The sequence below is a fragment of the Zarconia sp. genome (assembly GCF_057467645.1).
Genome location: NZ_JBRJXU010000111.1, coordinates 1 through 57,671, shown reverse-complemented (window position 1 = coordinate 57,671; position 57,671 = coordinate 1). Strand labels below are relative to the sequence as shown.

Here is a 57,671-nt window from a genome sequence, read left to right as displayed (position 1 = left end):
CCGCACTCGAAGCATCCAAGACTCCCACGAGCGAACCCATCGATGCAGAACTTGAAGAATTGCGATCGCAGCTGAAGGATCTTTAATTCAATCGGCTTGAATTCCAAGAGATAACATAGACCTTGGCGATGGGAGAACACCCATCGCTTTTTTGATATCCGAAGGAGGTTAGATTAAGTTCGGTGGAATACTGACAATAACCGTTGTGGTCAGAATCGGGAGCATCGGGAGTTCTCTTAAAGAAGAGATGGATCGGGTTTGGCTTAATTGTCACGAACGATCCGGACTTGACATCATAGCGCCTCGCGCTGGTTTCTAGCGATATTCAGAGTTCTGAGGACGCGCTTTGTGGGTGAGCATCGGAAACAAGGTCCGCTTCGGAGGACAACGGGCGCAGGATGCTGGTGACGCTAGACCTGTTCTAACCTAACTGAATGCAGCTAGATTTACACGAATCGAAGAAATAGGCTTTTTCCATTCTCAAATCCCCATTCCCCTTCCCTCTTTCCCTTCCCTCCCCATTCCTCATGACTAAAAATGCGTAACGAAAAGGGAGCGAACGGCTATATCTTGCCAAAAAAATACCTGAGACCGCACTCGAATGACGGTTTCAGGTATTATCGGTAGTAGCAAGCATTGACACAACAAAAATCGTGTCGTAGTATCAGGACTTTTGTCACTCAATTCGGGAATTCTCAAGCTAAAGGTGTAGCAATAGCAACGGAAAAGAGGTAATCATGCTGTTAAAGAAAGTCAGGCTTATAGGCAGCACTCATATTTTTTCCGATCGCTATGGCGACGTGCGTGAAATACCCTAGTTCATAAGATAAAGGATTGGTCGTTAAATGTCTTTCCGAAATCGGAAAGAGAGTTGCCAATTTTGGAAAGTTGCTTTTGAATTGGCTCGGACCAGCGCTCGATCGAACAGAAAAACGCTTCACAACTGCTGCTATTTCTAGGGCTTGAGTGGATGTGGCTCGATCGCTCGTGCCGATTCCTCGCAGCGGTGAAGATAAATATAGGCAACTGTATCTTTTGGGTTGTGACGATAGCAAGCGGCAAATAATTTTTGAGCTTGGGAGAACTGCTGTTGGTGGTAGAGAAAGACAGCTCGTTCAAATTCTGATTTGGTGTCCAATTTGCTCTGTTGCTGTTGGTGAGAATCCGCATCAAAGACTTCAAAAATCGATCGCCATGCAGACTGACTGTTAACGCGAACGCGATCGATATAGCGAATTTGGTACGCAAAGGGATTTTCTAAATTCGCTAAGGTTTCTTGAGAAATTAATAAGGAAACGCGATACTGTTTTGTTAGTTGTTCCAGACAATTAGCTAAAAAGACCGCTTCTCCAATGGTTGCACTATCGATGCGAGAGCGACCACCAACGGTTCCCAGAACTAAATGTCCGGTGTCGATGCCGATGCCAATGGAAATTGGTTGACGATCGACGTTTTTTCGAGTTTGGTTGTACTCTTTGAGAGTGCGGAGCATTTCCACACCAGATTGTACGGCACGATCGGCATGGCTACCAAACACGGCCATAATGCCATCTCCAAGATATTTATCGATGAAGCCTTGGTTGCGGAGAACAGCCGGTTCCATGCGCGATAAATAGGCATTGATAAATTTAAAATTATCTTCAGGAGACATTTTCTCGGATAACGCTGTAAAATTGCGAATATCCGAACACAGTACGGACATCTTTTGCTCGGTGCGATCGCCCACCTTAACATCGAGAATGCTTTCTTTTTGCAGGTATTGCAGAAACCGATTGGGAACGAATCGTTGGTAGGCACAATTGAGACGATCTAATGCTTGTTCGCGCTCGGATAAAATCTCGATTGTTTGCGATCGAACCGCCAGTTGTTTTTCGAGTTGTTGATTGATGGATTTGAGTCTAGCGTTCCGCTCGGATAGCTGTCGCTTTTTTCGGTAGCTATCGATCGCCTCTTGAATCGTTAATTTCAAATCGACAAAATGCCAAGGCTTGGAGAGATAGCGGTATAGATTCGCATGGTTTATGGCATGGGCGATCGCATCGAGTTCCGCTTGACCCGTCAACATAATTTTAATCGTCTGCGGCGAGATTTCGTGAATGCGTTGTAAGAGTTTATCTCCTCGCATTCTCGGCATCAAGCAATCGGAGATCGCTAAAGCAATTTCCCGTTTCTCCTCAATTAAATCTTCGACCACTTCTAAGGCTTCTTCTCCACCTTGGGCGATTTCAATAATATATTGTTCTTGAAAAGCTGATTCTAGCTCTCTTTTGAGACTATTTAAAATCATCAACTCGTCATCAACGCACAGAATTACGAGTTTGTGGCGATCGGAAATCGACTCTAGCTCGGACACAGAAGAAGCCGGACCTGCAGAATCTTCTTCCTCAATAACCGTCAAGGTTTCAATCCCATGTCTGGAGTTAGGATAGTATGTAAATGGAGTGCAACCATTTTCATAGGATATACCTCGAATCTTGTGGAACTGAAGATTGCGTCCTCTACATATTGATGTCATGACAATTTCCCAAGTTAAAGCAAGACAGATAAATAGTTCTACCGTATTTCCCGCTCGAAATCGGGTAGAATTCGATTTATTCTTTAAATGAATTCAACTCATCCCATCGATTGAATGGTGGCAACTCGAAACTCAGAGCGATCGCTCTTTTTATTCGTGGAGTTGAGCGCTTGTTGTGCGCCGATCCAATTTTCTAAAATTCGATGTCTGGTGAATCCCCGATTGAATTGGCGCCCGTTGTGACCTTTTCTGAAGCTGCCAATATTACCAGCGCGATAAAATGCACCCAAGATCGAACGCAAAAGATAAAAAAATAGAGAGTCGTCTGGTTTTTGTTTGCAGCTCCGTGGAGCTAGCCAGATTACTCTCATATTTGCTTAACCTCCGTAGCTCCATCATAGAGAACTCTTTTGAGATTGTCTTGCCAAATTTGGAAACAGATTTGCCAATTTCCGAACGTCATGCAGGTGTAGGAAGTATCTTGCTGGTGAAGAAAAAGAAAAGACTTGCGAGTCGCTCGGGGTGTGACGCAATCGGACTCGCTCCAATATCTCCAATACTGTAACCATCAGTAGACACAAACCCAAGAAAAAAGGACCCCAACACCAATTCATTTGAGTTGGGAATCCTAGATGGCTTGACCTGATGAGCTTAACGGGTCAAGATTAAAACCTGCCCGATCGCGAATTAGCTAAAGTCCGGTTGAACATCCCCAGGCAATGCCGGTTCTTGTGGCGTGACGGATGCTTGAGGATTGGCGTGGATTCCACGATAGACCAGGTTTGGGGGCAATTTCCGAGCAGATTGCCAGCAGACGTGCTGCTCGTAGGCAACCCCCATAAACTTAAGAATTTTTGAGGTTGGGACGGTGTGAATCGAAGTCGATTGCATTTGGTAAGAGATACCGCGATAGCGAAGTGTAGTCATGATTAGCACCTGTATGTATCAAGGGGGGGTCGGGCTTCTCAACACTCGATTTATCGATCGAGGTCAACTTGGTGTTGACGGTTTGTTTTGAATCCCTTGATTCTCAGAATATAAAAACTTCCCTTAAGTGTCTTTCCTCAGATGGAATATCCCTTGCCAATTTTGGAAGGTGGGTTTCCGGATTTGGAAAAGGGACAAAATTTCCCCATCTGAGGAACGATCGGTTAGGGATGTCGACGATCTAGAAACACCACCCTCGCGAGTGTTGGGAGTTGGGTCGCGCAAAAATTCTTGTGTTACACTTTTTTACAAAGGGATGTTTCTAAAAACTTGTTGGCATAAGCGCGAGCTGTCAAATCGTTGTTAACGGTTAAGAAACCAAAGGTTGCAGTCATTTTCAGTTGAGTGGCGCCCAAATCGGCGAATTGCTTGAGGTTGTTGCTCTTACTGCGATCTATCCGTTCAAAAATTACCGTACGTCCGAACGCACTACCAGTTACCGAACCATCGATTGGAGTCGCCGGTGCTGGGAATTTGACGCTCGTTGCGCACGATCGAACGCCCCAGACGGGCACTATCTTATCGAAAGCAATGGTGAGTCAATTCTCATCCCACTCGATTCAATCGAGTCAGGTGTGCGAACTCATACAAAAGTTTATTGTCTAGGTTTTATCTTATGCCCTCTCCCATCGCTCATTCCGTTGCTGGATATTTACTCGCAAAGAGTTTGCCCGCCTCTCGATTTTCAGACGATCGCATTCACCGATGGAGTTTGTACATTTTCTACGCCTCTTTTATTGCCGTCGTTGCCGATTTTGATTTTGCGGCTCAAATTCTCACCGGTGAAGAATATCATCGCGGCATGACCCACAGCATCCTCTTTGCTCTGGGATTCAGCGCGATCGCGGCGGCAGTCGTTCAGGTTTGGAAAAAGTTCTCTTATGCCAAAATCTTTACCCTGACGCTTATTTTCTACAGTTCTCACCTACTCTTAGACTTCTTCTCATACGGTCGCGGTATTAAACTCTTTTTACCGTTCGTCGATGGCTTTTTTCGCTCCCCCATCATTATTTTTCCCGGCTTGCACTACTCCCGAGGACTCATCCATATCAGTCACTTGCTGCCGATTGGTTTCGAGTTACTGATCTCGCTCTTGGGAATTGGATTGGTTTGGTGGTGGCAAAAAGGAAAAGCTCAGAAGAATATCGAGGTGTAATGACAGTCTTTCCCCAGACTCAATGCCAAGAATTCGCGATATTCTAGAATGTCGAGACTGCCCCGAGACATGAACGTTTGGCATAAAGTTTGGCAAGTTGATTTTTACCGTCGTCCTCTAAAAGATGAGACGAACCAGCCATTGTGGGAATTGGTGGTGTGCGATCGCGCTGAGGAATCGGTTCGGTTCGCTTGGTGTCCCCAGTCGAGTGCCAACTCCGATTGGCTGGTGCGACAATTGCCACAAATGGGCGATCGTCTTCCCGAGGCCTTAGAGTTCTTTCGTCCGGAGTGCGAGAGTCTCGTGGTTGCTGCCGGACAACGGTTGGGGATTCGCGCGACTGCCACTCGCCGGACTCCGTTATTAAAGCAAGTTTTGCAGCAACGGGTGCGGGAATATCCGCAGATGGAGCGATATTCCGGAGATGACTACCAACCCATTTCCGTCTACCGACCGGCCCCGGTTCCCGTTCCCGAAGACTTGCAAGGCGATCGCTGGCAGTTTGCATCCCTGAATGCCGGGGATATCGATGGGTTTGCTTCTCGCCCGATTCCCGTGCGATCGATGCCCGAATCACTTCGACCCTTCAATCTCGGGTTAGCCTCCACCCTACCCATTCCCGGTGTGGTCATTGAAGGAGGGCGCAAATCTAGGTCGTTGACGCGGTGGCTGCAAGAGATCGATCCCGTCTCGATTGAATATATCGCCGGCGACCCCGATGGGATCGTCCTTGAAGCGGGGTTGGTCGATCGGTGGGTACTCGAAACCTTTAAAGATGAAGAGGTTGCCGCCGCCGCGCGAACTTATCAACAGCGACTCCAACAAAGCCGAGGATTGCATTTTTTACTGGTTCGACCCGATGATTCGGGTATGACCTATAGTGGGTTTTGGCTGCTACAACCGGCTTGATAGATCGCCGCGCGATAGATCGCCGCATCACATCCATTTGCCTCAACCTCATGAACACCCCTTCTCACTTTTTGATGACGGCAACCCTGAGAAAAGTCTGTCCTCGCTTGCCGATCGCAAAAAGTGCGTTTCTCCTCGGTTCGATCGCCCCAGATATTCCCCTCTACATTCTCTCCATTGGGGGCATTCTCTACTACCACATCCTCCTCGATTGGAGTCTGGGGGATACGTTTCGCCTGATGTTCGACGAACTCTACTTTCACCATCCGTTGTGGATCGCGTCTCACAACCTCCTCCACTCTCCCGTCTTGCTGCTGCTGGCTTTAGGGTTGCTGTGGCGTTTCCGCAATCGAACAAACTCCCCCCGGCATTGGTGGTTTTGGTTTTTGAGTGCGTGTTTGTTCCATAGCGCGATCGATATCCTCACCCACGTCGATGATGGACCCCTACTATTGTTTCCCGTGGAGTGGACGACACGCTGGCAATCTCGAGTCAGTTATTGGGACCCTCGCTATTACGGTCGCGAGTTTGCTTTGTTTGAGAGCATTTTGGATATTATCTTGACCGTTTATCTCGTCGGTCCGTGGATTTCTGGGCGGCTGCGTCGTCGTTGGCAATCTCGTCGAGAGCGATCTTAATTCCGAAGTTCGTCTGAATTCGATCGATTGCGATGATTAACTTATAGCTAAGCGCGGCACTAGTCCTCAAAAAACCCTGGGTTCGATCCCATAGCCGGCATGATTCATGAGGTTTGACGAAAATTTCTCGAAGTCCTGCTTGACAAATAAGATGGAACTTTATCCGAAAAACAGTTTTTTTTGAGTGGAGTTCGCCAGTGGGAATTTAGCATTTTGCGAAAAATTCTAAATTCAGGATAGAGCTAAATGCTAAATTTTGGAAACTTTTGTCACGCCCCAATAGAGAACGTTCGAGCGTAATCATTGCTTACTCTTTGGCAAACAAGGTCGCTAAAGCCGATGCGTGAATGCCGATATATTTGACAACCAAAACGTACAAACAAAGATTCCACATTGCCATTGCTGTTGCTGTCGCGATCGCCGCTCCCAACCCACCAAACCGAGGAATTAAAACTGCATTTAAGACGAGATTAGTTAAGGCACTATAACCCAAAACTTTAGAAGCTTGATTTTGATGTCCCGTCATCCCCATTAAATAGCCAACGGAACCCGATAGAGCATTCACACATTGCCCCCCCACCAGAACGATAACTTGCCAGCGCGCCGCCACAAATTCCGCCCCGAAGAAGCCTAAAATCCAGTGGGCATTGAGGATCGCAAAACCCGAGGCCAGAATCGTAGGCACGAGCATCCATCCTGCCGTTTTCGAGACCAGTTTTTGTAAAGCGCGGCGATCGCCTTGGGCGTATAATTCAGAAAACATTGGGGCCACTACGGTATTCACCGCTTGCAACACAAAGGTTACCCAAACTGCCGTTTTTGCCGCAACTCCATAGAATCCCACCGCTGCTGGATTTTCCCAGGCGCCCAGCATTAAAATATCCGTAGAATTCAAAATTAACAAAAAGCCTTGGCTCAACAACATCGGCAGAGCAATTGTAAACCAGGCTTTCAAGTTATAGATAGGTTTAGCTTTTTCAATTTCCGGGCGAAATATTTGAGTGAGTTGCCAATACTGAAAAGCGGCGATCGCCACCAAAATACCAATCGACCCCCCTAAAATGGTCAAACTACTGAGTCGAACCTCATGTTGACGGACGAAAAAGGCAAAAGAAACGAGCAAAATCGGAAAAAAAACCTTGATAGGTGCCCGTGCCAATGCGATCCGCTGTACGCTTCGAGCTATTTCCGATTGTAAGTCGATCGCACTTAAAAAAGGAACCAGCCACACACCGACAAGTAACGGTTGATAATAAGTCCAATTTCGTGCCCCTTCAAATGTTAAAAGGAATAGCGAACCAATGGCAGCCATCGACAATCCCGCGCTAAAAACAATCGGTAAACTACCGCGCAACAAACCTCGCAACTGAGATTTATCTTCCTTGACGCGATATTCGGGAATCAATCGCAAAACGGCACCGGGCAATCCGAGTTCTGTCAGAATCGCTAATAGAAACGTACAAGCCAGAACGTACTCGTAAAGGCCATATTCCGTCGTTCCCATCCAGCGTGCTAGAAAAATGCGGGAAATATAGGTCGAAGCCACACCGAGAATCTGTAAGAGAAACGCAACAATTGCACCTCTAGCAAGCGTGGAGATCATGGCAGACTACACAGGGAAAGCAACTTGAAGCAACTTGACATTATTCGTTTTGCGCGTCCGGTTTCGAGCGCTGGCGCGGGTTCAATATTCTTTCGAGCGATGGCATGGAACACGTACACCTCGATAGTCTCATTGTTGCATTGACGCTGCTGCTATTTGTTAGCTTAACGGTTCCGCCCATTTTCGAGCGCTTCCGGTTACCGGGATTGGTGGGATTGCTTTTGGCGGGAGTGGCGGCCCGATGGTTTGGGATTGCTCGAAGCCGAAACAGACACGATGGAGCTGTTTTCGGATCTTGGCAAAATGTCTTTGATGTTTACCATCGGTTTAGAACTCGACTTAGAGCCGTTTCGCCGCACCCGCAATAAGTCGATCGGGTTTGGAGCGATGACGGCTTTGGTTCCCCTGCTCGTAGGTACTACGATCGCCTTGGGATTTGGCTTGAATCCCCCGTCGATGCCAACTTGAAAATGATTCTCCACGATGATGTCGCCCAGGTTCTTCTCAGAGTCGGAACGACTTTCGATATGGTGATTTTACGTTCCATACGCCGTCGGAGCTCTGGGGGACTAACTGTCAGCGGCGTCACCACCCAAGCCATTGAAAGGCTCACCTGTTCGATCTTCTTGTTCGGGGAACCCTATTCTTAAGCCGAGTTCAGCTGGCGTTGAGGCAGAATTTCGATTGAATCTCGCATCATTTGGGATTTTATAACCCATCGCAAACTATATAAATTTTTCAAAAAGAAATTATCTAATTTTTAAATTTTTTGTTTTGAATTGGGCGATCGCTCGAGGGTTAAACAAAGTCAAATCTCGAGCGATTATTTTAAAATTATATTTATATTTAATCTCGCAAAAGCACTCAAGCCAAAGCCCCATCTAAGATCGTAAACATGTTTAAATTCTGACAATCTGTCATTTTTTAAGTGTTTACAAGCAACTTTTTTGTTATCACAAATAATAATATCGCGGAAATTACGGAAGAAAATTAATTGACGGTCAAATAAAATATAAACATAGGCCCTCGAGTGCATCTGGACCAATTTTTATGGTTTGTTCGACTTCTCAACTCAATTCTATCTCTACAAAGTTGTTGTCGCTGAGTCGAGAACAAGCTACAGGAAAATTAGTTGTATCCCATCGAAAAGACAGATGGCAACTCTATCTTTTTTGCGGTCAGCTGCTCTACATTACAGGAGATCGACACCGAGTCCGACGCTGGACGCGAGCCCTCGGGCAACATTGCCCTAGTTTTGATTACGATGCAAAAGAAGTGGCCGGGGTCAATCTTTGGGAATACCAACTGTTATATAAAGGAATTGCTCGCGGTCAAACCAGTCCCTTGCAAGCCAAATCGACCCTAATGACGATTATCGGGGAGTTACTCTTTACCATTTTCAGTGCTGGGGAGGTCAAACTGACCTGGCTGCCGACCCGTCGCCAACCGGATACCCACAACCCCTCGTCGAATTTATCGCTTTCTACCCCAGAAATCGAACAAGTCTGCACTCAGTCGCTGCAACTGTACCAACAGTGGCAAGATATGGGTCTGAACTATCTATGTCCCGATCGCGCCCCGGTTTGGAAGAAAACCCCCGCATGGCGCAAACGACTCTCCCAAGATTCGACTGCCAGTTTGAGTCGGCTCTTTAACGGTCAAAATACGTTTTGGGACATTGCCCTCAAAAAGAAGAGATCGGTCTTAGATGTCACCCGTACCCTCCATCATTTCATTCAGCAAGGTGAAATCGGGCTGCGGGTGGTGATGGACTTATCTTCACCCTTCGAGCAACTGAACCTGGTTAACGCTGCTGTTGCCCCAACTCAGCCCTTAATTGCCTGTATCGACGATAGCCAGATGGTGACCCAGCACCTGCGGCAAATCTTGCTCCCGGCCGGATATCGAGTGCTCACCATCCAAGACCCTTTAGAGGGAATGGCTTTGTTGGTGAAGCAAAAGCCGGAACTGATTTTTTTGGATTTGGTGATGCCCCAGTTAAACGGTACGGATTTCTGCGGATTTCTACGGAAAACAACGGTGTTTAAAGAGACGCCGATCGTGATTTTAACCAGTAGCGATGGCGTGGTCGATCGAGTTCGGGCCACCATCAACGGGGCTTCTGACTTTTTAAGCAAACCCCCCCAACCAGAAAAGGTATTGCAGACCATTCGCAAATACCTCGAGGAAGAGAAACCCTCAGAAGTGGTCGTTCCCCCCACTCCCATGACGCGATCGATGGCCACCTCTTAATAACACCATGTGTAACTTAATTATCCAAAACCCGATCGCACGGGGTAAAAGGGGAAGGGGGAAGGGGAAAGGGGGATATGGTCGGCTAGCTCACCATATGGCTTGGCTTAAAGTTGCACACCGCGTTAATGCTACAAAAATATGGCTATATCGTCCCAACACAGATATAGCAGTTCGCGCTGGTGTAATTACAGATTTTCAGTTATGGGGAACGGGGAATGGAAAAAACCTATGCGCGCGATCGTGTAAATAAACCACAAGAAGCGCTATACCATTAAAAAACCCCACGTTGCCATTGAGTGCGTGGGGTTTCGAGTCAGTTGATATTTTGGGTTGACTTCAAGCCATCGGTTCAAGCCATCACGGAAGCGTGGGGACGAGCAAAAATCATCCGACCGGCAGAGGTTTGCAGGGCACTGGTGACCACCACCAGAATTTCATCGCCAACGCGATCGGACCCTTCCTCAACCACCACCATCGTACCGTCATTGAGGTAACCGATCCCTTGCGTGGGTTCTTTTCCAGTTTTGAGAATCTTCAGTTCGAGCATATCGCCGGGTAGATAAGAGAGGCGAACGGCTTGGGCGAGATCGTTGACATTGAGCACTTCCACCTTCTGTAAGGTCGCCACCTTACTTAAATTAAAATCATTGGTGAGCAGGGTGCCATCAATTTCCACAGCTAAGCGCACCAACTTTGCATCCACCGTCATCGGTTCTTCGTAGTTTGCCGGATGGATGACGATGCGCGTCGGATAATTCGCTTTCATCCGATTAAGGATATCGAGTCCCCGCCGACCCCGAACTCGCTTTTGGTCGTTGGACGCATCGGCAATTTGTTGCAACTCCAACAAGACGAACTGAGGAATGAGAATTTGCCCTTCGATAAACCCGGTATCGAGTAGATTTTCGATTCGTCCGTCGATGATGCAACTGGTATCGACGATCTTGGTGGTTGCCGGTCTGAGGGTTCCTTCGGCAATCATCAAGGTTTCGGCACTGTTGGGACTAATTAACCGCAGAAAAGCCCGACCGTGGGTATCGGCCAGAGAAACCCCCAAAAAGGCAAACATGACACTGCCCAACACGGCAATTAAGGGCTTGATGAAGGTAACATTATGGGGGATCGGAATTAAAAACACCGGGGCGAGCATCAAGTTTGCCACCAGCAGACCGAGAACCAAACCCACGGCACGGGTGAGCAACACTTCCAGGGGCATTTCGCGGATTTGTGTTTCCAGACGGCGATAGCCCGTTTGGACGCTTAAGCCGATCGCACCGCTAATTAACGCCATAAAGCTAGCGGTAACGATCCGCAAGCCTTCGAGATTGGTGACCTGTTCGATCGCGTTGCTGGGTAGGAGTTCAGTACTGTAGTAGCCGATCCCCGCTCCTGCTAGGATGAATGAAAGAATAATAAGAGCATCGAGCATTGTTCCTGGCCGGTTGAGTTGAATCAGTCGCTTCGGGACTCCGAGAAGAAAATACTCCCAAGCCTTAAACGGACTTGGATACATTATACTTTGGCGCTCGAGGGAAGGGGAGGTGGTTTTTAGGGGTGAAACCGAACCTCGAAGTCAACGGGTGATGGTGCGGGAGATCGAACGCTCTTGAATCCGATCGCATACCCAAACTCGATGGCCAACTCGATCTGCTGAAAATCGTGGTAGGGAGGGTCGATTGCGTCTGGAGTGAGGAGAATTTGACGGACTCGAAGGGGAGAATCGATGTAAATTTCAGGAACATTAAACGGATATTAATTATTAGACATCTCGAGAAAATCAAAAATCCAATCAATATCTATGCCGAAGTCATGAATTTCTTCCCCCTTTCCCCCTTTCCCCTTAACCTTTTTCCTCCAGAGGTCTATTAGGTTGACGTGTCAAATTATCCCGTTTCGATCGTTGAAAATTCTTTACCCGATCGCCCCCAATCCGATGATGGCTCGATCGAGGATGAAGTTCCCCGTGCGGCTTACCTACACGTTCCCTTTTGCCGCCGTCGCTGCTTTTACTGCGATTTTCCCGTTTCTGTCGTAGGCGATCGCCGCCATGGAGGCAATTCCAATACGATGGAAGCTTACGTCGAAGCCTTGTGTCGGGAAATCCAGCTGGTTGGGTCGAACATCATGCCCCTGAATACGGTGTTTTTCGGTGGCGGAACCCCTTCGTTACTGACAGCAGACCAACTCGAGCGCATTTTAACAACCGTCGATGACCGGTTCGGCATCGCCACCGGGGCAGAAATATCGATCGAGATGGACCCCGGAACCTTCGATTTGGCGAAACTTCAGGGATATCGCGCCGCTGGGGTTAATCGGATTAGTTTGGGGGTGCAGGCGTTTGCAGACGAGTTGTTGCAAAAATGCGGGAGATCGCATTCAGTGGAGGATATTTACGCGGCAGTCGAGTTGCTGCACCAAAGCCAAACCGATAACTTCAGTTTCGATCTGATTTCCGGTCTGCCCCATCAAACCCTGGAAGTATGGCAAGCCTCTCTAGACGCCGCCATCGCCCTCGCCCCAAAACACCTTTCCGTTTACGATCTGATCGTGGAACCGGGAACGGTGTTCGATCGCTACTACCAAGCGGGCAGCACTCCCCTACCCGCCGATGAGACGGCCGCCGAAATGTACCGCCTCGCCCAACAAACCCTCACCAACGCCGGCTACGAACATTACGAAGTCAGCAACTACGCCCAACCGGGATACCCCTGCCGCCACAACCGTACCTATTGGCATAATCTTCCCTATTACGGACTGGGGATGGGGGCGACGAGTTACGTCAACCGGCAGCGGTTGACCCGTCCTCGGAAACTGCAAGAATACTACGATTGGTTGGCTGCGTCGGAGGCGGTTGGGTCTCCTGTTGGCGGGGAAATCGCCTCAGCGGCCGATCGCCTTTTGGAAACTCTGATGCTGGGATTTCGCTTGGCTGAGGGGGTGAATTTGACGGAGATCGATCGGGTTTGGGGGAGGGAAGCAGCCGATCGAATTTGGCGGTGTTTGTTGACCTATCGCCATTGCGGGTGGGTGGAAGCGATTTCTGCGGATGGCAACCTCCTGGATGGGGATGCGACGGTCTCGGTGGTGCATCGGTTGCGCCTCAACGATCCCGAAGGTTTTTTGTTCTCGAATACAATTTTGGCAGCTTTGTTTGAAAGGTTGGGATAGAGGGTGTACGGAGTTTGATATAATGACTGAGGCGCGCAAAAATGTGGCTCGAACCAGTTGTTCGCAACTGTCATTTGTAACCCGTTTGCCACCTATGGGGACATGGCCAAGTGGTAAGGCAGGAGACTGCAAATCTCTTACCCCCGGTTCGAATCCGGGTGTCCCCTTTGAGACTCCACGACACAACTGGCGTTAGTAAATCCCTTGCCAAATTGTATTGCTAAATCCGATGAGCGATCTGCCTCCCGTACCCGACCTTTCTCAATCTTCTGAAACCCCCACAGCCCCCGAGATGAAGTACGGCGAACGGGAAATTGCTGAAGGGAAACTGATTACCTTTCCCAATCCTCGTATCGGACGGCGCTACGATGTGAACGTCACCCTACCGGAATTTACCTGTAAGTGTCCGTTTTCGGGCTATCCCGACTTTGCAACCATCTACATCACCTACGTTCCCGATGAAAAAGTGGTGGAACTCAAGTCGATTAAGCTTTATATCAACAGCTATCGCGATCGCTATATCTCTCACGAAGAATCGATCAACCAGATTCTCGATGATTTCGTCGATGCCTGCGATCCCCTCGAAGCGACGGTAAAGGGTGACTTTTACCCTCGGGGCAACGTGCATACCGTGATTGAAGTGCGCCATCAAAAGTAAGATACACTCTCTATTGGAGTCCAGTCCTCGGATTGACTGACACAAGTTTGTTGCTTGCCAAAGGTGAGTGGTGCGATGCATCCCTTAAAATCGCGATCGTATCGCTCTCAATCCCAGTCAAATTTCCGCCCCAGAAAATCTTCTAATTTTTGATTGTGGGGTCGGTAGAAGTCCTGCAAACGCGAGAGTAAATCCGGATCGATATCCTTGGGGTAACTTCCGACATTTCTAGGCGTATAGTTAATACTTTTATTCTCGGGGAGACCGAGAAAGTCGCAAACTTGTTTCATTACGCCTGCGGGGTTTCGAGCCAAGTCCTCGTTACTCAAAATGAGCATCTGTTCCCTTGGAAAAAGTTTCATCCACCTTTCCAAGTAATACACGTATAGACCCCGGCCCAAATGCTCTTGATGATGAATCGAATGATTTTCTAGGGCTTGCGGGAAATTTGTGACTCCTTCCAAAAACTCAAGCTCTGAGATCATCGTAGCGGCAAAAGGTTGTTTTCTGTATTCAATCGAATGATTGTAGCGTGATATAGCACGTTCGATCGGATTTCTAAAAATAGCAATAAGTTTAATATTGGGAAACCAATTAGAAACTATCGTTTCGATTTTAGGACACCAGTTACTTGTACTTGCTTCTCCAGTCAAAAACTGACTGTTCTCAGAGCGAGGTGGAAAGTGAGCTAAGTAAAACTCTTTTTCTGAATCTAATAAAGACCAATCTCCCTGTTTCTCAACGATTTTGAGTTTGGGAATAACACTTTTTAAATACTGTGGCTCTTTAACAATTGCTTTCAAAATTTGTGGATGTTGAATCAAATATTGATAGATTGCACTAGTCCCACACTTTGCAACACCAATTATCAAAAAATCTGGAGCTTTCAGGTCACCACACTTCCAAAACTGACGAACAAACTTAGGTTTTGTTTTTGTAAGTTGATGATAGATTGATTTTTTAGAATAAGAAATCGCTTCTGTAAATTCACCTTCCCAACCCAGCTTTTGAGCAAATCTGTAGTATTGAGTTGGCTCCATTGTGTCTATTTTTTCTAGACTCTCTTTCATTATATTTTTCAGTAAAACCCACTCATCATAGGAATGTTGATAGAGGTACTGATAATGCTGTATCCGCAAATTTGGGTTAATTTTAAGAGCTTTTAAGCCATATTGAAAGCCCTGTTCCCGATCTCCTTTTTGACAGAGTAGTTTTCCGAACTGAACAAGAGCTTGCCAGAACTGGGGTTGAAATTTCAGAGCTTTTCGATAAAAAATCTCTGCCTCATCGAGCAAACTTTTTTTTTCTAGACCAACGGCTACATAGTAATGCAACCAAGAACTATTGGGTTGAGTTTGAATTGCTTCTTGGAAGAAAGAAATCCCTCGCTCGAGCATTCCCTGTCTCGTCGCGAGGTTAATAAAAATTCTGCCTAACTCTTCATGAACTTGTTCTATTCGATCTGAGTTCGTGTCTTGGATGACTTCTTGGTAACTTGAGATTGCCTCTTCTAGACTCTTATGCTTGGATATGAACTTTGCGTAAGTCGCGAGAAGTTCTTGAAAATATTTATCATTTACTGGTTTTATTTTTACGAGTTTTTTGCGGTAATGAATTGCTTTATCTAATTTTTTCGTTTTTTCGTAAATTATAGCTAAACGCTCGAGTGCTGGAAACAAACTGGGTTCAAGCTGAAGTGCTGCTTCTGCCGCTTCAATTGCCCGATCGAGCTGATTTAGAACGAAGTATAACTCTGATAACTGTAGATAGAACTCAGGGTTTTGGGGGTGTAGGCTAATCGCTTGTCGATAAGTGGAAATCGCCTCATCTAGCCGCTTTTGTTTGGCTAATGCCTCTCCTAATTCTCGATAAATACTTGCCGGTGGCTTTAGCAAAGCAATGGCTTTCTGATAGGTTGAAATACTCTCCTCGGTCTGTCCTTGCTTCATCATCAATCGTGCTAACTTAGCCTGTTCTATACCATCATCCGGCTGTAGTTGGGTAATCTGCTTGCAGTAGCCAAGCGCACGATTGAATTCTTTTTGCAGTGTATGAATTTCAGTTAACTGTTTTAACGCTGGTATCCAATCTGGATCGATCTGGAGCGCTTGCTGGTATTGCTCGATCGCTTGAGTGAGTTTGCCTTGTTTTTTGAGCTGGTTTCCTTTCTGCGTGTAAGCTTGAATTTCGGATCTTTTTTCAGCAGATTTCCGAATTTTCATAGTTTTATTAAACATCAGTTTTTTTTTGAATTTATTATCGAGTCAAAAGAAGAGCTTACACTCAGTTCTAAGACTTGCTGATATTTAGGTTCAACAGAGTTTTGAATTAACTCCCGAGTCGAATGGTTAATCGACTCGATGTACTGTTTCGAGTACCCCGATTTAAAGGGGAATTTTTTGACTCCGCAACGAATATCGTCTTCTGTTATCGCTAGTCCCATAAAATCCATGACGCGATTCAATTCATGGACGGTATCCCCTGTGGATGCTTGTTGATGACTGAGAAAAAAGCATCGATCGGGGTATTGCTCTTTCTGATTTATGTAAAATTCCAACATCTGTTCGTAATATCTTGCCAGATAAATCATAGTTGCATTGATTTCTTCTGGATTTTTCTCAATTTCTTCCGAGTTTAAAAGGAGAGCGGCAGAGGTTAAGCAAGCCATGGGTTCTCGGAATAAAAAGATGACTTTACTAGACTGACAATCAATAATATGATGGGTCTTAATGAGTCGCAGAGATAAATTGAGAGAGCGAACCGATTCCGGACTGATACTCGCTTCCCTTTGGTGCTTCATCAAGTATATGTCTGGAAATATATCTTCGAGTTCGTACTCTTTGTCTCCGCTCTTAAAACAAATGTAGTTGACACCTTTGTCCGTTTTTTTTCTAACTAACTCGAGCGCCTCAATATCGACACCTTTAGATTGAAGCAGGATAGCCGCCAGCAATAACCGGAGCCAACCATTTCCCGATCGAGGAAAGGAGCACAAAAAGAAAGGAAAGGGTTGAAAAAAATCGGGATTCTTCCTTTGCCAATTTTGATAAAATTCTAAATCAACCGTTTTCTCAATAAAATGAGATGTAAATGGCATAACTATATGACCCTGCATTTTAATTTTTATTCCTCCAAGTATATCAAAAGTCGTTCGAGTATTAACTAAACGTAATAAAATGCCGGTTTTGTACCCAGAAACTGACCGATCGCTTATCCTCAGATGAAAGTGGCTGGATATCTGATGCCTCTCGGGTTAGTTAAACTGCTTATTTTCTCGAAGTTATTCGACTCGTACTCCACCCAGCAAACTTGGCCGACTCTCGAGATTCTCTGCATTTCCATTTGACAAAGTTCTTGCATGAGCGTACACCATTACTTTTTGAATTGGAAAAGTTCTAGTACTTACCCCTCAGACTATCATTCTCTATTCGGTCAATACCGAACGTTACCCCTAACAAAATTTCGATTGACTTTCACCCGTCAAGTATCAAGTCAGTGAAGTTGAGTTCCATCGACTCACAACTACGCTTCTAACTTTCGACACCCATCCAACGGCTATACCCTGACATTCTTCCCAAGGACATCCCCCTACTCCAGGTCGTGTTTTATCCATGTAAAGTCACCACCGTTTCATTGGATCGTTCGGACTCCATGTCAACCGTCTGGATCGCAATTTTCTCCACCAACACGCTAGCCTGTCGGTGGTCTTGGGGAGATAACTGACGAACTGCCGGAGAATGCAACGAGAGGAGGAACGGTGCTTGGGGAGTTAAGATGTTGGACGGAACGCTTCCTGAGAGTTGCCAACAGCCGTCTTTTTGGGGTTCAACTTCGACCGGAATCGGGTTGCCATTGACTTTGAGGGTGAGGTTTTCGAGGAACTGCGGTACAATCGCCGTTCTTCCCCGAACCCCGACGAGTAAGGGTTGAGTCACATCTATGCCAGCGATAATGACATTTCCCACCCGTTCCATCCATCGCATGGCAACTCCATCGACGTTTTCCCAGGGAAACCAACCCGTTCCTTGCAACGTGCCATCCATAACAATCATTTTCTCCGTTGCATCCCGTGTTTGTGCGTTCCCGAGTTCGTGCCAGTTTAAGTTGGGGATAAATCGAATCTTTTCGATTAAAACCGCAAGCTTTCGATGGGAACTATCTTCTTGTATCTGATGGGTTTTCAGGGTGAAGAAGTTGAGTCCGGGTTTGAGTTGAACGGGGAAGATTAAACTATTTTCTTGACGAATTTCTGAGTGTTCGACTAATGTTTGGATGAGTAAGCGATCCTCTTGCCAAATTTCTAAAACTTGATCGGGACAAACATTGCGGTACGCTAGAAGGAGATGTCCCTGTTTTGGCGCTTGGGTTTCGAGAACGAACTTACTTTCTGGGGATAGGGCCCAACGACTGAAACCGTTTAAATTGAGATCGGGATACGGGGATTCGATCGCCCCAAAACCAGCGAACAAACAACCGCTGATTTCTTGAGTTTCAAGGATACAATTATCGAGCTGATTATTGGGCAAATATTTGACGCAGAGTGCAGAACTCAGTTGCGGGGGAGTCACCGCAACTTTGCTAATCGGAGCAATTTGCAGTTTCTCCAACCAATTGACGCGATCGAGGGCGACGACTAAACTTTGATAGGTGGCATGAATCGAAAAATGACTGGCCACATGAATGGGCGCAGATCGACTTAACTGTTCTAACTGTTGGGAATCTCGATACAGTTCCGTAATGGTTGCCGCTAAAGCTTGTGGCGTTGTTTCGGGCACCAGTCGCCCCGTAACTCGATCGCAGATTGCCTCAGGAACTCCACCCACCGCATATCCCACCGCTGGCGTTCCACAAGCGGCGGCTTCGACAAAGGTTAAGCCAAAGGCTTCTTCTAAACTCGCACCCACAAATACATCGGCGGCGCTGTAGTAGTAGGCGAGCAAGTGACGATTTTGAATAAATCCGACGTGCTGAATTTCGCAATTGACCCCTTCAATTTTAGGGGAACCATAACCAAATGCGACGAGTAAAATATTATCGGCGCTGACAAGTTTTAAGGCTTCTATCAGATGTCGTCCGCCTTTGCGTTCGTCTTCAAGGGAGGTGGAACCGGTGAGGATAATAAATCGATTTTGGGGCAATCCCAAGCGTTGGCGGCATTCTTGTGGGTTTCTGGGATAAAACGTCTCGAGATCGATGCCCAGGGTAATCTTCTGGATTCGGGTTTCAGCTAAATCTCGATCGGGTAAACTCGACTGCAAGGCGTACCGCGCCCAATCCGTCGTCCACTGACTGTTTCCCAGTACCAAAAAATTAGGGTTGTTGACGAGCAGTTGGCGTTTGCGATCGAAGGTGGATTGAATCCGATCCGGTGCTAAGGCGGGATATCGATCGAAGGTCGGACAGGTACGATCGCACGACTGAGTATACTTGTCGCAGGAACCCACGTAAGCGCAACGCCCCGTGAGCAACCAGCGATCGTGCATGATAAAAATGGTGGGATATTTCTGCGCCACCCCTTCGAGCAATTCCACACTTTCTTGGATGTTGTGCAGATTACCTACCACCACTAAATCCGGTTCCAAACTCGAAATCAGTTCCAGTGCCTGGTTCGCTGAAAATTCGATCGGGTTGGGTTCCCACCCGGAAACCCCAGCAATGGGGATGACTTGATGTCCGGCGGCTGCCAACGCCCGTCCAATTTGTTCCTGGGCGATGCCCGCCCCCCCGGAAAAGCCGATATCGCTCAACAAAACCACCCGCAGTCGATCTCGTTGGGTTGTCGGTGGGGACGTCACCGGAGAGGATGGTGCAGCGGCAAGTTGAGGCCCGAAGCGATCGCGAACCCGATCGTGCGTTGCCAGGAGTTCCGGTTTGTACTTCTGCGTCGTGCTCGTTTTTTGAGCCTCGTGCATCCGAAACTGAGCGATGGGGTGGGCGATGGGGCAAATTTTGGCACCGGCGGCGGCAAATCGCGCCCACATTTCGTAGTCCATGCTGTAGTAGAGGGATTCGTCCACCATCCCCCCCGCTTTTTCCCAAATGGCACGGGTGAAGAGGACTTCCGGTTGATGGAAGAATTTCCCCTTCAGCCAGCAGTTTTCCACATCGAGGATATCCCTCAAGGACATCGGCCCCGGTGCGGAGGAGGTGACGTGATGCAGCACTTCCCGTCGTCCCTCAAAGACCTGGCAAACCCCAGCGACAACATCCGCTTGGCTGGTGTAGAATGCGAGGGCGGCGGCGTATAATGCCCCAGGGGCGAGGCGATCGTCGCTGTTGAGCCAGGTTACGATCTCTCCGGTGGCCCGATCGAATCCTTTATTCAAGGCATGGCTTTGTCCGCGATCGGGTTCGCTGACGATATAGTGAAAACGATCGGCGTAGCGCTCGACAATTTCCATCGTGTCATCCGTCGAACCGCCGTCGATGAAGAGATGTTCGAGATTGGGGTATTCCTGGTGGATGACGGAAAGAATGGTTTCTTCGACGAACTCTCCTTGGTTGAAAGATGGGGTGACGATCGAGATTTTCGGCCAGGGACGACCGTTGGGTAGGGTTTTGGGAAAATGGATCTGCGGGGTGACGTAGGGCCATCGATGGCGATCGACTTTATCGGTGAATTCGCCGTTGTTCGAGCGTTCTAAGGCTTCCCCGAGATTTTTGTAGACGGAAATATGAATGTTGGGGTTGAGTTCGATGGCTTTTTCGTAACAGGGGATTGCCTCAGACCATCGTCCCTGTCGGGTGAGAGTCTCTCCTAAATAACTGTAAGCCCAAGCCAGGTTTGGATCGAGTTCGATCGCCTGACGATAGCAGCGTTCCGCCTCGGACCACTGAAGCTGTTTGGCGAAGGCGTTGCCGAGTTGATAGTGAGACCGGGCAAAATGGGGGTTGAGTTCGATCGACTTTTGCAGGAATGCGATCGCTTCATCGAAGCGATCTTGCTGTCGCCAGGTTACGCCGAGTCCATAGGCTGCGCGATCGGAATTCCCATCGAGTTGCATTGCCTTCTCGTAAGCGGCGGCAGCTTCTGGCCAATGCTTTTGCTGACTGCATACATCTCCCAAACCCAGATAGGCTTTGACTAAACTCGGGTTGAGGTCGATCGCTTTTTGATAGGATTCGGCGGCCTGCGACCATTGTCCCAATTGCTGTTGCAACTGTCCCCAGTTTGAGTAAAGTAGGGGTTGATTTCGATCGAGTTGAGTGGCTTGGCGATAACATTCGATCGCTGCTTCCGGTTGGTGGAGTTGGGCGTAGATGCTACCTAAATTTGCGTGAATATCGGCAAGGTTTGGGTTACATTCAAGGGCTTTTAGATAAGCATTTTTCGCCGCTTCGAGTTCTCGTTTGCTGTAAAAAGCATTGCCCAGTAGTGCGTGAATTTTTGCGGCATTGGGTTGGATTTGTAAGGCTCGATCGCACTGGGAAATTACCTCGTCCCATTTTCCACGTTCTAAATAGGATTGGGCTTTTTCTAAGAGAGTTTTGACATCACTGGAATGGGGGGCAACGGTTATCGCAGGCAATCGAGACTGGAGAGTTGAATGTTGTAGGTTTTCGAGTCTTTGGCGTGCTTCGGTGAGGTTGGGTTGAAGTTGGAGAACTTGGCGATAGCACTCGATGGCTTCGGTGATTCGATCGCTATTTTCTAACGCGACCCCCAATGCCAGATAAATCTTGTAATGGGGCAGAATTGCCAGGGCTTGCCGGTAGGCATCGATCGCCTCCGACCACTTTTTTTGTCTGGCTAAAACCTTCCCTAAATTGTAGAGGGGTTGGGCTGGACTGGGAGAAGAGATAGGGGTGTTGGTTGTGCGCTCGGGCATTGTGTTTCTAGGTTTAAGAGTAAATCTCGCTTACCCAAATAGCATCTATTTTTTGGGAGTCATTCGTTATAAAATTGAAAGAGTCGGAAAACTAATGGCTCAATATTATGAGACAGCAATAAATTTCAATATCGAATACAATTGGAATAGAAATAAAGGGCTTTATTGTTTGGATGAGTTATAGGTAATAGGGTCTAAAAGTGCCCTAGTACCGCTACGGGTCATTAAAAATCCTGACTGTTCATAGCTTTCCGTGGTTGAGAGCCGGTCAGTTGTTTCGTCCTCGCTCACTAGCTTTCATCTCCAGATCCCAAGCTGTAACTCACAGCTTGTTAAGATTTATATGGATTTTCAGATTCTTGAGACGAAGAATAATTTGAAGAAAATAGTCACTTGAAACCCAATTCTAATCGCTCGAATTTTTGAGTAATTTTCGAGTCCGATTTGCACCAAATATTCGTAGGATATTATAGCAGATTTATTTCTGCTTTGCCATCTACAACTTCTAGAAGTTTGAGGAAAATTTAAAGTTTTAATTCGAGGCTCGATCGCCAGACCGCTTCGCAGGAAATGACAATTAGGCGACCGGCTCTTTTACTATTTTTTTGGGTCACGCCTAGGGTGACTAAATTTTGACCTCGATCGAAGACGGTATGGGCAACAATTTTGCAGTTGCGATAGTGATTAGTAATCGGTAACTCTCGCACAAAGAGAATGTTCTCGTTCTGGCTCAAACGAACAGAAACGAAATGGAAGGTTTGGCAAATCAGAGTGATTTCGTAATCTCCCGGTTCTTCAACGTCAAATTCGAGTTCGTTGTTTCTCGCTTGCGTCCACCGGATTCCACTGGGTAGATTTTTCACCGGGTTGCAGTTCTCCATTTCCCCAAACCCTTTGCCAAAGGAAGCGGCAATCGCCGATCGAATTTCTGTGGCTGAGGCGATCGTTGAGGGACTGAAATGAACGGTATGGGGGAAGGGGGAATAGTGCCAGGATTCCAGGGCGGTACTGTACTGCAAAATTCGACCGCTAAAATCTTGTCTGAGTTCCTCGAGTTCGGTTTCCGTTTGACCGGCGAAGGTTTGCCAGGTTTCTTCATAAATCGCGAGTCCGGTTTCGCCTAAAATCGCGTCTACTTCATCGTGATACCGATCCATGGTTTCGGAGAGTTGTCCGGGTCTTTTGCGATGGGTGGCCAGAACGGCATCGACGAGCACGTAGTTGGCATGTTCGGCAAATCGCCGCCACAAATCGTAATCCCCGGCCAGTTGCAGGGAGTCCCGAACCCCCTCCACTTTTCGCCACAACCATCCTCGCCAAAAGGTTCCTTCTTGCATAATGAAGGGGAGTGCGCGACCATCGTGTAACCCAGCGGCGATCGCCTGCCGACTGAAAGGATTCGGAAGGGCTAGATTGGTGGTGATGCCTCGCTCGTCAATTAGGGAAGTTCGACCCCCCAGCCAATGGAGGCGATCGAATTTGGTGAAAATATCGGCAACGGTGGCCAGTGCGCCGGGGGCAAGGCGATCGTCGGCATTGATCCAGGCCATACAGTCACCATCTTTGAGGTTGATGCGGGCCACTGCGCGATTGATGGCATCGTACATCCCGCCATCGGGGGTGCTGGAAAAGGTAAATTCAATTCCCTCACAGAGGATGGGAATTCGATCGTTGCGCAACCGTCGTTTCCAGGCTTTTAATTTGTCGAGGGTGGCATCGGTGGAACCGCCATCTTGAACGTGATGGCGGATAGTAAAGCGGCCGGCTTGGGTGACGATGCTGTAGATGGTTTCGTCGATATAGGTTTCGCCGTTGAAGACGGGGGTGACGATACAAATGCGGGGGATGGCATCGGGGGAAAGGGCGACGAATGCCTCATCGGTTTCATTGTGCCACTCGTTGGATAAAACCACCGCTTGCTGGTAGGCGGATAAGGCTCGATCGAGATCGTTCTGTTGCCAAAAGAACTCCGCTCGCTGCCGGAAATAGACATTGACGGAGTCTGCTTGTGCTTCGATCGCCTGTTGGTAGAAACCGATGGCTTCTTCGATTTCCCCTCGTTCCGTGAGGAGATGACCTAAATGAAAGTAAAGCCAGTGGTTTTGCTCTGGTTTGAGGGTCAGGCAGCGTTTGTAGGCGGCGATTTCGGCTTCGACGTTGCCATTTTTTTTTGCGCCCATCCCAGTTCTCGTTCGAGGTCGGCATTGTCGGGATGGTATTCGGAGGCGGCTTCGTAGAGGGCGATCGCCCCTTCGATATCGTCTTGTTCCTGGAGGAGTTGACCGAGGGTGAGGTAGACCCAAATGGCACAATCTGGGTCGAGGGCGATGGCTTGGCGGTAGCTGTCGATGGCCGCTTCGCGCTGGTGGGCTTGGTTTTGAGCGGTTCCGAGCAATCGATACGCTTCTGGATTCTCTGGATAACGCTCGACGGCAGTTTGGTGAATGGCGATCGAGTCGTCGAATTGTTCCCGTTGGGCGAGGAACTCAGCTAGGGTGAAATAGACCCAAGCCGGTTGTTGGGGATCGAGGTCGATGGCACGTTGGTAGTGTTTGATGACCCCATCGGGATCTTCTTTTTTTTGGGCGAGAACGCCGAGGGATTGATAGAGTTTGGCGTTTTCGGGGTAGATTTGCAGGGCCGCTTGATAGTTGGCGGTGGCTTCGTCGAGTTTGTCTTGTTCGGTGAGTAATCGACCGAGGGTGAGGTAGACCCAGGTTTGTTGCTGGGGGTTGAGTTCGATGCCGCGAGAATGATAGGCGATCGCTCCGTCGATATCGCCTTTGAGTTCGGTTACGATCGCGAGGGAGGGATAGAGTTTGGCGTTGTCGGGATAAACTTGGAGGGCCGTTTGGTAGGTGGCGATGGCTTCGTCGAGTTGGTCTCGGTCTTTGAGTAATCGAGCTAGGGTGAAATAGACCCAAGTGGGTTGTTTGGGGTTGAGTTCGATGGCGCGATGGTACTGGGCGATGGCTCGATCGATTTCTCCGGTTTGTTCGGCAACGGTTCCGAGGGATTGATGGAGTTTGAGATTTTCGGGATAGATTTGCCGGCCCGCTTCGTAGGTGGCGATGGCTTCGTCAAGTTGTTCTCGGTCTGTGAGGAGTTGACCGAGGGTGAGATAGAGCCAAGTCTGTTGCTGGGGATCGAGTTTGATGGCTTGACGATAGCTGGCAATGGCTTCTTCGATGTCTCCCTGTTTCTCGCGAACGATACCTAAGGCGCAAAAGAGTTCGGCATTCTCGGGATAGAGCTGGGTGGCTTCTTCGTACAGGGCGATCGCTTCAGTAAGTTGGTTGCGATCGCTCAGTTCCTGGGCTTTGCTGAGGTAGGTTGAAACGAGAGCGTTTGCTTGAGAAGACATCGTGACTTTAATTCCTTATTTTTTATCCCTTGTACGCGCGTAGACACCAGTACTCCACCACACTGGTTTTTCTAGTTATAGCAGTCGCCACATTTGTTAGGACAGCTCAAATTCACACCAGTATCTTTCTTCCCCAGCTTCCCCAGCTCACCAACAAAGTGCGTCCTAATTGAACTGGCAACTGCTATATAACTCGCTTTGATTCCCCTCTCGGGAGGGGCTAGGAGTGGGTTCAGTATCATCAAATCCTCACCTGACAATCCCTCAGAATTAATGTGATAAAGCACTAGTACTCTATGTCATTAGTTTTGAAAGTTACCGTTATTCTGAAACTACTGATTTCCAAGCGTTCTATAAATGAGTAACCTAGCAGAATTAATGACATGAAGCACTAGATGTTCCCAGATTTCTCCCGACTTAATCCCAGTTAAACTTTCGTCCCAGAAATTCTTCTAATTTTTGATTGTGAGGTTGGTAAAACTCTTGCAGTCGAGAGAGGAGATTGGGATCGATATCCTTTGGGTAATGCCCTACATTTCTGGGAGTGTAGTTAATATTATGACACTCAGGCAGCCCGAGGAAATCAAAAGTCTGTTTCATCACACTAGCTGGGTCTCGCGCTAAGTCCTCGTTACTTAAGATTAAGAACTGTTCCCTCGGAAAAAGCTTCATCCATCGCTCTAAGTGATAAAAATACAAGCCCGTGGCAATATGATCGTTAAACTTTATATTTTTCAACTTCTCGAGCATTCGATCGAAATCTTCAACCTCTTCTAGCTCTTTCGTGAAAACTGTTTTTAAAGAGAATTTTTGATGACCAGTTTTTAAAAGCTGATCGTAGAAAGAAATAGCTCGCTTTATTGGATCTCTTAAGATTACAATTAGCTTAATTTTCGGAAACCAGTTATAAACGATTTTTTCAGCTCCAAATAAAAATATTGTAGCTGCACTAGCTTCTCCTGTAATAAATTGGTTTGTTTCGGATCTAGGAGGAAAATGAGCTAAATAAAAGTCTCTTTCTGATTCTAGAAATAATCTATTATTTTGTTTGCCAATTATTTCTAACTTTGGAAGCAAGCTCCTTAAATAACCTGGTTCTTTGACAATTGCAGGTAAAGTTTTTGTATGTTGAGATATATAATTATAGAGTGCAGTAGAACCGCACTTGGAAACCCCAATCAGCAAAAAATTTGGTTCTTGAAGTGTTCCATTTTTCCAATATTGACTGATATACTCAGGTTTAGATTTTTTGAGTTTATAGTAAATAGATTTTTGGTATAAATCACTAGCTTCTCTCAAGCTATCTTGTTGACTAAGTTTTTGTCCAATAGCATAATAAATAATATTTATGTTCTTCGATTTATTTTCATTTTTTTTGATGAGACTCTTAAGCAATTCCCACTCTCGATCGGAACTAGGACTACAAGACGATCTATAGTATTCGAGCGGCAAACTTGGATTATTTTTCAGAGCTTGAATAAAATACTGAAATCCTTGCTTACGATCTCCTTTTACTTTCAATAATACTCCAGCTTCTGCCAAGGCTTGCCAAAAATTGGGCTGAATTTGAACTGCCTTTTGAAAACAACTCATTGCTTCATCGAAAGAATGTTCTTTAGTGAAGCTGATTCCTAAGTAGTAGTGATACCAAGGATCATTAGGTTGAGCTGCAATCGCTTCTTGTAAGAAAGCTATAACTCGCTCTATCTGACCTTTTCTAATACCTAATTGGAGTAAGGATTGACCTAAAGATTCATGAGGAATTGCTGACCACGTAGACGGAGTTTCATTCAGCACATTTTGGTAAGTCGAGATAGCGTCTTCTAGGTCATCTTTTTTAGAAATAACTTTTGCATAGAGATCCATTAACTGGCGACAGAATATCGGATTCTCCGGTTGCAGCTTAACGAGTTGCTGGCAATAGTAGGTTGCTTTGTCGAGTTCGTTGTTCTTCTGGTATATTGCGACTAACTGATTCAAAGCCGGAAGAAACTCGGCATTAAGCTGGAGTGCAACTTCGGCTTTTTCAATCGCCTGCTCGATCTTCTTCTGTTTGAAATATAGTTCTGATTGGAGCAGATGGAATCGAGGGTTCTCAGGCTGTAAGTTAATGGCTTTTTGGTATGCTGCGAGAGCTTCTTCTGACTCTCCGCTTTTCTCCAAAGCTTTCCCCAGCTCCCGATAAATGCGAGCAGGTGGATTTGGCAAAGCGATTGCTTTTCGGTATGTGGTAATGGCTTCGTCTATTTGTCCCCCATCTATCATTGCCTTTGCTAAGTTGGCTTGTACTGTGGCACTATCCGGTTGCAGTTGAACGAGTTTTTGGCGACAGTTGAGCGTCAGGTTAAATTCTTGCTGCTCGGTGTAAATTTCTGCTAATCGATTTAGAGCGGGATGCAAGTTTGGATTAAGTTTGAGAGCTTCCTGGTATTGCTCGATCGCACGATCGAGTTTTCCTTCTTCCTCGAATTGGTTTCCAGCGTTTAGATAGACTCTACAATTGCTTAACTTTTGAGCTTTGGTTGGTGTATGCTGTGCCATGTACCTTGTATAGTGAAAATTTCAAACTTGCCAATCTCTACTTGGACTTATTTGAATTAGATGCGATAGCTCTAATATCTGGTTGAGTGACAAAAGTTTATCGATGAATCGCCAAAACTATTACTGGGTCAAGTTTTTAGCTTATCAGAGTCAAGTCAGTGCTTGCGGAGTGCTTCAGGGAGCAATGAGAGTTGACCATGAAAAGGCTCAAATATTTACCAACTCGGTTGTTTGCTCACTACGTGCGATCTCCCATCCCACACATATTCTGGAAGTTTGATCGGTCAACCAGGATATTATGACCGATTCTTTATTATCTCAAAAGCTTGAAACGCCATAGATTCTCTCGAAACAAGCTCCATGTTCAATTTTTCACCAAATCCCAGCTTTCTTGTATGAAGTATTTTCGTCCCACTCAGATGTCCTTCCTCTACTAGTTTTGGCAGACAAAAAGGTCTCATATTATAAATCTTATTATCGAGTATTTTCAGAATACCTCCTTCCTTTTCAAAAAAACCACTCTTTATTATGTCGTTAAAGTATTTTTGATCGCTATGATTACCAGTCCATACCTCTGAATCACTTAATTTAGAGATCGCAGAATTCCAAGTGTTAAAGAGTTTGTCCGTAAATGTATTTTTTTTCCAGGCAAATACTCCTGTATTAAATATTTTAGGATGTTCATAGTTTAAACAAACAGGGGGATGACCTTTAGCATAATGCGGAGCTTTAGCAATACAAAAATCGGACTCATCTAAAAAATCAAATATTTCTGAGATCTCATCTAAAACAAAAGTATCTGTATCAAGAAATAAACTTTTTGAATATGGACTTTTTTGTGGAATTTCAGTTTTGAGTTTGAAAGGATTTCGTTTTTCGTCTATCTTATAGACTGCAACATGATGATCGCTATTGCATACATCCAAAAATTGTTCTGTGGTAAAAAGGGCGATATTGAGACTTGGATTCGTTTGTGTTAAAAAGTTTTTACAATCGATGAATTCGTTAATCCACTTTTCACCTAAAGCAAGAAAAATAATCCCACAGTTTTGGTTAGTCACGATCTAAAACTCCAATAGAATGAATTACGTTACGTTGAGGTTTTCAAGAAAAGCAATTATGTGTTTTAGCAATTCTCGTAGCTATGAGGTAAAGTGACAAGCTTAAACTGTTGATTCGATAAGATTATATATGCCTCACAAACTTGGAAATTGCCACATTTATTTTTTAATAAAAATCCTCAAAAATTGTGTTATACAACGCTATATCTTCGGACATTTTACGATTGATTATATTTAATGTATTATTACTAATTTCTTTTTTTAAGAATGATTTTTTGCTGGTATTTTTACGATCGTTTATTTGGTTTTTATAATTAAATCTTTCGCAAATTTCACTAACAAAATAATCATATTTATTCAATGGTAATACCAAGTCATATTCATTATGAATAATTTTTAATGCATAGCTAGCATCAGCATGACCACAAATAAACCTACACTGCTGATTTCCTGCAAATTCATCAATAAACTCCTCAAACTTCATGTTTAAAACTTTGTCATGATTTGGATGTTCGGAATGAGTACTAATATAATTCCATAATGATATAACTCGATCAACTGGATCTCTAATTAAAGTACAAACAAAATAATTTTCCATATTTTTAAAAAGTTTTTTCTTGGCTTCTGCATAAGGTAAATGTCCAGCAATGCAAGGATATGACAATATTTTATTAATCTCTAGAGTGGAAAATTTTTTCACTGATACATCAGACCCTATTTTAGAGTTCCAAACTTTCAATACTTGCTGTTTACCAAAAATTTTGTAAAGTGTGGCTTTCAAGCTTGTTCCAGCACATTTTGGAATATGGACAAAAAATAACTTATTCTTGCTAGATCGAATCAGTTGCTCGTTCATCTTTTTCAAAATATGAAAATAAAGTAAAAATTTCAAAAGTAAAGCTCTATAAATCGATCCATTTTTTGCTTGATTGGATCGTCTTCTGATAAACTAAACTCTTTATGTCCTCGACCTTCGATTCCAACATTAAATTCAATGATTGACTTCCTGTCAGAGGTATAGGACTCGACAATACGAGTGATTTTGGACAAGTTAACACTCACTCCCATGTAGCTTGCTATCTCTTTACCTACAGTCACAGGTTCATTGGCAATATTCGAGAATTGAATTCGATGTATCTTCTCCTCTTTTAGCCAAGACTCTGCATTACTCATAATGTTAGGTAATTTTTTCAGTGCATCCTGGTAATCTTTAATTTGAGTAAAATACGATCTTTGCTGAGTGATATCTTTCCGCCGCTCAATTTCTCCCGCATCTTTAAGAGAAACAACAATATCATAAGGATCTCTGTAAGAAATTATGGCTTTTGCTAAACCTTGGTTCAGCATTGTTTCAGTTTCTTGGTCAAGAGGACAGTGAGTTTTGATGACGTAAATTTCTTCTTTGGGAATAAATTCATTGATTTTCTGTAATGTTGATCCAAGATTCTCTGGGATAAAACTTGCTCTTAACTCTTTAGGTAATTTTTGAACTAAACTTCCTCGATCGCTATGAGTCTGTGCGATGTCGATCGTCATTTGAAATGCAAAGGTACTGGCGGATTTGAGCATGCCGTAGCAAACGAATAACATAATCTTATTCCTGAAAGTTTTAATTAACTTGTCTCACATGGCAATCCAATGATATTAGTGAATTTTGATTCTCAAAGATGCCATCTTGTTTCAAAAGTTTAATTAGATTAAAATCGTTCTATTTGAGCCTCATAAATTTCCTCCAAAATATTCCGAAGATTATACTGATATTCCCACTCCGGATAATGAGACTGAAACTTCTTCACATCGGAAACATACCAAATATGATCGCCCGATCGATTATTCTCGGTATAGGTATAGTCCAGCTTCTTCCCAGACAGTTCTTCCCCAATGGAAATCGCCTCCAACATCGAACAGTGACTGTGACGAGAACCGCCCATATTGTAAACTTCTCCGCAGCGGGGATTTTGGTAGAAATGGTAGAACGCATTCACCAAATCGTAACTGTGAATATTATCTCGAACTTGCTTCCCTTTATACCCATAAATTGTATAGGGCTTACCAACAATGACGCACTTTATCAGATATGCCAGGAAACCGTGAAGTTCTGCCCCAGAATGAGCGGGACCTGTCAAACATCCCCCTCGGAAGCTAGCCGTTTTCATATCGAAATATCGACCGTATTCTTGAACTAAAATATCTGCTGCAACCTTAGAAGCTCCGAACAATGAATGCTTCGAGTTATCGATACTCATTGATTCATCGATACCTTCATTATACTGATGATTGGGGTCGATTTCCCAGCGAGTTTCCAGTTCTTTTAGGGGGAGAAAATTGGGCGTATCTCCGTAAACTTTATTCGTGGAACAGTGAATAAATACGCTCTCGGGGCAATACTGACGTGCTGCTTCCAATAATACCAACGTTCCGTTCGCATTAACAGTAAAATCCATATGAGGATCGCGAGCGGCCCAGTCGTGGGAAGGTTGTGCGGCAGTATGAATAATTAAGTCGATATCCGAAGAATATTCCTGGAAAAGATTCTCGACGGCTTCACGATCGCGAATATCTAAATGATAGTGCTTGTAGCGATTGCCGTACTCATCTTTGAGTAAATTTCGGTTCCAACTGGTGGATGCAGACTCCCCAAAGAACACCGCTCGCATATCGTTATCAATGCCGATGACATTCAAACCCAAGTTGGCAAAAAATCGCACGGACTCGGAACCAATTAAACCTGCCGATCCGGTAACCAGAATGACTGACATTGTTACCTCCCTTAATACTCAAAAAACTTGACTCAAAATACTCAAAACGATCCGGAATCTGTTTTAGCGATTCATCAATTCCTCAAATCGCAAGTCGAGGGGTTGCTTCTGCTCTAAAGACTGCCAAATCCATCGATCGATTCCGTCTGAGGATAAATCTAACGCGACCTTTGTTGCATTTTCTCGTAGCGTTCGCTGCACCTCTGGCTCGCACACATAGTCTACGGCTTGCTGGAAACTGGAAGGTGTATAGTCGCACACCACGCCAAGATTAAACCGTTCGATAAACATTGCTGCTGCTGTTACTTTACTTCCTAAAACAATGATGGGTGTATTCGCAACGGAAGCAATATAAGTTAGGCGAGAAGGTAAACTTAACTTTGCCATTTCAGGGCGGTCGTCAATCTCTTCTGTACTGCCTGTCGTTAGAATAGCATAAGGATACATTTTTAGCAAATTAATTAACTCTTTTTCGGGAATAAATCCTTTTTTAATCAGTCCATCTTGTTGTAATTCATTTACATCAAAATAAATATTTGTGGGATTAGCCGCACCGTACCAATCCACTTGAATTCCCGTAGCTTTTAACGTCTGTAGCAGAGAATCTAGCCATCGCTGCGCCCAGATATTGCCAATTAAAACCCCCGTCTTCTGACGGTAAAACGAACTTGAACTCTCCGGCACTCGAACTTCCGTTTGCAAAAATTCCTTGGGTGCCACTGCCGGGAGAACCCAGAACTTCGATGAATATTTTTCCTCATAGGCTCGACCCAATTCCGGAGAAATTGCCAGCCTCAGATCGGACTTTTCTATTATCTCTTCCATCAGCTCATCTGGAATTCCCGGTTCGTGAATATTTTGGTCGTCCATAATATAAGTACATAGGGGAATGCCAAAAATTTCTTTAATCGCCAACGACAATAAAACATCCTCGGGAAAATAGGGAACGCATAAAATTCGTCGCGCCTCAATGCCTTCCATTTCCCGAGCAATTTGACGAAACACTTCCGGACGCGAAAGTCCCGAGCAATCGAAGTGAATGGCAATCTCCCCAAACTCTTGTTCCCCACCATAGTGATTGTTGGTGCGAATCGAAAAAATATTCTCGCTTTCTTGAAATAACCGCAGCAAAAATATCCCGGTTCCGTGGCGATCGTTAATCTCATTGTGATTGACAATGATATCCATCCCCCGACCTTTACCCGTGAGGATATTTCCCCCACCGGTTCGCGGCAATAACCGCTCGAATCGCATATCTTCCGCTTCCCCTCGTTCCAGGGAATCCCAAATCCATTTATCGATGCCGCGTACCGATAGCGCTTGTCCCACTTCCATGGCATTTTGTCGGAGGGTTCGCTGATTTTCGGGATGGCAAACGGACTCAACCGCCTCTCGAAAACTGTCCGGGTTGTAGTTGCAAACCACCCCCGCTTTAAACCGCTCCACAAACCGAGCCGCCGCCGTTTCTCGACTTCCCAAAACAATAATCGGTGTATTGGAAGTGGCCCAAATAAATGGAATTCTCGACGGTAAACTTAACTTCGAAATTTCTGGGCGATCGTCTGGATCGTCGGAACTACCGCTGGGTAATACCGCATAAGGATGTTGTCGTAAGATTCGCACCAATTTCGGTTCGGGAACTAAACCCTTCTGAATCAAACCATCTCGATGAAGTTCGTCTTTTTTAAACGTCAACCCCCCCGGATTGGGATTGGCATACCAGTCAAGGGTTAAGTCCAAATCTCGAATCGTACTGCGCAGGGAATCGAGCCACCGTTGGGCCCAAATATTCCCCACTAAAATCCCCGTTTGAGTTTGGGTATAAGCTTGATAGTCCGCCGGTTCCGTCAGTTGATGTTGCAGTAAGTTATCGGGAACTAACCCAGGCAGCAACCAAAAATCCAGACCGTACTTTTCTTCGTAGGCATCCCGAATTTCTGGCGAAATGGACAACCGCAGCGACGACTTTTCCAAGGCTTCCCGCATCAGTTCGTCGGGGATATTGTGCTCGCGGACGTTCTGGTCGTCCATAATATAGGTGCATAATTTCACCCCAAAAATATCCCGAATGGCGATCGCCATCAGAAGATCGTTGGCAGAATAGGGAATGCACAACACCCTGCGCGCATCGATCCCCTCCATATCCGCAATGACCTGTTCGTAGAGTTCGGCCCGCGAGAGTCCGGAACATTCACAGTGAACGGCAACATCCCCAAAATCCTGGTCTCCCTCATAGTCGCTGCGAGAGCGAATGGCAAAAATATCGGGACTCTCTTGAAACAGTCTGAGAATTAAAATTCCCGTGCCGTGCTTATTATTCACCTCGTTGTACGTCACCACCACGTCCATCGGCCGTGCCGCTTCATCAGACTCTTGGCGAACCGCGGCTTGTGCCGGTTGAACTTCTAAAGCACGGCGATAGGCGGCGATCGCATCTGGGAAATTTCCCTGTCGTTCCAGGAGGGTTCCCAATCCTTTGTTGGTATGCCAGCAGTCTGGGTTCAGTTCTAGAGCGGTTTGATAAGCCGCAAATGCGTCGTGCAACTGTCCTTGCTGGCAAAGCGCATTTCCCAACCGGTGGTGTACCGCTTCCCCTGTCAAGTTGAGGGTAATGGCTTGGTTATAGTAGGCAACGGCTTCCGGCCATTGTTCCGTATTTGCACGCTCTTCCCCCAAGCGAAAATAGTCAGGAGCCGCTTTTGGTTCGAGCATCTCAATTCGCTGCTGAAACCGGTTTTCCTGGGGATTTTTTGCCAACGCACCTCGATAAGCTTCGATCGCCTCGGCAAATTTACTTTGCTTAGCTAACGTATCTCCCAATACTTCATAGGTATGATAATCGTCAGGGTATAACTCAATAGAACGATAGTATAAAGCCGTCGCTTCGTCGAATTGGCTTTGAGCTTGCAAGACATTTGCCAAACCCCGACAAGCCCAAGGGCTATCCGGATTCAATTCTAAAGACTGCCGGTAAAAGACAACGGCTTCATCGAACTCTCCCACTTGCATCAGGGTATCTGCAAGCCGTTGATGGTAGTGAGCTTGTTCGGGATGAAGGGCGATCGCTTTGCGGTAACAATCTAGGGCTCGCTCCACGTCCCCAGCTTCTTGATGCTGATTGCCAATACTGAAATAGTCTTGCTCGGGTTGCGTGTCCACAGCCGGTTGAGGCGGCGTTTCAGTTGTTGTTTGAGCCGTTTGAACTGTCTGAGGCTCGATTGCCGTTGCCCCATCTATCCCCGGCATCCGCAGCAATCGTTCTAAATTTTGACGAACCCAACTGGGCTGCTGGGGATCGAGGGCGATAGCTTGTTGATATGCGGCGATCGCATCTCGATGCTGTCCTAACTCTGCTAAAGCCCTCGCCAGATTGGTATGACACCAAGCATACTCCACGTTTAATTCGATCGCCTTTCGATAGGAACTGACTGCATCCTCAAACTTTCCCCGCAGTAAGAGACTATCCCCGAGCTGATGGTGATAGATAAATTTATCCGGTGCTAACTCAACAGCTTTTTGATAGTAATTCGTTACCTTTTCCCAATTATTTTGCCTCGCGAATGCAGTTCCAAGATGGTAATAAAACTCTGCAATACTTCCATCTAGAGCGAGTGCTTTTTGCAATTGGTTAATTGCTTCAGAGACTTTCCCTTGATTCAGTACAGAGCGACCTAAATTACAGTACGACCATGCCTGCTCCCCATTCAAATTAATTGCCTGACGATACACTTTTTCCGCTTCATCATACTTTCCTCGTTCCAGAAATATCGCCCCAAGCGAGTCATAAGACTGATGATTTTTTGGATCGAGTTGAATGATGTTCTGATAAGCTGCGATCGCCGTATCCAACTGACCTTTTGCTTTCAGTTGATGAGCATATTCGAGCTGCTGCTGAATCGTTTCAACCATAATTTATAACTGGAACTGAATCGGTTAACGATTTAGGACTAATAGTTCATAAATCAACTCTGGATTGGGTATGAATTAACCCAACTCAAATCTTATTTATTAAGTAGATAAACTTACCCGTTTGTAAAACTCTAAATCTAAATATATCTGGTGTTTTTATCCCAGAGTGTGAGTTAATATTTTTTTGCTAAAGATGCCACCCAGACTTACAGGTATGTGTCGTTAATTGACATAGCTTTTTAAAAATAAAAGCTCTATCGTTGCGCCTTAACGAATAACTTTGTTAAGCTATTTTCTAGCAATCTGGATGCCATTGTAGGGAATAAAATCTAACTTGGCAACCTAAAATTTGGAAAAAACAAAAATTCCGTGCTTCTACTTAGGTTTCTCTTCTCAATCGATGCATTTTAAACCGAGAGAAACTTCCTTCCCTTCAAGAAATATTGAATAAAAATCTATCTTGCAGAATCAATGGTTAATATTATCTACGTAAATTTATTCAACCGCTCTCCTCTTCAGCTCAGTATTTTTACAGTCCCCAAACCCTTCCAAGGTCACATCGGCAGGATTCAGCGCAACGCGATCGCCAGTTGGACGCACCTCGAACCTACACCGGAAATCATCCTCTTCGGCGACGAGGAGGGTACGGAGTCCGTGGCACGAGAATTCGGCGCGCGCCATATCCCCCAGCTCGATCGCAACAAATACGGAACCCCGCTACTCGACAGCATTTTTGCCCGCGCTCAAAAGGAAGCCACTCACCCGATCCTCGCTTACCTCAACGCCGACATTCTCCTTACCCGCGACTTCCCCCTCGCCGCGATCGCGGTAGCGGCGAAACTTCCCCAATTCTTGATGCTGGGACGGCGTTGGGATGCCGATATTAACCAACCTCTCGATTTCTCACCCAACTGGGATGTCAAGCTGCTGCAACAGATCCGCAAAACAGGAACCCTCGCCAACCACGAAGCCAAAGATTACTTCGTGTTCCCCAAGTCTCTCTTTGGAGCGATTCCCCAGTTTGCGATCGGGCGGGGCTATTGGGATACTTGGATGGTGGAAGCAGCTCTGGCGCGAGGTTATCCCGTCGTCGATGCCAGCTTAGTTGCACCTGTCATCCACCAAAACCATCCCTACACTCATTTGCAAGGAGGTAAAAATGCCGCCTACTACGGCGAAGAAGCCCAGCGCAACAAAACTTTAGGCAACGTCCGGGAAGAAGGAACGATCGCCCATGCCACCTGGCAGCTCAAACCTGAGTCCGATCGAGATGCCCCCCAAGTGAGTCTCGTTCTCGTCCAAACGCCGCTATCCCAGCTCCAATCAACGATCGACAGCATCTTCAAACAAACAAATATCCGCAGCGAAATTATCATCGTCGGCGATCGCATCGATAACTCAACCCCATTACCCTTCAACTCGTCCCAGATACGATACATTAATCGAGAGAAACCGGGGATAACTGCCGCACGCAATCGAGGACTCGAAGCGGCGCGGGGGGAATTTATCGCCTTTCTCGAACCGGATGATGTGTTGCTTCCCGGTACGCTTGCCAAGCTGGTGGCTGATTTTGAAAAAGAGGCATCCACCCTCGATCTGGTTTTAAGCGGTTGCAAGTTTTCCCAGGGCGATCGAACTCTCGAAATCGCACCGTGGGACGAGATACCGGATTTGGAAGACTTGCACGTTTGGAAACTCGATCGACTCTGGCAACCGTTAAATCAAAGTGCCGTGATGTTCCGTCGCCAACCGTTGGCTTTTGCCGGTGGGTTTTCTCCCCAACTCGATGAAGAATCGGCAACAATTGAAATGATACTCCGCCTGGTTTTCCTGCGGGGAAGCCGAGCCGCTTGGCTGCCAGAAGTGACTTGTCATATCAGCAGAAAGCTAAATTTAAACCCGAGCGAAGGGCAAATACAAGCCGTTCTCGATCGACTGTTCGAGCGTCCTGAAGTGAAGCCGTGGATGCATCGCTTGAAATCGAGAGCCTATCGTTGACGATCGGTTTTAGGGACAGTGAACTAAAATCTCAAGAGATTTGTAAAAAATACAACCTTTACATGTGTCAAATACAAATAACCGAATACTATAGGTACGGGAAACCGAATCTCGCCGTGAGTATGTTTTGTTCGGGGAAGAATGACCGAAGCATTCGAAGCATTTGACTAGTGCAGTGCGACAGAAATAACGACCTAGCTCTCAAACCCTCAAAGCTATGTACAGTAATAATTTTTAGTAATCATAGTAATCGTAGAGTGGGCAGTTGCAGGAGTTTAAATTTCACGTTGGGCTTCATGGAACTACCCACCCAAATATACAGAATTTGATGGTTGCTGATGGTGGGCAGCAGATGAATTTTGAATGGTGCTTATCGACCTACCCTACTGACTAAACCCCACTACCACTACACTGTCCGATCCCGAACTGACGTTTCTACACCGCTTTGGCATACGTTATCCAGGTTTCAACCCGATCGAATCCCACCGATTCGTACAGCCGCAGCGCCCCAGATGGGTTCTGGGAATCCACGCCGAGTTTTGCCGTTTCCACCCCTGCATCGCGCAATCCCTGCAAACCCGACAGCAACATAGCGCGTCCGAGTCCCTGCTTGCGGAAACCGCGCCGCGTCCCCAATACGTTAATCCATCCTTCGTTGCGATCGTATCGCTGGTTGTCTTCGGGATCGATCTCGGCGTAGCAGAAGGCGGCAAAGGTGCCATCTGGGGCGATCGCAACTAAATCCAACTCCGGACGATAATCCGGATGGTGGCTGAAATATTCGAGTTCTTTGACGGTGAGATCGAAATGGTTCCAGTGGTCGATGAAAGATTGGTTGAACATCTCCACATAAGCTTGGACATCTTGTTGGATTTGCGTCTGATGCAATCGGAAACCGGCTGGAAATTCCGGGTTCGGTATCGGTTCCGAGAGCGATCGCGCCATGGTGAAGAAATAGCGCACCGGGGTGAAACCGCAACCTTCGAGAAATGCCCGTCGTTCGGTTTGCGTATCGCGACATCCCGAGTGCAACTTGACCCGAATGCCTCGTTCGCGGGCAACTTCCTGGAGGCGCGTCTGGGCCCAAGCGATAATCTCCGATTCGATCGAACCATTTCGATCGCCCGGACGAACGCAGAACCACAAAGACCCGGCAACCTCTTCGCCAGACTGAGGAATCCACAAATTACCGTAGCCGATGAGTTGGTTCTCGCGATTGTGCCAAAGTGCAATATCTCGGGTGTTATCCCGTCCTGGGGTTTCGAGAGTCCGTCGCAGTTGAGCAATTGAAGTGGCGGAGTCGGTTCGATCGACCTCGTCGCAAGTATTAATCAGTGCGACGATCTCCCCCAGATCGGTCTCTCCAGCATAGGGACGATGGGTTCGGGTCAGCATAACCGTACCTGCTAGTAAATCATATTACATTTATACTACATAAGATAGAGATCGACATTAAACCGCAAGATGAATCCCGATCGCCGCGTCAAAATCAGCAAGTACCTCAGCTACCATCTGCGCCACCATCCCGAGAAAATCGGACTCACTTTGCAATCTGGCGGCTGGGTGGGAGTCGCCGAACTCCTGGCAGCCGCCAAAAAGCACCACTTTCCCATCCAGGAGTGGGAATTGCAAGATGTCGTCGCCACCAACGACAAACAACGCTTTTCCTTCGACGAGACTCGAACGCAGATTCGCGCCAATCAAGGTCACAGTATCAATGTAGATTTGCAACTAGCCGCTACCGTTCCCCCAGATGTCTTGTATCACGGCACTCACGCTAAAGCTGTCCCATCGATTTTACGAGACGGATTGCAGAAGATGGCGCGACATCACGTTCATCTATGTGCCGATCTCGAAACTGCTCGTCAGGTGGGACGGCGACGGGGAAAGCCGATTGTCTTGCAAATCGATGCGGCAGCCATGCACCAGCAAGGCTACGAGTTTTATCGATCGCAAAATGGTGTTTGGTTAGTCGATCGAGTTCCATCGGAATTCATCCGGAGTTCACTGAAGAATCTCTAGGAATGAGGATTGAATAACCTGTGCAATTTGCGATCGATGAACCCACCCCCAACCCCTCCCGAGAGGGGAGATATAGCAACCGCGCCTTGCAGTTAGGACAACGCCGGACAATTGTGTAATTAACCCGTAGTCTTTCTCCAAAGCCCCCTTCGCCTCCGAAACCCACCTTCACGAGTATCTTAACGATCGCCAAATATCCCGATCGGGTGCAAGTTAACGTTGTATTCGGTACGATATCTCCTTGAGAACCTCGGGAATTAGAATACGGTGGAACAGCCAACCCAAGACATTCAACAGCGCGCGGCACAATTGCGATCGCAACTCCAAAAAGCCGGATACGCCTACTACACCCTCGACGCGCCGATTCTGGAAGATGCGGTGTACGATCGCCTTTACCGAGAGTTGCAAGATCTCGAAGCGCAATATCCGAGTTTAGTCACCCCCGACAGTCCCACCCAGCGCGTGGGCGATCGCAACGCTGAAGGTTTCACCTCGATCCAACATAATATTCCCCTCTACAGTCTAGAAAATGCCTTTAACCTCGAAGAATTTGCCGCATGGCAGGAACGGTGGCAGCGCCTAACTCCAGAACACCTAACTCCAGAAGCCGAACCCCGATACGTCTGCGAGTTGAAAATTGATGGGTTGGCATTAGCCCTCACCTACAAAAATGGAGTACTCGTCCGGGGGGCAACCCGAGGGGATGGGATATCCGGAGAGGATATTACTCCCAATGTTAAAACCATTCGATCGATTCCCCTACGCTTAAATACCGACAACCCTCCCGAAATCGTGGAAGTGCGGGGGGAAGCATTTTTACCCATCGAAACCTTCGAGCAAATCAATCGGGAACGGGAAGCCGCCGGCGAAAACCCATTTGCTAACCCCCGCAACGCTGCAGCCGGAACCCTGCGCCAACTCGACCCCCAAATTGTCGCGCGGCGCAACTTAGACTTTTTTGCTTATACTCTCCAGATTCCCTCGGGAGATTTTGGGGAAATTGCCACCCAATGGGATTCCCTCGAAGCTTTAAAACAGTTGGGGTTTCAGGTGAATCCCAACCGGCAAATTTGCGATCGCGCTCAAGCAGTGGGGGAATATTACGAGCGTTGGGATCGAGATCGGCGCGATTTGCCCTATATGACGGATGGTGTGGTGGTGAAGCTCGATTCCGTCGCGCTTCAGGAGGAGTTGGGCTTTACTCAAAAGTTTCCGCGCTGGGCGATCGCTCTTAAGTATCCCGCGGAGGAAGTGCCGACGCAAGTGGTTTCGGTGACGGTACAAGTGGGACGCACCGGGGCGCTAACTCCGGTGGCCGAACTCAAACCGGTGCTGCTGGCGGGAACGACGGTGGCGCGAGCAACGTTGCACAATCGCGATCGGATTGCCGAATTGGACTTGCATTTGGGGGATACCGTCGAGATTCGCAAAGCGGGGGAAATTATCCCGGAGGTGGTGCGGGTGCTGCCAGAGTTAAGGCTTGCCGATGCCCAACCCTATCAATTTCCCGATCGCTGTCCGGAATGCGATCGACCCGTTGTCAAACCCGAGGATGAGGCGGTGACTCGTTGCGTCAATCCCGTTTGTCCTGCAATCGTGCGCGGGGCAGTTGCCCATTGGGGTTCTCGTGCGGCGTTGGATATCGATGGGTTGGGGGAAAAGTTAGCCCGACAGTTAACGGAAGCGGGATTGGTGCACTCAGTCGCCGATTTATACGATCTCACAATAGAACAAATCGCCGCCCTCGAACGGATGGGGCAAAAGTCAGCCGAAAAACTCATCGGCGCGATCGCCACTTCTAAGGCACAACCCTGGGCGCGAGTACTGTACGGTTTGGGGATTCGCCATGTGGGGAGTACCAACGCTGCCGCCATCGCCGAAGGATTTCCCAGTTTAGAGTTACTCTCCCAGGCATCGGAAACACAGATCGAATCCATTTACGGAATCGGCTTGGAAATTGCCAAATCCATTGTCGCTTGGTTTCAAGTGCCGGAAAATCAAACCCTCGTCGAGCGATTGAAATCCACGGGATTGCAACTCGAATCCTCCCTTCCCCCGGCGGCAACCTCCTCACCCCTCACCGGTCAAACCTTTGTCATCACCGGCACGCTGCCAAACTTAAAGCGAGGGGAAGCTAAAACAAAAATTGAAGCAGCCGGCGGTAAAGTCACGAGTTCGGTCAGTTCTAAAACCAACTATTTAGTTGCGGGAGACTCTCCCGGCTCGAAGTTAGAAAAAGCCGAAAAATTAGGAATTCCGCTACTTTCAGAGGTAGAGTTATTAAAATTACTCGAAGAGTAACCGATCGCGCTCTCTCCATCCACTCAATCCGATTTGTAAGCATTCAGCCTTCAGCAATCGGCAGTCAGCTTTAGACTTTTGGGGAAAGCCAAAATTTTAGGAGTTTTAGATTGGAAGATTTGAAAGTTGTAAGCGGCATTTGAGTTTTAACCTGATAGCTGACCGCTGATACCTGAATGCTGACTGGAATTTCAACTTAATTTAAATTAACTTCATGGGCGTTTTCAGACAAATTCGCATTTGCGCGATCGGCGTACTTTTTCTTTCTTGTATCGAATGTAGCTTGGCTTATATCGGACTGGTTCAAACCCAAAAAAATGTCAAAATTGTTAACCATATTGGGGTCGTTCGGGGCAAAAGCCAGCGGCTGAGCAAGCTAGAATTGATGAATCTTCCCCACGATGACATTATTCAAGAATTGGATGTCATTTTAGAGGCACTCACCTTGGGCGGGAATATGGAGTTAGATATTGCCACGTCTTCCAGGACTGACTACTGGGAACCGTTACAAAAACTCAATCGAGATTGGCAAGAACTTAAGCTTCTGATTCGCGAGTATCGTATCGAGCGAGACAGCCAACAACAATTATTAGAAGCCAGCGAAAAATTTTGGGATACTTGTAATAAGACCGCGTTTGCCGCACAAGAATATTCTCAAAAACAAGTGCGCAGAATTATTGTATTCGGTGCGATGGCTCTTTTCATTAATATCATTTTACTCCTCGTGTTTTATAACATGAATGAGGGCGTCGCCAAGGTCGTACAAAAAACCCTCAACAGCGTGGCGAATTATCTTTCCCAAATTCAAGTCACCGTCGAAAAACAAGAACGGGGTCTCGAAGCCCAAGCGCGATCGGTTTCTCGCACGACAACCGCCATCGAAAAACTGCGAGCCTCATCCCATCAAGCCTCCAATTACTCAGAAGAGTCTGCAAAGCGATCGACTCAAGTCTTAGCATTTACCGATGGGGGTACTCAGTCGGTGGGACAAACCCAAACCTGCGTGCTGGAATTAAAAGAGCAAGTGAGTCGGATTGCCGACAATATCGAGCAACTGAGCCGGCAAACCGATCTCATCGGGCAGGTTTCGACGCTCGTGCAAGATATCGCCAATCAAACCAACGTGCTGGCTTTAAATGCCAATATCGAGGCATCGCGAGCGGGAGCAATCGGTCGGGAATTTGGGGTGGTGGCCCGCGAAATCCGCCAACTCTCCGCCCAAAGCCAACAATCGGCTGAGACGATTAAGACGATCGTCTCTGATATCCAGAGTGCCATTCAAGCCACGGCAAGCTTGATTCGATCGGGGACTCAGGTCGCCCGAAATGGAGAAGACAGCGTTCGCGAAACCGCCACTACCTTCGCCCAAGTTCAAGATGCCGTGAGTGAAATAACCCAATCGGCACGGGAAATGGCCGGCAACGCCCAGCAACAACTCGAAGCGATCCAACAAATTGCCTTGGTGATGAACGAACTCAATCTCGGGGCTTCGGATACAGTGGTGGGCATTCGCCACGCCCAAGCAGAAACTCAAAAGGTGAGGGAGATTTTGCAGGATTTAAGAGCTTCGATCGAGTAGATGAATTTAGAATTCGGAATTTGAAGTTGGGAATTTGGAGTTTGGAGAATATCACTCTTCGATCGAGTAGAGGAATTTGGAATTTGGAATTCGGAGTTCGGAGTTGGGAAAATATCGCTCTTCGATCGACCTGGGATGAAACAACGTATATAGTTAGGACATCTACAAAATCTACAAGCTATAAATAGCAAGGTTTTGACTGATGGCTGAATGCTGATAGCGCGTGGGCTTACTGCTATATTCGCCGAGTTTTCCGAAACTGACAGAAGAGCGATCGATGGGAAGTGTGAATGTTTAATGTTTAATTTTTAATGCGCGCATTCTTTTCCGAAGCCGGAACTTCGTAGGACAAAATCGTATAGCGAATCAGCCCTTGACGACTCGCCCACTGCAAACTCTGGGTAACCATTTCCGATGCCCGGCCGGCTGGGGAATTTTCAATGCTGCGAATTAACCGACGCAGCATGGGATAGGTGGGTAGGGTATTAATCGTAATATCTTGTTCCCGCAACGGAAGCAGATTCGATCGCCGGGCTAAATCTTGGTAGTTGGTAAGGGTATAGCTGAAATCTCCCTGTCCGTAGGTACGCACGATCGCATTCCCGAAAAGGAAGTAAGCACCCTTCACCAGCGGCATCACCAGTTCGGCGGGAATAAAATCGCACAATGCCAATCGCCCCCCCGGACGCAGAACCCGCCGTGCTTCCTGGAAAAATCGCTCCCGACTGGGGAAGTGGAAAATGCACTCGACAGCGAGAACGACATCGAAGGAGTTGTCGGCAAAGGGTAACTCGCACGCATCCCCCTCGACAAACTCGATCGAGTTGTTGGCTTTGGCCTGCACTTGTTCTCGGGCGCGTTCGAGCTGTTTGCCGCTGATGTTCAACCCCACCAGATCTAGGTTGTTGAAGCGATCGTTGAGGGATGCGATCGTACCGCCAAAGCCGCACCCGGTATCGAGAATCCGCTGTCCGTCTTCGATTTGGGCGGCATCGCACACTTGGGCTGAAAGGGCTTCGGCCGCTCGAACGAAGTCTTGAGTCGATCCGTCGGCGATGGTGGGAGAGTCCCAATATCCCCAGTGGATGTGGTTGCCAAAAGCTTGGATGACATCGGTATTACCTTGCCGAAATAGGTCGAGGAGGGTGTTGTAAGGCAGTTGGGTTTTTGTCTCGATCGATTGTGTCATTGTTCTATGGGGTGAAAGTGTTGGACTTTTTGGAATTTGAATGAGGGTTTTGTGAATGCCGATGGGTACTTGGGGTTCTGTTGACATTTCATGCTTAAAGCCTGAACTCGCAGTGTTTACGGAGAGTTTCGCTCGTACCGGTGAAATTCAGTCGTCACATGAGGTTGAAAATTAAATGTCAACACAGCCTAGATTTACTAAGCATTTTGCATTTTGCATTTTGCATTTTTAATTCTGCGTAGCAGCACTAAGCTGCATTCAAGACGGACTCGGGAAGAGACCCTCGACTCTCATCCCAAGACTCGATCCAGTTCTCGATAGTTTGATTGACCTCGTTCGAGCGTTCGTAATGCAAGTAATGACCGGCATTTTCGAGGAGTACTCGGGTGAGATGCGGACAAGTTTGGAGAATGCGATCGTCGAGATTGGGGGGCAGTACCCCATCTTGCTGACCCTCTAACCACAAAATCGGGATTTCGATTTTGGGTAAAAGTTCTTCAAGCTTCGGCATGAAGTTCGGATGCGTCATGGCGAGAACGACGCTGGACCAAGCTTTTTCAAATTCCGGCGTTTCGGTGGGTTTGGCAATACTTAAAATCAGTTCTTCCGTAAAAGGTGCCCAATTCACGCACAGGGACTTGGCCCACTGGCGAACCACAGAGGGTTGGCGCAGCAGCACTGCTAGGGTTTGTTGCACTAAGGGCAACAGAACGCGCTCTTCGACGGTGGACGAGACCGATTGCATCCATTGCGGACGAGTCCAATTCAGTAATGCCAAATCGGGCAACCCCACCAATGCAATACCTCGAACCATAGATGGATGGGTTTGGGCCGTCACCAGAGAGAGTGCGGAACCCATGGAGTTGCCCACTAAAACGACGGGGCGATCGATAAACCGTTGCCAGAAGTCGTACACTTGCTCGCTCCACAGAGCCATGGTGTAGTTTTCCGGGGGTTTCTGAGATTCTCCAAAGCCGAGTAAATCGAGTGCGTAAGCGGGACGGTGCTGACCGAGTGCGGCAATGTTGTACTGCCAATGTTCGATCGAGCCGCCGAAACCATGCAGAAAGAGCAATGGAGTATGCCGCTCTTCAGAAGTCGGTTCGACAACTGCATAACGAATGTTCCAGCCTTTCCAGTCCCAAGATTCTCGATTTGCGAATTTTTGTTGCAAGTCTAGTGAGTATATCACTGCTTAAAGAATTCGAAACGTTTTCAAATATCCACTTAAGTAAATACACGTAACACGATATGAAAACTAGACAAAGACTTTAACTTAACTTGAATGTTATTTCAAAAAAATCAAGTAACTTTATGCTTAAACTCGATCTCCATAGATACCGAATAACTAAATTACGTTATAGCGATTAAATGAGGTTACGGTGTAACCCCCTTCAAATCAAAATTCACACTCCATGCACTGAAGCTGAAGTGTAAATCTAAATATAGTGTTGGATAAAAATTTTGAGGCCTATGTGTTGTATCGAGTCACAGGCAATAAAGCGACTACAAATAGGCAAAGTCTCTTGTTCGCACAACTTTTGACTGTGCTACTTTAAGTCAACCTACGACAAAAGACGTAAGTATAACTACTGAATCGATAAATTCGATTCTTCAAACAAGATGTTCATTTATTTAGACCCATGAACCATGTCTTGAGTCTTTTTAACTTGTGCCGACCCGTTAACTTGCTTTTAGGATGTTTTACGGTTTTGATGTCGGCTTACATGATGGACGAGTGTCCTCAAGTCGATACCTTAGTTGAAGCTACAGTTGTAGTTGTGAGCTTTGTGGGTGCATCCAATGCTTTCAACGACTATGTAGACTTCGACATCGATCGAGTTAATCGTCCGAACCGTCCTTTGCCTCAGAAACATATTACCAGAAAATTCGCACTTCACGTTTCGATCGCACTTTTTATCTTGGGGAGTCTCGTCTCGATGGCGCTCGTTCCCGCCGCGACGGCGATTGCGATGGGTGCGGTACTGCCGGTGGCGATCGTCTACAGCACTTCTCTCAAAGGTTTACCCTTGGTTGGGAATGCCGCAGTGGCATTTACCGTGGGGATGACATTTATCTTTAGCGGTGCGGCGTTCGGGGATGGGATGGCGTTGCTGACTCCGGCGATTCTCACCTTCGGATTTTCCTTCATTCGCGAATTAATTAAGGATATGGAGGATATTGAGGGCGACAGGCTTGCAGACTTGAAAACCTTTCCCATCTTGTTTGGCGATAAAGTCGCTGCCAAACTTTCTTCTGCTTTGATTATTGCGCTGCTGGTTGCATCTGTGGTTCCCTACTGCCGGGGAGATTATGGGATGCCCTATATGATGCTATTCACCTTAGGCGTCAGTTGGCCGCTCTGTATTTCGATCGGTTTAATGATTGGCACTCCTGCAACTCAAACCTACAGTAATGTCGCTAATTTAATGAAGGTTTGCATGTTTGTTGGTTTAGTGGCAATCGGCATGGGTGAAAGCATTTTTGCTTAGTTTTTTTGCTGATTCCTTGAGTATTGGATTTCTGATTTTTTGGCTTGATTGGTTTAATATTTTTTTCATACTTCAATCATAACCTAAGTGTAAGTAAAAATCAACATTTTTTTTAGATTTTTCATGGAACTCGATAACTATACCAACACAGAATATCTCCTTAGTTTAATTTTTGGCGGTCTTTGCGATACGTTCTGGTTAATTACCTACTTCCTGATTATCCGCAGAGGATTTCAAGAAAAAACCTACGGAATGCCGATGGTGGCATTATGCACGAACCTATGCTGGGAGTTCATCTTCACCTTTATTTATCCCTATGACACGATTCAGGTTTATCTAAATGGTGCATGGTTTTTCACCGATCTCGTCCTTCTGTATCAATATTTTAAATTTGGTCGTTCTGAATTTAAGAAGTTCCCAGAGGATTGGTTTTACCCGAGTTTTGTGATTTCCTTAGTACTTAACTTTGTGGGAATCTGGATTATCACCTACGAGTTTCAAGATTGGTATGGAAACTACACTGGATTCGCAGACAATATGTTGATGTCTATCCTGTTTATTTTGATGTTAATCGATCGGGATAGCGTCAGGGGTCAATCTCTATATATTGGAATCTTTAAATGGCTGGGAACGTTAGTTGCATTTATCTCCGTCTCTTCGATCTTTAAGTTCTCGCTACTCTTGTGTTTCTTATATGGCTCGGTCTTTGTGTTTGATACAGTCTACATCACGCTGCTATATCAAAAGACGAAGCAAGAAGGATTTAATCCTTTTCAACGAGCATAATAGCTCGGATTGTTTTCACCGAACTAGTACTCTACCACAATTATTTTGACAACCACTCTAATTTTGAAAGCATTGATTTACAAGCATTATAGAGATTTACACCCTGTCATAATTACTGTGGCGGAGTACTAGGTGAATGCGATTTTTAAAAAATCATGGTTATTAAGCGATGAAAAAAATTGATGGTCCCAAAACGCCCCCGATCGTGCAACTGATTCAGTGGATTGCCGACCCGATCGGTTTTATGGAATCGAATGCAAAACGCTATGGAGATATTTTTTTTGCGCGCTTAGGAAAAAGCTTACCTCTGATCTTCATTAGTAAACCTAAAGTCATTAAAGAAATTTTTAGCTTGGATAGTAATCAGTTTGACGCAGACGAGTCAAGTGATGTTTTGCGAATCTTGCTAGGTCATAATTCGATCGTTCTATCTAATGGTGCATTTCATAAGAGACAGCGGCAGTTACTGATGCCTCCATTCCATGGCTCTCGAATGTTCACTTACGGACAGCTTATTTGTGAGATTACCCAGCAGGTCATAAGTAATTGGGATAAGGGTAGGCCGTTCTCTGTACGTCCTTGTGCTCTTGATATAACGATGCAAGTTATCTTGCAAGCTGTATTTGGATTACAAAAGGGAGCGCGTTACCAAGAATTGCACTATGAGGTCGGGGCTTTTTTAGATATGACAGCCTCTCCTGTACAGGCTCTCCCATTATACTTTCGCTTTTTACAGCAGGATTTGGGTGAATGGAGTCCATGGGGTAGTTTTATACGTTGCCGACAGAAGGTTGACGATCTTTTATATGCAGAGATTCGAGAGCGTCGAGAAAATTTAGACTCTTCACGAACTGATATTTTAACTCTGTTGTTATCTGCACGAGATGAAAACGGAGACGCCATGACAGATGAAGAATTACGGGACGAATTGATGACTCTATTACTCGCCGGTCACGAAACGACTGCGACGGCATTATCTTGGGCGTTATATTGGATACATAAATTACCCGAAGTACGCTCGAAGCTACAAGCAGAACTTGATAGCTTAGGAACAAATCTCGATCCGGTAGCTATTTTCAAACTTCCCTATTTGACGGCAGTGTGTCAGGAAACCCTACGTATTTATCCAGTTTTACCCGTTGTTTTATCTCGTGTCGCTAAGTTTCCACAACAAATTCTGGATTATCAACTAAATACAGGAACGATGGTTGCCCCCTGCATCTATCTAACCCATCATCGAGAAGATATCTATCCCGATCCCAAACGATTCAGACCTGAACGATTTATCGAAGGGCAATACTCTCCCCACGAGTATTTGCCCTTCGGTGGAGGTAACCGACGCTGTATTGGGATGGCGTTGGCACAATATGAAATGAAATTAACGATCGCAACTATTCTTCTTAACCTAGAACTCAAACTCCCCAATGAGAGACCCATACATCCTGTTCGCCGAGGTGTGACATTAGCCCCTCCCGATAACTTGCGACTGGTTGTTACCGGTCGGCGAACTCCCAACCAAACTCCAACGACTGCAACTGTGGGGTAGCGACCCCATCAACGTAACGCTGTATGCTGGTATCCAGACTGTCGGATGACCTTAGAATTTATGGTTCCAGCATCCATTACCGAGAAAGCGATCGAGATTCGTGTTCCCTCTAACTCCATTCAGCCAAAGACTTGGCACAAAGCTTGGTCTCTCTTACCCGTTACCTGTTTCCTATTACCCACTGTTGCCACTGCTCAAATTACTCCAGATACTACATTACCGACCAACTCCATCGTCACTCCCGATGCCAATACGATCGTTATTGATGGCGGAACTTCAACGGGAAGTAACTTATTTCATAGCTTCCAGGAATTTTCCGTACCCACCGGTACCGAGGCATACTTCAACAATGCCCTCACCATCGATAACATCATCACCCGCGTGACGGGAGGTAATCTCTCCGATATCGATGGCTTGATGCGTGCTAACGGGACGGCAAATCTCTTTCTCCTCAATCCCAACGGCATTGTCTTCGGCCCCAATGCCCGACTTGATATTGGCGGTTCGTTTGTGGGTAGCACTGCCGACCGCCTCAACTTCGAGGATGGCAGCTTCTATAGCGCTACGGAACCCAATTCTCCCTCCTTATTAACGGTCAACGTCCCCATCGGTCTGCAGTTCGGCCCCAATCCAGGGGATATTATCAATCGAGCCAATACAACTGCGACTGATGTGATGGGGAGTGTCGTCCCCGTTGGGCTTCAGGTGTTGCCAGATAATACTCTGGCGTTGATTGGGGGTAATGTGCTGCTAGAAGGTGGCTTCCTGACCAGTGCCGGAGGAAATGTTGCTATTGGTGCGGTCGGTGGCGAGGCACAAGTAGATTTCGATCGCGCGTCGAACCACTTGGGTATAAACTACGATAGCGTTGAGAACTTTCAAGATGTTCAACTCTCTCAAGCTGCACGCATCGATACCGGTGGGGTGGGGGGAGGCGAGATTCAGCTTCAAGGACGGCAGATCGGACTGAGTGAAGGTTCTGCAGTTGTCTCGAATACCTTTGGCGGTCGAGATGGGGGAGGAGTGACGATTTCTGGGTCACAATTTTCCCTTACTGGAGGGTCTTATGTGGCGGCAAATACTTTTGCGGATGGTGCTGCTGGGGATCTTAGCGTGAATGCTTCCGAATCGATCGAGTTGATAGGGATTGAAAATCGTGTCAATCTCACGTTAGAAGTCTTTAGCGAAGCATTTGACCCTACCCAAAATCTGCGGAGTGGATTATTTGCTCTCAGTTTTGGGATGGGAAAAACTGGAGATGTTGACTTAAGGACTGAGACGTTAACACTACAGGATGGGGCAACGATTTGGGTGACTCCCTTTGATTTGGGTGTAGGAGGAAATTTGAGTATTGATGCCCGCATGACGGAGGTGACTCAATCTTCAGTACAAACTGTAAGTTTTGGTGCTGGCTCTAGCGGTAATTTAAGCATTGTTGGTACGAATTTACTAGTGCAGAATCAATCATTCCTGGCATCTTCTACTCTTACCTCGCAAGCAGGAGACCTTACTCTCAATGTGGAATCAATTGAAGTTATAGGTGCTTCAATTGATAACTCAGTATTTGTCACAGCGATTTCCACCTCAACCGCTGGAGGACAACAAGCCGGTAACCTCTCCATCAATACCGATCGCCTCATTCTACGTGATGGCGCACTCCTCAGAAGCGACGCGATTGGCTCCGGTCGTGCTGGTAACATCACGATTAACGCCACCGAATCCGTCGAACTCCTCGACCCCCTATTTCAAGTCATCGATCCGGCAACTCCCATCGTAGAAGATAGCAGCATTCTCGCCGGGACAACGGGAGCGGCAGAACTGGCCGGGGATATTACCATCAACACAGGAGAGTTAGTGCTGGCTAACGGGGCGGCAATTTCTGCCTCTGCCGACAACCTTCAAATTGGAGAGGTGAGCGTTCCGGCAACGGGTCGCGCGGGAACCATTCGCATTAATGCCCAAGATGCCGTTGAAGTTAGGGGGATTTCACCAGATGGTCGCCTCAGCAGCATCCGGAGTTCTACTGCCGGTATTGGAGATGCGGGGGGTATCGACATTCAAACGCCAATCTTGAGGGTTTTTGATGGCGGTCAAGTTTCCGTTGCTACCTTGGGAACGGGACAAGCCGGTAATTTAACTATTGTGGCAGAGGAAATCGATCTAAATGGCTCGATCGCCGCACCCGAGTTGGACTTCGATCTAGATAACATTCAAACTGTGGAAAATCCAACTTTCGATCCGTCTCAGCTTCCCGAAGGACAGGTACTCAACTTTACCTCCTTCCTGCTAACGGAGGAACTGGGGAATGCAGGAGCGGGTCAGGTGCCCAGTAGCGTATCGGCTGTGAGTTTCGATTCTGGAAGGGCTGGGAATATTATCCTGGAAACGGGAGAATTGCGCGTGCGCGGTGGAGCGTTGCTGGGGGTGGCGAGTTTCGGAAGCGCCGATGCCGGAGATATCAATGTTTTCGCCGATGATATTCGACTCGATACCCGAGGCACGATCGCCGCTACCACGGCAACGGGAGCAGGGGGCGATATCATCTTGCAAGCGGAGAATTCTTTGCAGATGCGCCGCAACAGCCTCATTTCCACGGAAGCTAACGGCATCGGAAACGGGGGCAACCTCACCCTCGATGTGACGACCCTCGTGGCGTTGGAAAATAGCGATATTATTGCTAATGCCTTTGAGGGAAACGGCGGGAATATCGACATTACCACCCAGCGCATTTTCGGTACCGAAGTGCGATCGGAACTCACCCCCCAAAGCGATATCAGTGCCAGTTCTCAGTTTGGGGTGAGTGGGGTGGTGGAAATTTCCCAGCCGAATGTCGATCCCACCTCAGGATTGCTCGAACCGATTCGCAACCCGCTCAACGACACGGAGCTTTATTTCCATACTTGCGATCTTTATTCCAACAGTGAATTTTACGTCATCGGACGGGGGGCGATCGCGCCGGGACCGGGGGACGAACTCGATGCAGACGCGGTGTTAGTGGATTTGGGGGATGACAGTATCGAGGCACTCAACTCCGATAGCGGTGAATTTGCGATGGGTTATGGGGAAGAGGGTTCGCCGCTACCGCCACCGCCACCCATCGAAGCCACCGGTTGGGTCGTGCGTCCCGATGGCACGATCGAACTGATTGCTGCGACCCCAGGCGGTCACCCCTGGTACACTCACCCGGATTGCGCCAATATTGCCGATCTATTCGAGGGGTCTTCCGGTGCTGGGGATAATGGGGAGAGAATTAAAAATTAACGCCATGTGCGACTTAATTCTCCAAAATCCTCTCGCTCGGGGTTAAAGGGGAAGGGGGAAGGGGGGATAAGTCTACTCGCTCACGATATGGCGAGCGCTTGCGTGTTGCACACCGCGTAATTAAAAATGAGGAAGTTTTAGGGGCACAAGCATTTGGGCGATGCAACAAACGAAACCTGACAGATCCAAATGCTTGTGCCCTCACGCATGGCTATAGCGCTATCGCGCATGGCTTCGCTAACGCTCGTGCCCTCCAGAGCGCTGTAGCGTCGCCACTGACCCTGTGTCAATTGTCCATTCTCTTCGAGAGAGCGTAGAATGAACATAGCCATCGAGCTTCCCCAAGTACGATCCTCAAAAATTTTCGATCGAGTCGGTCGCGAGTATCTAGAAACAAAAGCACTGACTCGGTCTCGGGTATCGTGCATATTGGTAGATAGGGAGCTCGTCTTTTCACCAGCGAGCTCGAGTTCGTGGTGCTCGTCGAGCGCATTGCGATTTCTCCCCCATTGATGCGTCTGCCATTACTCATAATGCTGAAGACCCATGCGTTGGGCAAAAAAGTTCCATGAAACAGGGAAAGATGCAAAACATTGGCATACCGGAGTTGAGATGCGGACAAAATATTCCCGAAATTGAACTGCTGCCGGGTGCTGTCTCGGAAATTTTGGCTTCGGTGCGAGATACTGGCGTTCTCACCAAGGCCGACTGTTACGGACTGATGGCAGCGGCTTTAGATGAGTCTCTCAACGAACAGGACCGGCGATCGGTCAATCGCTTAGTGCGATCGGTTCTTAAGGGACGAGTGCGGGTGACGGATTGCCTGTCGGTGGTGGCTTATTCCCTGGAGAAATCCTAGGTGAATGGACAATGGACAATTGACAATGGGTACTCGTGAAATGGTGATGACAGCACCCATTCCTCTCAACCCTTGACAAACGCTACACAAGCTTAATCTTTCCCCCTTAACCTTGAACCCTTCGCCCTTTCACCCTTTTTCGTCTAATCGTTCTTGACAGATTTGGCGGAAGTGGTGACCCCGTTCCTCAAAGTTGGCGTAGCGATCGAAACTGGCACAGGCGGGAGAGAGCAAAACCGTTCGCGGCGCGTATTCTTCGACCAGTTGCATCGATCTTTCGACAGCGCGCTCTAGAGTCTCAGCGATTTCGTAGCGATCGTATCCCACTTCGAGCAAGCGTCGGGCAAATGTCGGTGCGGCTTCCCCTACGAGCAAGACGGCAGCCGCTTTGGCTTGAATGGTTTGCAGCCATGCAGTATCGTCTCCGGCTTTGGGTTCTCCCCCGGCAATCAAGATTGTCGGTGCGGTAACAGCCGATAATCCCACCTGGGCCGCATCGTAATTCGTGGCTTTGCTATCGTTAATAAAATCTACCCCGCGCCAGGTACAAATTCGCTCCAATCGGTGGGGAACGCCGGGAAACTGGGAAATCGCCAGTTCGATCGCCTCTTTCTCGATGCCCGCGAACCGTGCGGCGGCCACGGCCATTAGCAAGTTTTGTTGGTTGTGGGTTCCCGGCATCGGTAATGCCGTTGCGGGTAAAATTTTCTGGGTGCCATCCATCACCCAATCTCCTTCAATATAGAATTGCGGATCTAACCCAGATTTTGCCCCTTCGATACTCGTCCAGCAAGCCTCAGGCCAGCGTTGGCGACCTTGTTGCCGCAGATAGGGGTCGTCGCCGTTGAGAATTTGGATTTGGGACGCGGCCAACAGCTTGGCTTTGATATTGAAATAATTTTCCAGGGTGTAGTGACGGGCGAGATGATCGGGGGTAAAGGTCGTCCAGAGGCCAATTTGCGGAGTGAGGGTGGAGGAAGATTCGATTTGGTAGCTGCTGATTTCGGCAATGACACGATCGACGTTCGGTTCCGTTTGCAGTGCCAGTTCGCAGGCGGCGTAGCCGATATTACCACAGGGGGGTGCGTTGAATCCGGCGGTTTTGAAAATTGCGGCAATCAGTGCCGTCGTCGTGGTTTTGCCGTTGGTTCCGGTAATCGCAATCCAAGGACGGTCTTGGAGGTGTCGCCACGCCAATTCCATTTCGCCGATGACTTCGATACCCATCTCCCGCGCGCGGACGAGGTTGGGTAAATCCCACGGTACGCCGGGACTGATAACCAACAAATCCAGAGCTGCCGATGGCTCGAAATTCTGACCCAAACAGACGGCAATTCCTTCGCCGGCGAGTTGCTGTTGCAGCGATCGCAGGTTTTCGCGATCGTTGCGATCGCTCACCGTCACCTGCCATCCTTCTCGCTGCAACAGTCTCGCAGCGGCAATCCCCGATCGTCCCAGACCAATAATTTCCGCGTTCGGCATACTCGATATAGATTTCCCCATCCGGCAACCCTTATCTTAACGTGAGTTCGGGATCGGACTGTTATCGGCGACGGGGGGTGTAGGGTGTGAGGTATGGGGTGTTGGTGAACGGTTAGAATCATTGATGATTTGTCAAGCCATACACCCCAATTGAGAATGGGTTAGTCGCGATGCTCTTCCCCATCTCCCAACTAACGCAATCGCCTTTGAATCCGGGCTAATTCCTCCACCCCTTCAAAGGCATAGCGATTGTAGCCGTTGCGGGCGATCAGGTCTTCCATGTATTCAACCCGATCGTCGCTGGCGGGGTGGGTGGATAGGAAACTCGGACCTCGCGATCCGTGTTCTTCGTATAACGTTGCCATCAGATTTCGCAATCCATCGGCAGCATACCCGACACTGTTGAGGACGCGAGTGCCCAGGATATCCGCTTGGGTTTCCTGAGAGCGAGAGTGGTCTAAACTCACCAGGGTGCTGAGAATGTTCCCCAGGGGAATTTCCCGACCGACGTTGGAGAGTAACAGATTGGTCATTACCCCTTCGTAGCCGTGGGAGAGAACTGCGTGGGCGACTTCGTGGGCGAGCAATCCCGCCAGTTCCGCTTCGGTGTTGGCGCGGGTAATGGCACCGGTATGAATGAAAATCTTGCCGCCGGGTAGGGCAAAGGCGTTCAAAGAATCGTCTTCGATGACGTAGAACTCGTAATCGAATTCATCCCGGCCCATATATCGCGCTACGTCTTGACCGATTTCGTCGATATAGTCGACGACGACGGAATCTTCAACTAACGTGGCTTGCCGCTTCACTTGTTCGGCTACTTGTTCGCCCAAGTCCGATTCTCCCATGGCGACGATTTGCACCAGTTGGATGCCTTGAACGACGGAAGATTGGGTGTTGCCGGTGAGGATACCCACCGCAAGTCCTCCCAAACCCCGCAGTGCCATTTTTTCTCGCACCCCCGATCGAAAATCATCGAGTTTGTCGTCAGCAATCGCAATAAATTCCGGGGCTTCGGGACGATCGGGATTGAAAATGGCAAACTGGCGAGCAGCGATCGAAGCTTCGAGATCTTGACCGTCTTCGTCGAGGGCTCGCACCCGCAACCGGGCGAATTCCGGGGATTCCGGGAACAGGGTGGTGAGTTCTTCCAGGCGGAGGATGGCGTCTTCTAAATCCCCTTCTTCGATTTGGGCTTCGATGGCGAAAGCCTGGGCTGGGGCAAAGTTGGGGGCTTCTTCGGCGAGCAGTTTGAGGGCTTCTTCCGCCTGGCTTTCCCGCCCGTTGGCCCAACCTTCTTGGGCGTTGCGCCAGTATACCTGACCGGCGACGGAGAGTTGAGCGGGGTCGCTAATGAGATCGGACGCGGGGGCGCGATCGCGTTCGTTAGGGAAGGGGGGCTTCACTTGCCGGTAGAGGCGTTCGGCTTCTCGGCGGTTGCCCTGGAGGTAAAGTCGATCGGCTGTCGCGATCGTTTGCTGCGTCCGATCGAGGGAAACGGGGCGATCGCTGTTGGAGTTGTTATTCTGGTTGGGAACGGGCTTTTCGCGAGCGGTCACGGTGTCGCGATCGCCGCTAATACTCAGGTTATAGCGTCCCTGTCCTCGGGCATCGTAGGAATTGACGATCGCTAAATACGTCCCATCTTGCGGTAGGGTGACACTCAGGGTCGAGTTGCTGTCGCTGGAGTTGGCATCGTCGTTTTCGGCGATGGGTTCGTTATCGGGATTGACGAGGATTAAATACGTATCGAAATCCTGACTTTCCAGGCGAAGGGTCACCGACTGACCGGCGATGCCTTCAAATTCGTAGATATCGTAATAGCTATTGTCTTGGGGTAATCGATCGTCTCCCCGTTCTAAGGTTCCTCGTTCTTCGAGCACAGAAGTGCGAGTCAGTTGCACCGGCTTGCCAGTCGATTCCGGGTTGCGGGATTTGAGGGTGGGCGCGTTCTTTTGGGAATAGATTTTAGAATTATCGGTTTTTGGCGGTTTCACCACTTGTATTTCAGCGGGGATAGGAGTCGCCGAAACGGTTGTGAATCCTGCGTGAGACAGGGCGTAATTGGGGGAATGTAGGAAGCTCAAGGCGAGGAATAGGGTTTCGCCGAGAATGAGCCATTTGAGTGTGCGAGCTGCTTTCATAGTCAATCTGGAGTCGATCGGGATGAACTGAAGATGAATTGGCGCGATTAGAGCGAGTCGCCTCGATGCTGTCCCCTAGCTCTACTATATTTCAACGTTTAGGACTGCCATTGGCTCTCATTTAGGTCGAAATCTCTCGAATTTTCCAAAAACGAAAGAGATGACTTGATTTTTTAGGGTTGCGATCGTCGATCGCTTATTGCAAGACAGATTCGCGTCAACGTTACTCTCGCGTTCCACTCCAATTGACGCGGTAATAAAATTGCAAGTTCCCTAATTTGTTAGACTAAAAGTTGCATATTTTTTTGGACTTTGTTTTGTGCTTCGTCTTAAAAAATACGAATAAAATATGCAATTTAAACTGAAAATATCCGAACTCAAAATGACACGATCGAGCCATCGAATTTGCACGAAACTGCGATCGACCATTTTGGAGAATTAAAAGAGGCAGAGGGGCTTTCAAGGGAATGTTTTTGGTCATCAGTGCGCTCGAGCATCAAAAGCAGTCGCCATTCTAATTCGCCTGGATAATTCACCAAACGCGCTCGATCCCGATGGCAAGCGAACCTCACGCAAACAGACTATTTTGCGGGTAAATTGCCAACTTGCTTGTTCAGCGAGGCTTTGAGCTATTTTTGTCGAACCTCATGAATCATCCAGGT

The 57,671-nt window shown here is 47.4% G+C and carries 39 protein-coding genes and 1 tRNA gene (1 of these 40 running past the window's edge); 19 read left to right on the top strand and 21 right to left on the bottom strand.

What is annotated here, in order from left to right; genetic code table 11:
- On the top strand, window positions 1-86 hold the 3' end of the coding sequence (locus AC2215_RS17585) for a PspA/IM30 family protein (protein ID WP_486811297.1). 673 nt of this gene lie to the left of the window's left edge; the window shows 86 of its 759 coding nt (coding positions 674-759); its start codon lies beyond the left edge, outside the window; it ends in the stop codon at window positions 84-86.
- An 869-nt stretch (window positions 87-955) separates the two neighbouring features.
- Here AC2215_RS17585 and AC2215_RS17580 read toward each other — a convergent pair.
- From AC2215_RS17580 to AC2215_RS17570, 3 genes are all read right to left on the bottom strand, one after another.
- The gene (locus tag AC2215_RS17580) at window positions 956-2,515 is read right to left on the bottom strand and encodes a response regulator (RefSeq protein WP_486811296.1); all 1,560 of its coding nucleotides are present in this window, start codon (window positions 2,513-2,515) and stop codon (window positions 956-958) included.
- A gap of 687 nt (window positions 2,516-3,202) precedes the next feature.
- The gene (locus AC2215_RS17575) at window positions 3,203-3,442 is read right to left on the bottom strand and encodes a DUF4278 domain-containing protein (protein WP_486811295.1); all 240 of its coding nucleotides are present in this window, start codon (window positions 3,440-3,442) and stop codon (window positions 3,203-3,205) included.
- Window positions 3,443-3,738: 296 nt separating this feature from the next.
- Window positions 3,739-4,017 (bottom strand): hypothetical protein, encoded by a 279-nt coding sequence (locus AC2215_RS17570; protein WP_486811294.1) that lies wholly within the window; start codon window positions 4,015-4,017, stop codon window positions 3,739-3,741.
- A 101-nt stretch (window positions 4,018-4,118) separates the two neighbouring features.
- On the opposite strand from AC2215_RS17570, the gene AC2215_RS17565 reads away from it, so the two are divergent.
- The 3 genes from AC2215_RS17565 to AC2215_RS17555 all read left to right on the top strand — a co-directional run bounded on the left by AC2215_RS17565 (window position 4,119) and on the right by AC2215_RS17555 (window position 6,205).
- Complete coding sequence (locus tag AC2215_RS17565; RefSeq protein WP_486811293.1) at window positions 4,119-4,658, top strand: metal-dependent hydrolase; 540 nt, start codon at window positions 4,119-4,121, stop codon at window positions 4,656-4,658.
- 69 nt (window positions 4,659-4,727) lie between these two features.
- Window positions 4,728-5,567: a Tab2 family RNA-binding protein gene (locus AC2215_RS17560; protein WP_486811292.1), complete on the top strand. Its 840-nt coding sequence runs from the start codon at window positions 4,728-4,730 to the stop codon at window positions 5,565-5,567.
- 50 nt (window positions 5,568-5,617) lie between these two features.
- A complete protein-coding gene (locus AC2215_RS17555; RefSeq protein ID WP_486811291.1) occupies window positions 5,618-6,205 on the top strand; it encodes a metal-dependent hydrolase in 588 nt (195 codons plus the stop codon).
- Between the two features lie 307 nt (window positions 6,206-6,512).
- Here AC2215_RS17555 and AC2215_RS17550 read toward each other — a convergent pair whose 3' ends face one another.
- Entirely contained in the window at window positions 6,513-7,808 is a 1,296-nt protein-coding gene (locus AC2215_RS17550) for a flippase (RefSeq protein ID WP_486811290.1), read from the bottom strand.
- A gap of 276 nt (window positions 7,809-8,084) precedes the next feature.
- Here AC2215_RS17550 and AC2215_RS17545 point away from each other — a divergent pair, with 276 nt between their 5' ends.
- The 3 genes from AC2215_RS17545 (at window position 8,085) to AC2215_RS17535 (ending at window position 10,061) form a co-directional block, all read left to right on the top strand.
- Entirely contained in the window at window positions 8,085-8,276 is a 192-nt protein-coding gene (locus tag AC2215_RS17545; protein WP_486811289.1) for a cation:proton antiporter domain-containing protein, read from the top strand.
- Between the two features lie 2 nt (window positions 8,277-8,278).
- The gene (locus tag AC2215_RS17540) at window positions 8,279-8,458 is read left to right on the top strand and encodes an adenine nucleotide alpha hydrolase family protein (RefSeq protein WP_486811288.1); all 180 of its coding nucleotides are present in this window, start codon (window positions 8,279-8,281) and stop codon (window positions 8,456-8,458) included.
- Window positions 8,459-9,083: 625 nt separating this feature from the next.
- On the top strand, window positions 9,084-10,061 hold the full coding sequence (locus AC2215_RS17535; RefSeq protein ID WP_486811287.1) for a response regulator: 978 nt from the start codon (window positions 9,084-9,086) through the stop codon (window positions 10,059-10,061).
- A 352-nt stretch (window positions 10,062-10,413) separates the two neighbouring features.
- Here AC2215_RS17535 and AC2215_RS17530 read toward each other — a convergent pair whose 3' ends face one another.
- Window positions 10,414-11,493, bottom strand: a complete 1,080-nt coding sequence (locus AC2215_RS17530) for a PIN/TRAM domain-containing protein (RefSeq protein ID WP_486811286.1) — start codon at window positions 11,491-11,493, stop codon at window positions 10,414-10,416.
- A 446-nt stretch (window positions 11,494-11,939) separates the two neighbouring features.
- Between AC2215_RS17530 and hemW the strand changes: the two genes are divergently transcribed.
- The 3 genes from hemW to queF all read left to right on the top strand — a co-directional run bounded on the left by hemW (window position 11,940) and on the right by queF (window position 13,890).
- On the top strand, window positions 11,940-13,232 hold the full coding sequence (hemW, locus tag AC2215_RS17525; RefSeq protein WP_486811285.1) for a radical SAM family heme chaperone HemW: 1,293 nt from the start codon (window positions 11,940-11,942) through the stop codon (window positions 13,230-13,232).
- A 96-nt stretch (window positions 13,233-13,328) separates the two neighbouring features.
- Window positions 13,329-13,399, top strand: a tRNA-Cys gene (locus AC2215_RS17520).
- A gap of 62 nt (window positions 13,400-13,461) precedes the next feature.
- Window positions 13,462-13,890 carry a preQ(1) synthase gene (queF, locus tag AC2215_RS17515; protein WP_486811284.1) on the top strand — a complete coding sequence of 143 codons (429 nt, stop codon included), beginning with the start codon at window positions 13,462-13,464 and terminating at the stop codon, window positions 13,888-13,890.
- 107 nt (window positions 13,891-13,997) lie between these two features.
- Here the strand turns inward: queF and AC2215_RS17510 are convergent, their stop codons facing one another.
- The 11 genes from AC2215_RS17510 to AC2215_RS17460 form a co-directional block, all read right to left on the bottom strand.
- Window positions 13,998-16,127 (bottom strand): tetratricopeptide repeat protein, encoded by a 2,130-nt coding sequence (locus AC2215_RS17510; protein ID WP_486811283.1) that lies wholly within the window; start codon window positions 16,125-16,127, stop codon window positions 13,998-14,000.
- Complete coding sequence (locus AC2215_RS17505) at window positions 16,127-16,987, bottom strand: sulfotransferase domain-containing protein (protein ID WP_486811282.1); 861 nt, start codon at window positions 16,985-16,987, stop codon at window positions 16,127-16,129. The genes AC2215_RS17510 and AC2215_RS17505 overlap by 1 nt, the downstream gene beginning before the upstream one ends.
- A gap of 508 nt (window positions 16,988-17,495) precedes the next feature.
- Window positions 17,496-21,719: a tetratricopeptide repeat protein gene (locus AC2215_RS17500; RefSeq protein WP_486811281.1), complete on the bottom strand. Its 4,224-nt coding sequence runs from the start codon at window positions 21,717-21,719 to the stop codon at window positions 17,496-17,498.
- 524 nt (window positions 21,720-22,243) lie between these two features.
- The gene (locus tag AC2215_RS17495) at window positions 22,244-23,899 is read right to left on the bottom strand and encodes a glycosyltransferase (RefSeq protein WP_486811280.1); all 1,656 of its coding nucleotides are present in this window, start codon (window positions 23,897-23,899) and stop codon (window positions 22,244-22,246) included.
- Window positions 23,839-25,083 carry a tetratricopeptide repeat protein gene (locus AC2215_RS17490; protein WP_486811279.1) on the bottom strand — a complete coding sequence of 415 codons (1,245 nt, stop codon included), beginning with the start codon at window positions 25,081-25,083 and terminating at the stop codon, window positions 23,839-23,841. Before AC2215_RS17490 ends, AC2215_RS17495 begins: the two co-directional genes overlap by 61 nt.
- A gap of 417 nt (window positions 25,084-25,500) precedes the next feature.
- The gene (locus tag AC2215_RS17485) at window positions 25,501-27,624 is read right to left on the bottom strand and encodes a tetratricopeptide repeat protein (protein ID WP_486811278.1); all 2,124 of its coding nucleotides are present in this window, start codon (window positions 27,622-27,624) and stop codon (window positions 25,501-25,503) included.
- Window positions 27,625-27,920: 296 nt separating this feature from the next.
- Window positions 27,921-28,685 carry a putative nucleotide-diphospho-sugar transferase gene (locus tag AC2215_RS17480; protein ID WP_486811277.1) on the bottom strand — a complete coding sequence of 255 codons (765 nt, stop codon included), beginning with the start codon at window positions 28,683-28,685 and terminating at the stop codon, window positions 27,921-27,923.
- Window positions 28,686-28,851: 166 nt separating this feature from the next.
- Window positions 28,852-29,541 (bottom strand): sulfotransferase family 2 domain-containing protein, encoded by a 690-nt coding sequence (locus AC2215_RS17475; protein WP_486811276.1) that lies wholly within the window; start codon window positions 29,539-29,541, stop codon window positions 28,852-28,854.
- Window positions 29,542-29,573: 32 nt separating this feature from the next.
- A complete protein-coding gene (locus AC2215_RS17470; protein WP_486811275.1) occupies window positions 29,574-30,221 on the bottom strand; it encodes a sulfotransferase domain-containing protein in 648 nt (215 codons plus the stop codon).
- A gap of 161 nt (window positions 30,222-30,382) precedes the next feature.
- Entirely contained in the window at window positions 30,383-31,444 is a 1,062-nt protein-coding gene (locus AC2215_RS17465) for an NAD-dependent epimerase/dehydratase family protein (protein WP_486811274.1), read from the bottom strand.
- Between the two features lie 63 nt (window positions 31,445-31,507).
- Window positions 31,508-35,353 (bottom strand): tetratricopeptide repeat protein, encoded by a 3,846-nt coding sequence (locus AC2215_RS17460; RefSeq protein WP_486811273.1) that lies wholly within the window; start codon window positions 35,351-35,353, stop codon window positions 31,508-31,510.
- A gap of 471 nt (window positions 35,354-35,824) precedes the next feature.
- On the opposite strand from AC2215_RS17460, the gene AC2215_RS17455 reads away from it, so the two are divergent.
- Complete coding sequence (locus AC2215_RS17455) at window positions 35,825-37,351, top strand: glycosyltransferase family 2 protein (RefSeq protein ID WP_486811272.1); 1,527 nt, start codon at window positions 35,825-35,827, stop codon at window positions 37,349-37,351.
- Window positions 37,352-37,786: 435 nt separating this feature from the next.
- On the opposite strand, the gene AC2215_RS17450 is transcribed toward AC2215_RS17455, so the two are convergent.
- Window positions 37,787-38,746: a GNAT family N-acetyltransferase gene (locus AC2215_RS17450; protein WP_486811271.1), complete on the bottom strand. Its 960-nt coding sequence runs from the start codon at window positions 38,744-38,746 to the stop codon at window positions 37,787-37,789.
- A 69-nt stretch (window positions 38,747-38,815) separates the two neighbouring features.
- On the opposite strand from AC2215_RS17450, the gene AC2215_RS17445 reads away from it, so the two are divergent.
- The 3 genes from AC2215_RS17445 (at window position 38,816) to AC2215_RS17435 (ending at window position 43,253) form a co-directional block, all read left to right on the top strand.
- On the top strand, window positions 38,816-39,373 hold the full coding sequence (locus tag AC2215_RS17445; protein ID WP_486811270.1) for an RNA 2'-phosphotransferase: 558 nt from the start codon (window positions 38,816-38,818) through the stop codon (window positions 39,371-39,373).
- 267 nt (window positions 39,374-39,640) lie between these two features.
- Window positions 39,641-41,674: an NAD-dependent DNA ligase LigA gene (gene ligA, locus AC2215_RS17440; protein ID WP_486811269.1), complete on the top strand. Its 2,034-nt coding sequence runs from the start codon at window positions 39,641-39,643 to the stop codon at window positions 41,672-41,674.
- A 214-nt stretch (window positions 41,675-41,888) separates the two neighbouring features.
- The gene (locus tag AC2215_RS17435) at window positions 41,889-43,253 is read left to right on the top strand and encodes a methyl-accepting chemotaxis protein (protein WP_486811268.1); all 1,365 of its coding nucleotides are present in this window, start codon (window positions 41,889-41,891) and stop codon (window positions 43,251-43,253) included.
- Window positions 43,254-43,554: 301 nt separating this feature from the next.
- On the opposite strand, the gene AC2215_RS17430 is transcribed toward AC2215_RS17435, so the two are convergent.
- Both AC2215_RS17430 and AC2215_RS17425 read right to left on the bottom strand, forming a co-directional pair.
- Complete coding sequence (locus tag AC2215_RS17430; protein ID WP_486811267.1) at window positions 43,555-44,442, bottom strand: class I SAM-dependent methyltransferase; 888 nt, start codon at window positions 44,440-44,442, stop codon at window positions 43,555-43,557.
- A 247-nt stretch (window positions 44,443-44,689) separates the two neighbouring features.
- Window positions 44,690-45,634 (bottom strand): alpha/beta fold hydrolase, encoded by a 945-nt coding sequence (locus tag AC2215_RS17425; RefSeq protein WP_486811266.1) that lies wholly within the window; start codon window positions 45,632-45,634, stop codon window positions 44,690-44,692.
- 451 nt (window positions 45,635-46,085) lie between these two features.
- On the opposite strand from AC2215_RS17425, the gene AC2215_RS17420 reads away from it, so the two are divergent.
- The 5 genes from AC2215_RS17420 (at window position 46,086) to AC2215_RS17400 (ending at window position 53,386) form a co-directional block, all read left to right on the top strand.
- Entirely contained in the window at window positions 46,086-46,934 is an 849-nt protein-coding gene (locus AC2215_RS17420) for a geranylgeranylglycerol-phosphate geranylgeranyltransferase (RefSeq protein WP_486811265.1), read from the top strand.
- Window positions 46,935-47,057: 123 nt separating this feature from the next.
- Window positions 47,058-47,720, top strand: a complete 663-nt coding sequence (locus tag AC2215_RS17415; RefSeq protein ID WP_486811264.1) for a transmembrane-type terpene cyclase — start codon at window positions 47,058-47,060, stop codon at window positions 47,718-47,720.
- Window positions 47,721-47,889: 169 nt separating this feature from the next.
- Complete coding sequence (locus AC2215_RS17410; protein ID WP_486811263.1) at window positions 47,890-49,266, top strand: cytochrome P450; 1,377 nt, start codon at window positions 47,890-47,892, stop codon at window positions 49,264-49,266.
- A 45-nt stretch (window positions 49,267-49,311) separates the two neighbouring features.
- Window positions 49,312-52,527 (top strand): two-partner secretion domain-containing protein, encoded by a 3,216-nt coding sequence (locus tag AC2215_RS17405; RefSeq protein ID WP_486811262.1) that lies wholly within the window; start codon window positions 49,312-49,314, stop codon window positions 52,525-52,527.
- 583 nt (window positions 52,528-53,110) lie between these two features.
- The gene (locus tag AC2215_RS17400) at window positions 53,111-53,386 is read left to right on the top strand and encodes a hypothetical protein (protein WP_486811311.1); all 276 of its coding nucleotides are present in this window, start codon (window positions 53,111-53,113) and stop codon (window positions 53,384-53,386) included.
- 129 nt (window positions 53,387-53,515) lie between these two features.
- Here the strand turns inward: AC2215_RS17400 and murD are convergent, their stop codons facing one another.
- Complete coding sequence (gene murD / locus AC2215_RS17395; RefSeq protein WP_486811261.1) at window positions 53,516-54,868, bottom strand: UDP-N-acetylmuramoyl-L-alanine--D-glutamate ligase; 1,353 nt, start codon at window positions 54,866-54,868, stop codon at window positions 53,516-53,518.
- Between the two features lie 191 nt (window positions 54,869-55,059).
- The gene (locus AC2215_RS17390; RefSeq protein WP_486811260.1) at window positions 55,060-57,009 is read right to left on the bottom strand and encodes a M48 family metalloprotease; all 1,950 of its coding nucleotides are present in this window, start codon (window positions 57,007-57,009) and stop codon (window positions 55,060-55,062) included.
- Window positions 57,010-57,671 lie beyond the last annotated feature (662 nt).

Bases quoted from the DNA above. Each gene is read 5' to 3' on its own strand.
- AC2215_RS17445 (WP_486811270.1), top strand. From the start codon at position 38,816: ATGAATCCCGATCGCCGCGTCAAAATCAGCAAGTACCTCAGCTACCAT.
- AC2215_RS17575 (WP_486811295.1), bottom strand. From the start codon at position 3,442: ATGACTACACTTCGCTATCGCGGTATCTCTTACCAAATGCAATCGACT.
- AC2215_RS17545 (WP_486811289.1), top strand. From the start codon at position 8,085: ATGGAGCTGTTTTCGGATCTTGGCAAAATGTCTTTGATGTTTACCATC.
- AC2215_RS17465 (WP_486811274.1), bottom strand. From the start codon at position 31,444: ATGTCAGTCATTCTGGTTACCGGATCGGCAGGTTTAATTGGTTCCGAG.
- AC2215_RS17420 (WP_486811265.1), top strand. From the start codon at position 46,086: ATGAACCATGTCTTGAGTCTTTTTAACTTGTGCCGACCCGTTAACTTG.
- AC2215_RS17435 (WP_486811268.1), top strand. From the start codon at position 41,889: ATGGGCGTTTTCAGACAAATTCGCATTTGCGCGATCGGCGTACTTTTT.
- murD (WP_486811261.1), bottom strand. From the start codon at position 54,868: ATGCCGAACGCGGAAATTATTGGTCTGGGACGATCGGGGATTGCCGCT.
- AC2215_RS17410 (WP_486811263.1), top strand. From the start codon at position 47,890: ATGAAAAAAATTGATGGTCCCAAAACGCCCCCGATCGTGCAACTGATT.
- AC2215_RS17540 (WP_486811288.1), top strand. From the start codon at position 8,279: ATGATTCTCCACGATGATGTCGCCCAGGTTCTTCTCAGAGTCGGAACG.
- AC2215_RS17550 (WP_486811290.1), bottom strand. From the start codon at position 7,808: ATGATCTCCACGCTTGCTAGAGGTGCAATTGTTGCGTTTCTCTTACAG.
- AC2215_RS17530 (WP_486811286.1), bottom strand. From the start codon at position 11,493: ATGCTCGATGCTCTTATTATTCTTTCATTCATCCTAGCAGGAGCGGGG.
- queF (WP_486811284.1), top strand. From the start codon at position 13,462: ATGAGCGATCTGCCTCCCGTACCCGACCTTTCTCAATCTTCTGAAACC.
- AC2215_RS17430 (WP_486811267.1), bottom strand. From the start codon at position 44,442: ATGACACAATCGATCGAGACAAAAACCCAACTGCCTTACAACACCCTC.
- AC2215_RS17505 (WP_486811282.1), bottom strand. From the start codon at position 16,987: ATGCCATTTACATCTCATTTTATTGAGAAAACGGTTGATTTAGAATTT.
- AC2215_RS17555 (WP_486811291.1), top strand. From the start codon at position 5,618: ATGAACACCCCTTCTCACTTTTTGATGACGGCAACCCTGAGAAAAGTC.
- AC2215_RS17470 (WP_486811275.1), bottom strand. From the start codon at position 30,221: ATGACGATCGACATCGCACAGACTCATAGCGATCGAGGAAGTTTAGTT.
- AC2215_RS17490 (WP_486811279.1), bottom strand. From the start codon at position 25,083: ATGTCTTCTCAAGCAAACGCTCTCGTTTCAACCTACCTCAGCAAAGCC.
- AC2215_RS17400 (WP_486811311.1), top strand. From the start codon at position 53,111: ATGCAAAACATTGGCATACCGGAGTTGAGATGCGGACAAAATATTCCC.
- AC2215_RS17580 (WP_486811296.1), bottom strand. From the start codon at position 2,515: ATGACATCAATATGTAGAGGACGCAATCTTCAGTTCCACAAGATTCGA.
- AC2215_RS17475 (WP_486811276.1), bottom strand. From the start codon at position 29,541: ATGAACGAGCAACTGATTCGATCTAGCAAGAATAAGTTATTTTTTGTC.
- AC2215_RS17560 (WP_486811292.1), top strand. From the start codon at position 4,728: ATGAACGTTTGGCATAAAGTTTGGCAAGTTGATTTTTACCGTCGTCCT.
- AC2215_RS17450 (WP_486811271.1), bottom strand. From the start codon at position 38,746: ATGCTGACCCGAACCCATCGTCCCTATGCTGGAGAGACCGATCTGGGG.
- AC2215_RS17510 (WP_486811283.1), bottom strand. From the start codon at position 16,127: ATGTTTAATAAAACTATGAAAATTCGGAAATCTGCTGAAAAAAGATCC.
- AC2215_RS17390 (WP_486811260.1), bottom strand. From the start codon at position 57,009: ATGAAAGCAGCTCGCACACTCAAATGGCTCATTCTCGGCGAAACCCTA.
- AC2215_RS17495 (WP_486811280.1), bottom strand. From the start codon at position 23,899: ATGGGCGCAAAAAAAAATGGCAACGTCGAAGCCGAAATCGCCGCCTAC.
- AC2215_RS17460 (WP_486811273.1), bottom strand. From the start codon at position 35,353: ATGGTTGAAACGATTCAGCAGCAGCTCGAATATGCTCATCAACTGAAA.
- AC2215_RS17455 (WP_486811272.1), top strand. From the start codon at position 35,825: ATGGTTAATATTATCTACGTAAATTTATTCAACCGCTCTCCTCTTCAG.
- AC2215_RS17500 (WP_486811281.1), bottom strand. From the start codon at position 21,719: ATGCCCGAGCGCACAACCAACACCCCTATCTCTTCTCCCAGTCCAGCC.
- AC2215_RS17415 (WP_486811264.1), top strand. From the start codon at position 47,058: ATGGAACTCGATAACTATACCAACACAGAATATCTCCTTAGTTTAATT.
- AC2215_RS17565 (WP_486811293.1), top strand. From the start codon at position 4,119: ATGCCCTCTCCCATCGCTCATTCCGTTGCTGGATATTTACTCGCAAAG.
- AC2215_RS17485 (WP_486811278.1), bottom strand. From the start codon at position 27,624: ATGGCACAGCATACACCAACCAAAGCTCAAAAGTTAAGCAATTGTAGA.
- AC2215_RS17405 (WP_486811262.1), top strand. From the start codon at position 49,312: ATGACCTTAGAATTTATGGTTCCAGCATCCATTACCGAGAAAGCGATC.